General features: G+C 67.5%; 55 protein-coding genes and 1 tRNA gene (1 of these 56 cut by a window edge). 30 read left to right on the forward strand and 26 right to left on the reverse strand.

Annotated elements, in window-relative coordinates; all coding sequences use genetic code 11:
- The coding region (locus ACK4FB_RS08570; RefSeq protein ID WP_409750596.1) for a Ppx/GppA phosphatase family protein at positions 1 to 1,161 on the reverse strand (1,161 nt) is incomplete at its 3' end.
- Positions 1,162 to 1,280: 119 nt separating this feature from the next.
- On the opposite strand from ACK4FB_RS08570, the gene hspQ reads away from it, so the two are divergent.
- Positions 1,281 to 1,586 (forward strand): heat shock protein HspQ, encoded by a 306-nt coding sequence (hspQ, locus tag ACK4FB_RS08575; RefSeq protein ID WP_409750599.1) that lies wholly within the window; start codon positions 1,281 to 1,283, stop codon positions 1,584 to 1,586.
- A gap of 162 nt (positions 1,587 to 1,748) precedes the next feature.
- Positions 1,749 to 2,630, forward strand: coding sequence for a phenylalanine 4-monooxygenase (phhA, locus tag ACK4FB_RS08580; protein WP_409750602.1), 882 nt, complete (start codon positions 1,749 to 1,751; stop codon positions 2,628 to 2,630).
- Positions 2,631 to 2,665: 35 nt separating this feature from the next.
- Here the strand turns inward: phhA and ACK4FB_RS08585 are convergent, their stop codons facing one another.
- A complete protein-coding gene (locus ACK4FB_RS08585; RefSeq protein ID WP_409751105.1) occupies positions 2,666 to 3,961 on the reverse strand; it encodes a diguanylate cyclase domain-containing protein in 1,296 nt (431 codons plus the stop codon).
- Between the two features lie 312 nt (positions 3,962 to 4,273).
- Between ACK4FB_RS08585 and ACK4FB_RS08590 the strand changes: the two genes are divergently transcribed.
- Entirely contained in the window at positions 4,274 to 5,200 is a 927-nt protein-coding gene (locus tag ACK4FB_RS08590) for a YihY/virulence factor BrkB family protein (RefSeq protein ID WP_409750605.1), read from the forward strand.
- Here ACK4FB_RS08590 and ACK4FB_RS08595 read toward each other — a convergent pair.
- Complete coding sequence (locus ACK4FB_RS08595) at positions 5,166 to 5,456, reverse strand: sulfurtransferase TusA family protein (protein WP_409750608.1); 291 nt, start codon at positions 5,454 to 5,456, stop codon at positions 5,166 to 5,168. The genes ACK4FB_RS08590 and ACK4FB_RS08595 overlap by 35 nt on opposite strands.
- On the opposite strand from ACK4FB_RS08595, the gene ACK4FB_RS08600 reads away from it, so the two are divergent.
- A complete protein-coding gene (locus ACK4FB_RS08600; protein ID WP_409750611.1) occupies positions 5,455 to 6,090 on the forward strand; it encodes a hypothetical protein in 636 nt (211 codons plus the stop codon). The two genes, ACK4FB_RS08595 and ACK4FB_RS08600, sit on opposite strands and share 2 nt — an antisense overlap.
- On the opposite strand, the gene ACK4FB_RS08605 is transcribed toward ACK4FB_RS08600, so the two are convergent.
- Complete coding sequence (locus ACK4FB_RS08605; protein ID WP_409750614.1) at positions 6,062 to 6,553, reverse strand: CinA family protein; 492 nt, start codon at positions 6,551 to 6,553, stop codon at positions 6,062 to 6,064. The genes ACK4FB_RS08600 and ACK4FB_RS08605 overlap by 29 nt on opposite strands.
- A gap of 148 nt (positions 6,554 to 6,701) precedes the next feature.
- Here ACK4FB_RS08605 and ACK4FB_RS08610 point away from each other — a divergent pair, with 148 nt between their 5' ends.
- The gene (locus ACK4FB_RS08610; protein WP_409750617.1) at positions 6,702 to 8,999 is read left to right on the forward strand and encodes a spermidine synthase; all 2,298 of its coding nucleotides are present in this window, start codon (positions 6,702 to 6,704) and stop codon (positions 8,997 to 8,999) included.
- Here the strand turns inward: ACK4FB_RS08610 and ACK4FB_RS08615 are convergent.
- Positions 8,965 to 10,122 carry a bifunctional 2-C-methyl-D-erythritol 4-phosphate cytidylyltransferase/2-C-methyl-D-erythritol 2,4-cyclodiphosphate synthase gene (locus ACK4FB_RS08615; RefSeq protein WP_409750620.1) on the reverse strand — a complete coding sequence of 386 codons (1,158 nt, stop codon included), beginning with the start codon at positions 10,120 to 10,122 and terminating at the stop codon, positions 8,965 to 8,967. The genes ACK4FB_RS08610 and ACK4FB_RS08615 overlap by 35 nt on opposite strands.
- A 78-nt stretch (positions 10,123 to 10,200) precedes the next feature.
- Between ACK4FB_RS08615 and ACK4FB_RS08620 the strand changes: the two genes are divergently transcribed.
- Positions 10,201 to 10,692 (forward strand): CC0125/CC1285 family lipoprotein, encoded by a 492-nt coding sequence (locus ACK4FB_RS08620; RefSeq protein ID WP_409750623.1) that lies wholly within the window; start codon positions 10,201 to 10,203, stop codon positions 10,690 to 10,692.
- Here ACK4FB_RS08620 and ACK4FB_RS08625 read toward each other — a convergent pair.
- The gene (locus tag ACK4FB_RS08625; RefSeq protein WP_409750626.1) at positions 10,689 to 11,903 is read right to left on the reverse strand and encodes a hypothetical protein; all 1,215 of its coding nucleotides are present in this window, start codon (positions 11,901 to 11,903) and stop codon (positions 10,689 to 10,691) included. The two genes, ACK4FB_RS08620 and ACK4FB_RS08625, sit on opposite strands and share 4 nt — an antisense overlap.
- Positions 11,904 to 12,053: 150 nt before the next feature.
- Positions 12,054 to 14,099 (reverse strand): transglycosylase SLT domain-containing protein, encoded by a 2,046-nt coding sequence (locus ACK4FB_RS08630; protein WP_409750629.1) that lies wholly within the window; start codon positions 14,097 to 14,099, stop codon positions 12,054 to 12,056.
- A 110-nt stretch (positions 14,100 to 14,209) separates the two neighbouring features.
- Between ACK4FB_RS08630 and dapA the strand changes: the two genes are divergently transcribed.
- Together dapA and smpB are read left to right on the forward strand one after the other, a co-directional pair.
- Positions 14,210 to 15,097, forward strand: coding sequence for a 4-hydroxy-tetrahydrodipicolinate synthase (dapA, locus tag ACK4FB_RS08635; protein ID WP_409750632.1), 888 nt, complete (start codon positions 14,210 to 14,212; stop codon positions 15,095 to 15,097).
- Positions 15,097 to 15,561 (forward strand): SsrA-binding protein SmpB, encoded by a 465-nt coding sequence (gene smpB / locus ACK4FB_RS08640; RefSeq protein ID WP_409750635.1) that lies wholly within the window; start codon positions 15,097 to 15,099, stop codon positions 15,559 to 15,561. Before dapA ends, smpB begins: the two co-directional genes overlap by 1 nt.
- 8 nt (positions 15,562 to 15,569) lie before the next feature.
- Here the strand turns inward: smpB and ACK4FB_RS08645 are convergent, their stop codons facing one another.
- The 3 genes from ACK4FB_RS08645 to ACK4FB_RS08655 all read right to left on the reverse strand — a co-directional run bounded on the left by ACK4FB_RS08645 (position 15,570) and on the right by ACK4FB_RS08655 (position 17,008).
- Positions 15,570 to 15,761 (reverse strand): hypothetical protein, encoded by a 192-nt coding sequence (locus ACK4FB_RS08645; RefSeq protein ID WP_409750637.1) that lies wholly within the window; start codon positions 15,759 to 15,761, stop codon positions 15,570 to 15,572.
- 63 nt (positions 15,762 to 15,824) lie between these two features.
- Positions 15,825 to 16,472, reverse strand: coding sequence for a uracil-DNA glycosylase (locus tag ACK4FB_RS08650; RefSeq protein WP_409750640.1), 648 nt, complete (start codon positions 16,470 to 16,472; stop codon positions 15,825 to 15,827).
- The gene (locus tag ACK4FB_RS08655; RefSeq protein WP_409750643.1) at positions 16,469 to 17,008 is read right to left on the reverse strand and encodes an NYN domain-containing protein; all 540 of its coding nucleotides are present in this window, start codon (positions 17,006 to 17,008) and stop codon (positions 16,469 to 16,471) included. Before ACK4FB_RS08655 ends, ACK4FB_RS08650 begins: the two co-directional genes overlap by 4 nt.
- Here ACK4FB_RS08655 and folK point away from each other — a divergent pair.
- The 3 genes from folK to ACK4FB_RS08670 all read left to right on the forward strand — a co-directional run bounded on the left by folK (position 17,007) and on the right by ACK4FB_RS08670 (position 20,292).
- Entirely contained in the window at positions 17,007 to 17,561 is a 555-nt protein-coding gene (gene folK, locus ACK4FB_RS08660) for a 2-amino-4-hydroxy-6-hydroxymethyldihydropteridine diphosphokinase (protein WP_409750646.1), read from the forward strand. The genes ACK4FB_RS08655 and folK overlap by 2 nt on opposite strands.
- 92 nt (positions 17,562 to 17,653) lie before the next feature.
- Positions 17,654 to 18,013 carry a DNA-directed RNA polymerase subunit omega gene (gene rpoZ, locus ACK4FB_RS08665; RefSeq protein ID WP_021698448.1) on the forward strand — a complete coding sequence of 120 codons (360 nt, stop codon included), beginning with the start codon at positions 17,654 to 17,656 and terminating at the stop codon, positions 18,011 to 18,013.
- A 122-nt stretch (positions 18,014 to 18,135) separates the two neighbouring features.
- The gene (locus ACK4FB_RS08670) at positions 18,136 to 20,292 is read left to right on the forward strand and encodes a RelA/SpoT family protein (protein ID WP_409751108.1); all 2,157 of its coding nucleotides are present in this window, start codon (positions 18,136 to 18,138) and stop codon (positions 20,290 to 20,292) included.
- A 9-nt stretch (positions 20,293 to 20,301) separates the two neighbouring features.
- Here ACK4FB_RS08670 and ACK4FB_RS08675 read toward each other — a convergent pair whose 3' ends face one another.
- On the reverse strand, positions 20,302 to 20,802 hold the full coding sequence (locus ACK4FB_RS08675) for a hypothetical protein (protein ID WP_409750648.1): 501 nt from the start codon (positions 20,800 to 20,802) through the stop codon (positions 20,302 to 20,304).
- 117 nt (positions 20,803 to 20,919) lie between these two features.
- On the opposite strand from ACK4FB_RS08675, the gene pyrE reads away from it, so the two are divergent.
- The 9 genes from pyrE to ACK4FB_RS08720 all read left to right on the forward strand — a co-directional run bounded on the left by pyrE (position 20,920) and on the right by ACK4FB_RS08720 (position 29,553).
- The gene (gene pyrE, locus ACK4FB_RS08680; protein ID WP_409750650.1) at positions 20,920 to 21,507 is read left to right on the forward strand and encodes an orotate phosphoribosyltransferase; all 588 of its coding nucleotides are present in this window, start codon (positions 20,920 to 20,922) and stop codon (positions 21,505 to 21,507) included.
- 62 nt (positions 21,508 to 21,569) lie between these two features.
- Positions 21,570 to 22,325 (forward strand): pyridoxine 5'-phosphate synthase, encoded by a 756-nt coding sequence (locus ACK4FB_RS08685; RefSeq protein ID WP_409750653.1) that lies wholly within the window; start codon positions 21,570 to 21,572, stop codon positions 22,323 to 22,325.
- Positions 22,322 to 22,747, forward strand: coding sequence for a holo-ACP synthase (gene acpS / locus ACK4FB_RS08690; protein WP_409750656.1), 426 nt, complete (start codon positions 22,322 to 22,324; stop codon positions 22,745 to 22,747). The genes ACK4FB_RS08685 and acpS overlap by 4 nt, the downstream gene beginning before the upstream one ends.
- 293 nt (positions 22,748 to 23,040) lie before the next feature.
- Positions 23,041 to 23,925 carry a signal peptidase I gene (lepB, locus tag ACK4FB_RS08695; RefSeq protein WP_409751111.1) on the forward strand — a complete coding sequence of 295 codons (885 nt, stop codon included), beginning with the start codon at positions 23,041 to 23,043 and terminating at the stop codon, positions 23,923 to 23,925.
- Positions 23,926 to 23,929: 4 nt separating this feature from the next.
- A complete protein-coding gene (gene rnc / locus ACK4FB_RS08700; protein WP_409750659.1) occupies positions 23,930 to 24,637 on the forward strand; it encodes a ribonuclease III in 708 nt (235 codons plus the stop codon).
- Positions 24,634 to 25,584, forward strand: a complete 951-nt coding sequence (gene era, locus ACK4FB_RS08705; protein WP_409750662.1) for a GTPase Era — start codon at positions 24,634 to 24,636, stop codon at positions 25,582 to 25,584. Before rnc ends, era begins: the two co-directional genes overlap by 4 nt.
- A 68-nt stretch (positions 25,585 to 25,652) precedes the next feature.
- Entirely contained in the window at positions 25,653 to 27,851 is a 2,199-nt protein-coding gene (parC, locus tag ACK4FB_RS08710; RefSeq protein ID WP_409750664.1) for a DNA topoisomerase IV subunit A, read from the forward strand.
- Positions 27,852 to 27,948: 97 nt separating this feature from the next.
- Positions 27,949 to 28,518: a LemA family protein gene (locus ACK4FB_RS08715; RefSeq protein ID WP_409750667.1), complete on the forward strand. Its 570-nt coding sequence runs from the start codon at positions 27,949 to 27,951 to the stop codon at positions 28,516 to 28,518.
- 6 nt (positions 28,519 to 28,524) lie between these two features.
- On the forward strand, positions 28,525 to 29,553 hold the full coding sequence (locus ACK4FB_RS08720) for a M48 family metallopeptidase (RefSeq protein WP_409750670.1): 1,029 nt from the start codon (positions 28,525 to 28,527) through the stop codon (positions 29,551 to 29,553).
- Here the strand turns inward: ACK4FB_RS08720 and ACK4FB_RS08725 are convergent.
- The gene (locus ACK4FB_RS08725) at positions 29,547 to 30,320 is read right to left on the reverse strand and encodes a pseudouridine synthase (protein WP_409750673.1); all 774 of its coding nucleotides are present in this window, start codon (positions 30,318 to 30,320) and stop codon (positions 29,547 to 29,549) included. The genes ACK4FB_RS08720 and ACK4FB_RS08725 overlap by 7 nt on opposite strands.
- A 335-nt stretch (positions 30,321 to 30,655) precedes the next feature.
- On the opposite strand from ACK4FB_RS08725, the gene ACK4FB_RS08730 reads away from it, so the two are divergent.
- Complete coding sequence (locus ACK4FB_RS08730) at positions 30,656 to 31,072, forward strand: hypothetical protein (RefSeq protein WP_409750676.1); 417 nt, start codon at positions 30,656 to 30,658, stop codon at positions 31,070 to 31,072.
- A 9-nt stretch (positions 31,073 to 31,081) separates the two neighbouring features.
- On the opposite strand, the gene ACK4FB_RS08735 is transcribed toward ACK4FB_RS08730, so the two are convergent.
- Entirely contained in the window at positions 31,082 to 31,705 is a 624-nt protein-coding gene (locus ACK4FB_RS08735) for a DUF938 domain-containing protein (protein ID WP_409750679.1), read from the reverse strand.
- A gap of 212 nt (positions 31,706 to 31,917) precedes the next feature.
- Between ACK4FB_RS08735 and ACK4FB_RS08740 the strand changes: the two genes are divergently transcribed.
- Both ACK4FB_RS08740 and ACK4FB_RS08745 read left to right on the forward strand, forming a co-directional pair.
- Positions 31,918 to 33,765, forward strand: a complete 1,848-nt coding sequence (locus ACK4FB_RS08740) for a phosphoenolpyruvate carboxykinase (GTP) (RefSeq protein ID WP_409750682.1) — start codon at positions 31,918 to 31,920, stop codon at positions 33,763 to 33,765.
- A 35-nt stretch (positions 33,766 to 33,800) separates the two neighbouring features.
- On the forward strand, positions 33,801 to 34,808 hold the full coding sequence (locus ACK4FB_RS08745; RefSeq protein ID WP_409750685.1) for an NAD(P)/FAD-dependent oxidoreductase: 1,008 nt from the start codon (positions 33,801 to 33,803) through the stop codon (positions 34,806 to 34,808).
- On the opposite strand, the gene ACK4FB_RS08750 is transcribed toward ACK4FB_RS08745, so the two are convergent.
- A complete protein-coding gene (locus ACK4FB_RS08750) occupies positions 34,805 to 35,533 on the reverse strand; it encodes a TonB family protein (RefSeq protein ID WP_409750688.1) in 729 nt (242 codons plus the stop codon). The genes ACK4FB_RS08745 and ACK4FB_RS08750 overlap by 4 nt on opposite strands.
- Positions 35,534 to 35,803: 270 nt before the next feature.
- Between ACK4FB_RS08750 and ACK4FB_RS08755 the strand changes: the two genes are divergently transcribed.
- Together ACK4FB_RS08755 and ACK4FB_RS08760 are read left to right on the forward strand one after the other, a co-directional pair.
- Complete coding sequence (locus tag ACK4FB_RS08755) at positions 35,804 to 36,598, forward strand: transglycosylase SLT domain-containing protein (RefSeq protein ID WP_409750691.1); 795 nt, start codon at positions 35,804 to 35,806, stop codon at positions 36,596 to 36,598.
- A gap of 96 nt (positions 36,599 to 36,694) precedes the next feature.
- The gene (locus ACK4FB_RS08760) at positions 36,695 to 37,834 is read left to right on the forward strand and encodes a DUF2336 domain-containing protein (RefSeq protein WP_409750694.1); all 1,140 of its coding nucleotides are present in this window, start codon (positions 36,695 to 36,697) and stop codon (positions 37,832 to 37,834) included.
- 9 nt (positions 37,835 to 37,843) lie between these two features.
- Here the strand turns inward: ACK4FB_RS08760 and ACK4FB_RS08765 are convergent, their stop codons facing one another.
- The 3 genes from ACK4FB_RS08765 to ACK4FB_RS08775 all read right to left on the reverse strand — a co-directional run bounded on the left by ACK4FB_RS08765 (position 37,844) and on the right by ACK4FB_RS08775 (position 40,161).
- The gene (locus ACK4FB_RS08765; RefSeq protein WP_409750697.1) at positions 37,844 to 38,320 is read right to left on the reverse strand and encodes an Hpt domain-containing protein; all 477 of its coding nucleotides are present in this window, start codon (positions 38,318 to 38,320) and stop codon (positions 37,844 to 37,846) included.
- A gap of 61 nt (positions 38,321 to 38,381) precedes the next feature.
- Positions 38,382 to 39,161, reverse strand: a complete 780-nt coding sequence (locus ACK4FB_RS08770) for an NAD kinase (RefSeq protein WP_409750700.1) — start codon at positions 39,159 to 39,161, stop codon at positions 38,382 to 38,384.
- A 49-nt stretch (positions 39,162 to 39,210) separates the two neighbouring features.
- On the reverse strand, positions 39,211 to 40,161 hold the full coding sequence (locus tag ACK4FB_RS08775; protein WP_409750703.1) for a DUF2336 domain-containing protein: 951 nt from the start codon (positions 40,159 to 40,161) through the stop codon (positions 39,211 to 39,213).
- A 302-nt stretch (positions 40,162 to 40,463) separates the two neighbouring features.
- Here ACK4FB_RS08775 and ACK4FB_RS08780 point away from each other — a divergent pair, with 302 nt between their 5' ends.
- The 4 genes from ACK4FB_RS08780 (at position 40,464) to ACK4FB_RS08795 (ending at position 46,370) form a co-directional block, all read left to right on the forward strand.
- The gene (locus tag ACK4FB_RS08780) at positions 40,464 to 41,228 is read left to right on the forward strand and encodes a class II aldolase/adducin family protein (RefSeq protein WP_409750706.1); all 765 of its coding nucleotides are present in this window, start codon (positions 40,464 to 40,466) and stop codon (positions 41,226 to 41,228) included.
- A gap of 23 nt (positions 41,229 to 41,251) precedes the next feature.
- Entirely contained in the window at positions 41,252 to 41,983 is a 732-nt protein-coding gene (locus ACK4FB_RS08785) for a hypothetical protein (RefSeq protein ID WP_409750708.1), read from the forward strand.
- A 116-nt stretch (positions 41,984 to 42,099) separates the two neighbouring features.
- Positions 42,100 to 43,227: an efflux RND transporter periplasmic adaptor subunit gene (locus ACK4FB_RS08790; RefSeq protein WP_409750711.1), complete on the forward strand. Its 1,128-nt coding sequence runs from the start codon at positions 42,100 to 42,102 to the stop codon at positions 43,225 to 43,227.
- Complete coding sequence (locus tag ACK4FB_RS08795) at positions 43,227 to 46,370, forward strand: efflux RND transporter permease subunit (RefSeq protein WP_409751114.1); 3,144 nt, start codon at positions 43,227 to 43,229, stop codon at positions 46,368 to 46,370. The genes ACK4FB_RS08790 and ACK4FB_RS08795 overlap by 1 nt, the downstream gene beginning before the upstream one ends.
- Before the next feature lie 68 nt (positions 46,371 to 46,438).
- Here the strand turns inward: ACK4FB_RS08795 and ACK4FB_RS08800 are convergent, their stop codons facing one another.
- From ACK4FB_RS08800 to ACK4FB_RS08810, 3 genes are all read right to left on the reverse strand, one after another.
- Complete coding sequence (locus ACK4FB_RS08800; RefSeq protein ID WP_409750714.1) at positions 46,439 to 46,822, reverse strand: c-type cytochrome; 384 nt, start codon at positions 46,820 to 46,822, stop codon at positions 46,439 to 46,441.
- A gap of 173 nt (positions 46,823 to 46,995) precedes the next feature.
- A complete protein-coding gene (locus tag ACK4FB_RS08805) occupies positions 46,996 to 47,856 on the reverse strand; it encodes a hypothetical protein (protein WP_409750717.1) in 861 nt (286 codons plus the stop codon).
- A 75-nt stretch (positions 47,857 to 47,931) separates the two neighbouring features.
- Positions 47,932 to 48,007: transfer RNA gene (locus tag ACK4FB_RS08810), tRNA-Thr, on the reverse strand.
- A 118-nt stretch (positions 48,008 to 48,125) separates the two neighbouring features.
- Here ACK4FB_RS08810 and ACK4FB_RS08815 point away from each other — a divergent pair.
- Entirely contained in the window at positions 48,126 to 48,461 is a 336-nt protein-coding gene (locus tag ACK4FB_RS08815) for a DMT family protein (RefSeq protein WP_409751116.1), read from the forward strand.
- Here the strand turns inward: ACK4FB_RS08815 and ACK4FB_RS08820 are convergent.
- The 6 genes from ACK4FB_RS08820 to ACK4FB_RS08845 form a co-directional block, all read right to left on the reverse strand.
- A complete protein-coding gene (locus tag ACK4FB_RS08820; RefSeq protein WP_409750720.1) occupies positions 48,458 to 48,892 on the reverse strand; it encodes an HIT family protein in 435 nt (144 codons plus the stop codon). The genes ACK4FB_RS08815 and ACK4FB_RS08820 overlap by 4 nt on opposite strands.
- A 34-nt stretch (positions 48,893 to 48,926) precedes the next feature.
- Positions 48,927 to 49,328 carry a hypothetical protein gene (locus tag ACK4FB_RS08825; RefSeq protein ID WP_409750723.1) on the reverse strand — a complete coding sequence of 134 codons (402 nt, stop codon included), beginning with the start codon at positions 49,326 to 49,328 and terminating at the stop codon, positions 48,927 to 48,929.
- 54 nt (positions 49,329 to 49,382) lie between these two features.
- Entirely contained in the window at positions 49,383 to 50,540 is a 1,158-nt protein-coding gene (locus ACK4FB_RS08830; protein ID WP_409750726.1) for a GNAT family N-acetyltransferase, read from the reverse strand.
- Complete coding sequence (locus ACK4FB_RS08835) at positions 50,537 to 50,995, reverse strand: RidA family protein (RefSeq protein WP_409750729.1); 459 nt, start codon at positions 50,993 to 50,995, stop codon at positions 50,537 to 50,539. Before ACK4FB_RS08835 ends, ACK4FB_RS08830 begins: the two co-directional genes overlap by 4 nt.
- Positions 50,992 to 52,287, reverse strand: coding sequence for a DNA polymerase IV (locus ACK4FB_RS08840; protein ID WP_409750732.1), 1,296 nt, complete (start codon positions 52,285 to 52,287; stop codon positions 50,992 to 50,994). Before ACK4FB_RS08840 ends, ACK4FB_RS08835 begins: the two co-directional genes overlap by 4 nt.
- Positions 52,288 to 52,437: 150 nt before the next feature.
- Positions 52,438 to 53,776, reverse strand: partial view of a hypothetical protein gene (locus ACK4FB_RS08845; protein WP_409750735.1) — the 3' portion only. The gene runs 2 nt beyond the window's last position; 1,339 of the gene's 1,341 nt are visible here — the last part of the coding sequence; the start codon is cut by the window's right edge — 1 of its three bases falls inside, at position 53,776; it ends in the stop codon at positions 52,438 to 52,440.

Below are 53,776 nucleotides of genomic sequence, written 5' to 3' on the forward strand. Positions count from 1 at the left end.
GACGTGCGCGCGGCGGCGGAGCTCGCGGCCCAGGCTCGCCCGCTCGCACAGTCGCGCGGCCTCCACAGCTTTCATCTGTTCGCGACCGCGATCGAGGCCGAAGCGCGCGCCGAGATCTCCGAGCACGCGCAGGCGTCCCTCCTCGCGCAGACCGCGATCGGCCACCCGGACCCGCTCACACGGCCAGGCGCGCTGGACAGCCTCGAGGATGGCGGCGCCCGCGAGGACCAGATCGGCCCGCTGCGCGCCAATGCAGGCTTCCGCGGCGCGGCCCTGGGGGCCGAGCGCCTTGAGCCGATCCGCCGCGCGGGTGCATTCCTCGCGGGTCATCCAAAGACCGTCGACGAGGCTGCGGTCATAGCGGGCCAGCCCCAGATGGACTCCAGCCAGGCTTGTGATGGCGCCCGAGGTGCCGATCAGATGCGCTTCGCCCGAGTCGAACAGGGCGCGCAGAGAAGATGCGCCCTCATGGGCAGCAAGGCGCGCGTGCATATCCTCGACCATGTCATCGTACCACCGGGCCGTGGGCGGGTCGGGCTCGGGATGCCGTTCGGCCAGGGTGACGACCCCCAGCGGCGCGGACATCCAGCTGACCGTCTCAAACCGGCCCTCGCCGTTCTCACCGACGCGTTGCAACCATGAGACCTCGGTGGATCCGCCCCCCACATCCACGACCACCACGGCTCTCGCCCGGGGATCAAACAGGTTCAGGCAGCCCTGCACCGACAGACGCGCCTCCTCCTCGGGGGGAATGATGCGCAGGTCCAGGCCTGTGCCGTCTCCGACGCGCCTGAGGAAGCTCGCGCCATTGTCGGCCGAGCGACAGGCCTGGGTGGCGACCGCCCGTACTCGCCGGGTGTCGACTCCGCGCCGGGTGATCCGCTCGGCGCAGACGGCAAGAGCCTCGTAGGCCCGGTCCATGGCGTCGGAAGCGAGGTTGCCGGTGCGCGAGAGCCCTTCGCCCAACCGGACAATGCGGGAAAAGGAATCCACCACACGGAAGCCGTCGCGCGACGGGCGCGCGATCAGCAGCCTGCAATTGTTGGTCCCCAGATCCAGCGCGGCGTACAGCGGCGCCTCGCGACCCGAAGGGGACCGGGCGCCGCGCTCAGCGCGCGCGCCATCCGCCTCTGGCATGGCCAACCTTTCATGGGCGCGCATGGGCGGCCCGTTCGCCGCAAGGTTAGGCGCATCCGGGCGGGCTCGCCAAGCGCTTCCTGTCACAAAGATGAACGAGGCGGCGGGCATCCCGCTCATTGGCCGCGGCGTACCCTGGGGGGATGATCATTCAGCGCACAGCCCGTTTCGGCCTCGGCCAGATCGTTCGTCACCGTGACCAGCCCCTGGAAGGCATGGTTGTGGACGTGGACGCCGTATGCGCCGTGTCCTTTGACGATCCACGAGCGGACCAGCCCTTCTATCAGGTGTTCGCCTATGGCGAGGAGGGCGGGTTCATCGCCTATGTGCCCGAAGACGCGCTGATGGCCGAGCGCGACGGAAAGCTGCCGAGCGCCGCCGAACAGGCCCAGTGGTTCACAACGGATCGCCAGGGCCGCTACGCGCCGCGTTCGCAACCGATCCACTGAGCCACGTATTCCTTCATGACCCGGGACGGACTAGATTCGTCCCGCTGAACCGGAATCCCCTTCCGGCGTCCGGTTCAGATTGATGCATGAGCCTGATGAACGGCGTCGGCGGGACCGCGAAGCGATCTGGCGCCAGCCGGTCAGGCTCCATGAGGAGGCTGCATGTCTGATTTCACGCACGTCCATGAAACCCCGCCCGAGGGCGCGGCCGAGGACTGGACCATTCCCCAGGCCTGGGAGGACTACACAGACGTCGAGCATCAGACCTGGGTGACGCTGTACGAGCGCCAGATGAAGATCCTGCCCGGGCGGGCGGCGGACGTTTTCCTGAAGGGGCTGGACGCTCTGGATCTTCACGGGTCGGGCATCCCCGACTTCCGCGAGATGAACGCCACTCTCGAAGGCCTGACCGGCTGGACCGTGGTGTGCGTGCCGGGGCTGGTGCCGGACGAGGTGTTCTTCGACCACCTGGCCAACCGCCGCTTTCCGTCCGGCCAGTTCATCCGCAAGCCCGACCAGCTGGACTACCTGCAGGAGCCGGACATCTTTCACGATGTATTCGGCCACGTGCCGATGCTGACGGACCCGACCTTCGCCGACTATATGGAAGCCTACGGCAAGGGCGGGCAGCGGGCGGCCAGGCTGGGGATGCTGCCCAATCTGGCGCGGCTGTACTGGTACACGGTGGAATTCGGCCTGATGGAGACACCGGAGGGCCTGCGCATCTACGGCGCCGGCATCGTGTCCTCGTCCACGGAGAGCCAGTTCAGCCTTGAGGACCCGTCGCCCAATCGACTGGGCTTCGATCTGGAGCGGGTGATGCGGACGCTGTACCGCATTGACGACTTCCAGCAGGTCTATTTCGTCATTCCATCCATTGAAGAGTTGCGCGGGGTCACCTTGCGCGATTTCGGCCCGGTCTATGATCGGCTGAAGGGCGCCCCGGACATCGCGATCGATGCTGTCCTGCCGACGGACAAGGTTCATACGCTGGGCACTCAGGCGTACGCGGCTTCGGGCGGCCGATTCGCCAGGGAGGGCTGAATGTCTCCCTCCCCGATCGGGGAGGGAGACTCGCCTTACGCTGCGCCCACGGCGGCCGAGGCGCGTTCCAGCAATGAGGCCGGGCTTTCGCCAGGCTCAAGTTCGGCCGAGCCGACCTCGAACTCCACCACGAAGGGCGGGCGTTCCGGTCCGGCGTCAAAGGCCGTGCAGCCGATGACCGCTGCGATGCGCTCGGCGGTGAGGCGGGCTGCGGCGCCGCGGGTGGCGGGCAGGGCCAGGGCGAAGACTTCGGGCGCGAGGCGCGCTGCGGTGTCCTCGGCGCGCACCAGACGCGAGACCATGGCGCCGATCTGGGGCATGGCGCGATCCAGCCAGCCGCCCTGGCGGGCCATGGCGACCTCGCGGCCATAGACCACCCGCAGAACGCAGACCGACAGGGGACGGCCGCGCTCCCGGGCCCCCTCGGCGACGCGCGCCAGGTGGGCGGCGAACAGGTCACGAGTGAACAGGCCGGTGTCGGCGTCCATCAGGCCGGAGCCGCGCGCGGCCTCCAGCGCCTTGCGGATGGATTTCTGGCGGCGGAAATCACGCGCCAGCGCAACGATCCGTGCGGCGGTTTCGTCTTCCGGGGTGTCGGGGGAGGCGACGTCCGCGAAGCCCCGGTTGTAGAGCTCCGACAGATTGAGGTCGGTGACATGGCGCAGATAAAGCACCAGCGGAATGTGGAACAGGCGTGTGTTGCGCTTCATGCCCGCGGCGATGGACAGGGCCGGGGCGTGGTCCTCGCCGCCCCACAGGACCGCCGCGTCGAAAGGGCTTTCATGCAGATAGTCGAAGGCCGTGTAGGGGGTGGGGGCCGCAACCGCTTCGGCGCCCCGGGCCGAAAGGGCGTTGGACAGGGCCAGAAAGCGGCGATCAGCCACTCCCGCCGCCAGCACACGCAGAGGCCTGGAAGACGGACCGGGCGTATCCAGGGTCACGCCCCGGGCCCTGAAGGTCGCCTGTCGCAAGGCGAACTCTTCCTCGGCCACCGCGCCACGAACCAGTTGTTCGAGCCGCAGAGCCAATTGGGCCGGGTGAGGCGGGCCTGTCATGACCAGATCGGCGCCGGGCGCATCACATCCCGGTTTCGACAGGGCCAGAACCGGCAGGATGCGGGGCAGGGCGCGGGCTTTCAGCAGGGCTGCGGCCTCCGCTCCCGCGTCGGCGATCAGCGCCGCCTCGAAAACCATGTCCTCCAGAGCCGCCGCGCCGCCGTCCAGGGTGCGGGCCGTGAGGGTGCGCCAGCCAAGGGCGTCCAGTCCGGCGCAGAGCGGCCCGGCCAGATCGTCGTCGGCCGCCACGACCAGTACGCGCGGATCGGGTCCCAAACTCAGAATCTCCGTCACGCGCACCGGATTCGGCCGCGTCCCCCTGACATTTGGCGGACCATAGCGAGCCGCTCCCGCCATGCAACGGGGGGGCGGGATTGGACATCGGGCCCCAAGACACTTATCCACCGCCGCGATCTGCGCGGAGCCTGATCGTTTCGGACGGAAGCGCGCAGCGGTTCCGACTGAAGCGTGACTCAGGCTCCCGCTCAATTCTGGGGCCTGAGTCACGGCATCGATGGAATCGCGAAGCGATTCCATCTCAACCGATCAGGTGCTAGACCCAGTTAACCGTGACGCGGGGGAGTACGCTTGAACCAATCGGTGGACTTCACCTCGCTGGCCTTCTGGGGGCGGCTGGCGGGCCGCGCCTTCAAGCGTAGCTGGGGACGGGACGTCATGCTCTATACGGGCGGCGTTTCGTTCTTCGCGCTACTGGCCGTGTTTCCGGCCATCGCCATCCTGATCGGCTTTTACAAGATCATCCTGTCCAGCGGACAGGCGACCGAACAGGCCGCAGCCCTGGCCGAAATGTTGCCCGCCGCAGCCAGGGGCATCTTCGTCAACGAGGTCGAACGCATGACGGGTCTGTCGGCCCGGTCCATCTCGACCCAGAGCGCCATCGCCCTGGTCATCGGCGCCTACGCGGCCCACCGGGGTTTCAAGGCCCTGCTGGCCGGGCTGAACCTGATCCATGACGAGCCGGATCCGCACGGTTTCTTCCGCTTCAATCTTCTGGCCCTGGTGGTGGCGATCCTGGCCTTCACCCTGTTCACCGTCGTCTCGGGGGCTGTGGTGACCTCTCGCATCCTGAGCCACGCCTCGGAGACGGGAAGCTCGCTGTGGCTGGACGGGGTGTGGTCCACGGCCGGCCTGTTCATCGGCCTGACCTGTCTTTACCGCTACGCCATGGTGCACTCGAGCCGGGTCGCTTGGCGCGCCGCCATAGCCGGCGGGGCGGTGGCCACCGCCCTGTCCGCAACCGTGTCGTGGCTTTGCGTGGTCTATGTGGAGCAGATCGTGGAGCTGGGCGCGACCTATGGCTCGGTCGGCGCTGTGGTGGTGTTGCTGATCTGGTTGTCGTGGAACGTGAACGCCATCTTCTACGGCGGGGGCTTCGTCACCGAGATGGAGATGGTCCTGCGCCGCAGGGACGAGCCGCCGACCGAAGACGCGCCCGAGGTGGACACGGACGCCCGCGTGGTCAGCCTTCAGAGTCGGCGCCGCGCTCAACCGTGATGGCGAGCCAGCCGGCCTCCTCGCGCACCTCGATCACCCGGCCGTCCAGCTCCTCCATCAGGTGCGGGACGTCGATGCGCGCCATGGGGTCGGTGGCCAGCAGGACCAGGCGCGCGCCCGGAGCCGCGATCTCCAGCGCCTTGCGCAGCCGCAGGCTGGGCACAGGACAGCGGTGGCCGCGCGCGTCGACGATGATGGGGACAGGACTGACCACGGGCTCTCCGCAAGGGACGAATCCGGGCAGGGTGTGACGCATGGTGCGTCTCTCGTCCAGTTTGCCGGCGATGCTGATCGCCCTGTTCGCCCTGGCCGCGCCCGGTCAGGCCCAGACGCCGCGCGTGACGCCGGACTATCATGCCCGGGTCTGGGTGGCCGGGTTCGCGACGCCGGTGGAGATCCGGCAGTCGGGCCTGCGTCGGCGCATTGAGGTGGCGCAAGGCGGCCTGGTCCAGGCCTATATCGCCGATCGGGTGCGGGGCTCCCTGACCGTCATGACCGCAGGCGGGCAGGGGCGGGTGGCCTTCGTCTTTCCCTTGCCGCGTGAGGAGCAGATGTCGCCCCTGCCGCTGGACCTGCTGGTGATCGAGCGCGGCGCGGCGCGGATGACCCGTGTCGGGGCGTCGAACATCGCCGGACGGCCCTGCCAGCGGTTCCGCTATTCCGGCTATATGGGGCGGGCGGGATCGGTGTGCGCGACTGCGGAGGGCGTCATCCTGGAACTCCATCCGGACGGGCGCCAGCGGCCGCTGTATCAGGTGCTGAGCCTCACGCCGGCGCGTCAGGCCGCCAGCTGGTTCGCGCCCACGCCGGACTATCAGCTGGCGGTGCTGCCTGGGGTCGGCGGCACGGTGGGGACGCCCGCTACGCCAGCATCTCCGCCATCATCCTGAGCGCGGTTCGGACGGATTCCAGTCGCACGCTGTCGCGGCCGATGTCGCCGAAGCGTTCCTCGCGGTGGATCAGCCGACCATCCTGACGGGCGACCGCGAAATGGACCAGTCCGACCGGCTTTTCCGCCGTGCCCCCCGTGGGGCCCGCGATGCCGGTGACCGAGGCGGCCAGTCCGGCGCCCGAAGCCTTCAACGCCCCTTTCGCCATGGCCTCGGCGACCGAACGGGACACCGCGCCGTGCAGGTCGATCAGCTTCATGTCCACGCCCAGCATCTGGTGCTTGGCGTCGTTGGAATAGGTGACGAAGCCCCGGTCCACCGCCTTGGCCGAGCCGGACACGGTGGTCAGGGCGGCCACCAGCAGGCCCGCGGTGCAGCTTTCGGCCGTGGCCAGCATGATCCCGGCGTCGGCGGCGCGGTCGGTGATGGTCTTGGCAAGAGGTTCGATGTCGGCGGGAAACATGGCGGTCTCGTCAGCTGTCGAGTCGTTGTAACGTGGGACAAGACGCCCCGTTTCCTGTTCAAGCGAAAGCCTTATTCACGGCAGCGGTTGAATCTCGATGCGATTCCGCCTCAACCGATCAGGCTCCAGGACGCCAGCAAGGGACGTCATGACTGACAACACGACCGAGGCCGAACCCATTCGCACGGGCCTGCGCCAGCTGAACGACCCGGTGATCCCGGTGTTGTTCGGCCTGACCGTCTTCATGAGCGCCGCTCTGGTGTTCGTGGTCCAGCCGATGGTCACCAAGTTGATCCTGCCGTCGCTGGGGGGATCGCCGGCGGTATGGAACACCTCGATGGTGTTCTTCCAGGGCGCGTTGCTGGCGGGCTACGCCTACGCCCACCTGCTGCAACGTATCCGGTCCCTGCAGGCGCAGGTGGTGGTGCATCTGGCGCTTCTGGCCATCGCGGCCCTGTTTCTGCCCCTGCAGGTGAGCGGACTGCTTGGCGAGCCGGACCCCGGCGCGCCCATCACCTGGTTGCTGCTGACGCTGGCCGTGTCCATCGGCGCGCCGTTCGCGGTGCTGTCAGCCACCGCGCCCCTGATGCAGGCGTGGTACGCGCGGGTCCGCGTCAACGAGCCGGACGGCAAGAATCCCTATGTGCTTTACGCCGCGAGCAATCTGGGCAGCTTCCTCGCCCTGTTGTCCTATCCGGTGTTGATCGAGCCGTTCCTGACGCTGTCGGGACAGCGGATCGGGTGGAGCCTGGGATACGGCCTGTTCGCCGCGCTCGTGGTGCTCCTGCTGTTCGCCGTGTGGAAACGGCGCGGGCAGGCGGGCGGGGCGGCGCCGCTGGCCGCCACCTCGCCGATCTCATGGCGCGCGCGAGGGTTGTGGGTGCTCCTGGCCGCGGCGCCGTCCAGCCTGATGCTGGGGGTGACCGCGCACCTGTCCACGGATGTGGCCTCGGCGCCGTTCCTGTGGGTCATCCCGCTGGCGCTGTATCTGCTGACCTTCGTCATCGCCTTCCAGGCGCGGCCGTGGATTCCCATGCCGGTGACCTTTCTGGTGCAGGCGGCCCTGGTCGCGGCGATGATCGGCATGATGCCGTTCCAGAGCGGCGAGTGGGCCTTCATGTTCCTGGTCCACATCGCGGCTTTCTTCTTCACCGCCCTGATGTGCCACCAGATTCTGGCGGCGCGGCGGCCGCCGCCGGACCGGCTGACCGAGTTCTATCTGCTGCTGTCGCTGGGCGGGGTGCTGGGCGGAATTTTCAGCGCCCTGATCGCGCCGGTGGTGTTCGACGTGGTGCGGGAGTATCCGCTGGTGCTGGTCCTGACGGCTCTGTTGCGCCCGTGGGGGCAGGGCCCGTTCGGCCGGTCGCAGTGGGCGCTTCTGCTCGCAATCGCGCCTCTGACAGCGGGTCCGCCCCTGTTGTACGCCGCGCTCAGGAACAATCCCGAATTGCTGGCCGTGGTGGGATGGGAGACGGCGCTGTCCAGCTCGCGGCTGGCGTTCCTCGCGGCCGGCATCTGCGCCTTCCTGATCCGTGATCGGGCTCTGCTGTTCACGGCTGCGTTGATCATGATCAGTCTGTCGGCCCACCATGTGGCCGAGCGGTATGACTTCCGCTACACCGAGCGCAGCTTTTTCGGGGTCATGCGGGTGGCGGAGTTCAATGACCCCGGCATGGGCGGTCCGGTGCACATGATGATGCATGGCACCACCCTGCACGGAGCCCAGGCGCGCGATCTGGTGGAGGCGTGCCAGCCGTCCCTGTACTACGCGCCCTCCACGCCCATCGGTCAGGTGGCCGACGCCGTCCAGCACGACCGCCCGGCGGCTTCCATCGGGGTGATCGGTCTGGGGGCGGGCGCCATGGCGGGCTATCGCCGCACCTCTGATGACATGACCTTCTTCGAGATCGATCCCATGGTGGATCGGGTCGCGCGCGATCCCCGGTGGTTCACCTATATCAGCGACTGCGCCCAGGGCCCGGTGACCACCGTTCTGGGCGATGCTCGCCTGACCCTGGCGCGCGAGCCGGACAACCGCTTTGACCTGCTGCTGGTGGACGCCTTCTCGTCCGACGCCATTCCGACGCACCTGCTGACCCGCGAGGCTATCGCCGAGTATCTTCGGGTGGTGAAGGACGACGGGGTGGTGGTCCTGCACCTGTCCAACCGCCATCTGGAACTGGCCATGCCCACGGTCAACGCTGCGCGGCAGCTGGGCGCCTTTGACCGGCATCAGATATTCATCGAGCGCGAAGGCCTGCCGGTCATGGCCGAGGCGTCCACCGAAGTCCTGATCCTGTCGCCCACAGAAGACGGCATGGCCCTGTTCGCCGACGACCCGCGCTGGCGGGTTATCGCGCCGAACGACGTAAGAGCGTGGACCGACGACTATGTGAACGTGGTCGGAGCCATCATGCGGGAGATGCGGTTCTCGCGGGGAGGGTGATCGAGACCACCGCTTGGGCGGCCAGGCCTTCCTGACGGCCGGTGAAGCCCAGACCCTCGCTGGTGGTGGCCTTGACGCTGACGGCGTCCAGCGGAACGTCCAGCAGGGCCGCCAGCCGTTCGCGCATGGCCAGGCGGTGCGGCTTGATCTTGGGCTGCTCGCAGATCAGCGTGACGTCCACATTCACCACCCGGCCGCCGCGCGCGCGCATGCGCTCCAGCGCGTGGATCAGGAACTGATCGGACGCCGCGCCCTTCCACCGGGGATCGCTGGGCGGGAAATGATCGCCGATGTCGCCGTCGCCCATGGCGCCGAGGATGGCGTCGGTCAGGGCGTGCAGCCCGGCGTCGGCGTCCGAATGGCCGACCAGGGCCTGATCATGGGGTATGGCCACGCCGCACAGCCAGGCCGTGTCGCCGGGTCCCCAGCGGTGCACGTCGTAGCCCTGTCCGATGCGGGTCTCGCGCGCGATCATCTGTTCAGCCAGGGCGAAATCCTCCGGATAGGTCAGCTTCATCAGGCGCGGATCGCCGGGGACCAGCCGCACGGTCCCGCCCGCGCGTTCCACCACAGCCGCGTCGTCGGTTGGGGTTTCATCGGTCGGCCAGACAGCCCACGCGTCCCTGAAGGTCTTCAGGCGCACGGCTTGCGGTGTCTGGGCCCGCCACAGGCCGTCGCGCGGTTCGGTCCCGGCGACGAGGCCGTCGACGCCTTGCCGCTTCAGGGTGTCGGGTACGGGCAGGGCCAGCAGGGCGGCGTCCGCATCCTTCAGCGCGTCGAGCAGGCGGATAATGTGTTCGCTCGTCAGGAAAGGCCGCGCCGCGTCGTGGATCAGCACCGGCGCATCGTCCGGCGCGGACAGGGCGGCCAGTCCGGCCTGGACCGACTCCGCCCGCGTGGCCCCGCCCGCCACGGTGCGCCAGCCGGACAGGCCGGTCAGGGCCTCGGCGGTCTGCTTTTCGCCGCCGGCAGGAGCCACCACCACCACCTCATCGGCGCCCGCGTCCACCAGCGCGCTCACCGACCAGGCCAGCAGGGACCGACCGCCGAGCGGGCGCCATTGCTTGGCCCCGCCTGCGCGCGAACCCGAACCCGCCGCCACCACGATTGCTGAAAAAGACATGGCGGTCTTCTAGAGCAAAAGCGGGTCGGAACAATCGATCACGTCGTTCGCTTTCTGCTCTGAAAGAGGGAGTCCGCCATGATCCGTCCGTTTGTCATCGTCGCGTCCGCCGCCGCCTTGCTGGTGGCCGCCTGTGCCAGCCTGTCGCCGTATGGGCCGCAGATGGGCGGCTCGGGCCAGGGCTATTCGGAGCAACGCATCGAAAGCGACCGCTGGCGGGTCACCTATCGCGGAGTCGGCGATCCCGGTCCGGTGGCGGACTACGCCCTGCTGCGCGCCGCCGAACTGACGATCCAGAACGGCGACGAGTGGTTTGAGGTGACCCAGCGCTGGATTGACGGACGGGCGGGCCAGGGCGGCGTCCGGCCCAACGTCTCCATCGGCGCCGGATCCGGCAGCTATGGCGGTTATCGCACGTCCGGCGTCGGCGTCGGCCTGGGTCTGAACATCTCGGGCGACCAGCCCACCTCGACGGTGCTGGAGATACGCACCGGCGACGGCCCGCGCCCGGATCGCCCCGAGGTCTATGACGCCCGAAGCGTGCGCGACAGTCTCGGCGCCCGGTTCTAGATTCGTCCGCGGGTGAGGTTGCGGTACTCCACCAGGCGTTCCTTGTCGCGTCGCACCTGATCGGCCACGGCGTTGTCCACGTCCAGCGAGGCGTACCGGACCCAGCCCTCGATCCCCAGCTTGTCCTGGATGGCACCCACCGGGGTTTGCCACAGGAAATAGGACATCCATGACACGCCGGCGCCCAGCACGACGGCCAGGACCTGCAGAACACGGAATTCCACCTCGTTGACGCCGAGTACGGCCTGCATCGCGAACAGCCAGAGCCACAGCAGGAACACCAGCGGCGTCATGAAACGGCTGAACCAGCGCATCCAGTAACGCTCGCGCCGCACCCGCCACAGCTCCATCTGGACGAACTTCTCCAGATACTCCATCCGCGCGCCCAGCCACATGGTCAGGCGGGTCAGGTACAGGGCGCGCTGGCCCCAGCCCTTGCCGTCGGTCTGGAACTGGGTCTCGGCCTGGTCGGCCACGGCCCGGGCGTTGGTGAACAGGTTCTGCAATTCCCGCGTGCGCTGGACGATCTCGCGCGACAGTTCGTAGGAGTCGTTCTCCAGCCGGAACCGGTACTGAGTGAACAGGATGTAGCTCACGCCCCAGTACAGGCCCACGGTCACGGCCATGGCGCCGCCGGCCATGATGACCCCGCCCATGACCGTGCCGGTCCAGTCCGCAAACCATGTCGGCCCCAGCGTGGCCAGCAGGGTGAAGGCGATCAGGGCGAGGGCCTGGTTCATCCGCTTGATGGCGACGTGGGTGCACAAACGCCTGAAGACCGAACGTCCGTAGCGGTGGATGCGGCCGCGCATGTCGGACTCCACCGGGAAACGTTCCTGAATCTGGCGATGAAACAGGACGTGGAAGCGGTCTGGCTTTCCCTCGCTCTCCCAGAAGGGAAAGATATCCAGGGGCTGGTTGAAATACTCGTCGATGTGATCCGAGATGTGCTGGATGGCGGCGGGATCGTTGGAGAAATACTCGCTTTCCTGGATCGGTCGGTCGATGCCGTCGCGCGAGCGGGTGCGCTGGGCGTTCGGATCACGCACGGGGGCAGGGGCCTCGCGGTCGGGTCGGTCCTCGGCTCCCGGCGGCGGGGGGGCTGTCGCGGCGCTCATCACCGGCGCCGCCTGCGACAGGGGATGCTCCACGGGCCCGGTCGCCGGTTCCGGCGGCGGCGCGGCGGGCGCGATCGGCTCCTGTTGCGACATGACTGAATCCCCCCAAACCCTGTTCGCTCACCGGGTTCTATGCTGAAACCGCCCGCGCGGCCACGGGGCTTCGCCTCAGGCGCGAACCCGCGTTAACCCTATCGCCCGGCGTGCGGCGGGCAAGTGAACTTTATGCAAGCCGCCGCGGGCCTACTGGCCCGGCTGATACGGCTGGGGGCCGGAGCGATAGCCGGTTCCGCGCGCCAGATCCTCGGACAGGCGCAGTTCAGCCGTGCCGCCGTTGAGGCGGGCGCGGTAGATCTGCACGTTCTCCATCACCCGCATCATGTAGTTGCGGGTTTCGGTGAAGGGGACGCACTCGATAAAATCCGGCGGGTGGGTCGCGCCGCCTCGGGGATCGCCGCAGCGGGCGGTCCATTGATCCGGGCGGGCGGGACCGGCGTTGTAGCCGACGGTGGACAACAGCCACGACCCGCCGAACCGGTCGGCCAGTTCCTGCAGGTGGTAGCTGCCCAGCTGCATGTTGTAGTCCGCCTCCCACAGGCGCTCGGGGCTGTAGGGCAGACCCATGCGGCGGGCCACGCCCGAGGCGGTGGCGGGCAGGAACTGCATCATGCCGCGTGCGTCGGCATGGGAGCGGGCGCGGGGATCGAAGCTGCTTTCCTGGCGGGTGATGGCCAGGGTGAACTCGATGGGGGCGGCGCCCGGCACGGCGGTGGGAATCTGGATCGGATACTGGCGCTCGGGCAGCAGGAAGCCGCGCTGGCTGGCGGCGCGGCCGATCATCATGGAGGTGAACCACTCGCCGTAGCCGCGCGACATGTCGATCAGCTGGGCCAGTTCCATGGGGCCATCGACGATGTCATCGGCCTGGTAGACGAAGGTGTTGAACAGGCCGCCTTCACCCGCCTCGGCCACGATGCGTGCGGCGCGCACCAGCTCCAGCGCTTCGAACCGCGCGCGGTCGGCGTCGGTGGGGTCGGGGTCGCCGGGCAGGGTGATGGTGGTCTGGCCCGCCTTTTCCGCAGCCAGCTGGCCGTAGAAGCTCTGAATGTGCTGCGCCCCCTGGGCGTACCAGTTTTGGGCGCCTGCCGTGTCGCCCGCCGCCTCGGCCGCCCGGCCGAGCCAGTACAAGGCGCGCCCCTGGGTGATCGGGGTGGACGACATCTGGCGCAGGGCCTCGAAGTGGCGCGCTGCGGTCGTCGGATCATTCAGGCGGGTCAGGGCGACCCAGCCGGCGAAGAACTCGGCGTCAACGGCGCGCTCGCCTCGCTGAAAACCATGGCCAGCCATAGAGTTGTAGGCGGCTTGCCAGTTGCGGACCTGAAGGGCGTCCAGGAAATAGTTGCGCCGCTCGGTCCACAGGGTGTTCTGGCCTGAGGTGTGGGTGGGGGCGGGCGGCAGGTACTGCAGCAGGGCGTAGGCCTCGGACTGTCGGCTCTGGGACCTCAGGAGGCGAACCCGCTCCAGCACAATGCCGGGGTCCTGGGCATGGCTCATGGGCAGGCCGGCGACGACCGTGTCCGGCGCATAGGCGCTGCGCAGAGTCATGTGGGCGTTGGCGATTGCGCGCCGCTCGGGCGAGGCCAGATTGACCATCTGGTTGGTGGCCGGGCCGTGCGGCCCCAGCAGCAGCATGGAGAGACGCGTGTCGTGGTCGTCCTGGGTCAGGTAGCGGCCGAAGCGGTCCAGCATGCGCTGCTGCTCCGGGGCCTCGAAGGACTGGTCGCGCCACCAGGTCCGGACCAGGGTGCGGGCTTCTTCGGCGCGCCCCGACTGTTCCAGGGCTCCGGCCAGCGCCAGGGCGCCCTGAACGGTGGCGGGCTGGCTCTGCCCAAAGAAAGACAGGACCCCCTCGGCGGGTATGCCCGCACGTTCCAGCGCCACTTCGCCGTGGGCGCGGCGGGTGTCGTAGCGGGGCCAGTCGGCCATGCCGGCGTTTGCGGCGGCGAGGGCGGCGTAACTGAGCTGGTCGCCCGCTGTGTCGATCAGGGCCCACTCCACCAGCTTGCGCGCCACCGGGTCGCCGATGCGCGCTGCAATGTCCTGGGTGCGGATCACGTCACGGGCCCGGGCGGCGGCCAGTCCCTCGCGGAACAGGGCCATGTCCGCCGCGCTGATGGAGGCGGCGCCCTGATAGGTCCGGGCGACCGCCGGCTGGCTCGCCACCTGCTCATAAGGCACGGGCTGCGCCATGCCGGAGGCGAGAATGGCTGCGATCAGCTGTACGAACATGATAAGTCCTGGTCCCATCATCAGTGTTGCGGCGGCCGCCGTGGCGACCTATTCCCGTTGTCCATCAAGGCGCTCGCCGCCTCATTTTCACGCCTGGACTGCTATCCGACATGACTGCTTCCCTGTTCAAGGGCGTCATCACCGCCCTGATCACACCTCTTCGTGACGGAAAGGTGGACGAGCCCGCCTTCACCGCCCTGGTGGAGCGTCAGATCGCCGCCGGCGTCCATGGGCTGGTTCCCATGGGGACAACGGGCGAGAGTGCGACTCTTCATGCCGAAGAACATCACAGGGTGGTTGAACTGTGCGTGAACGTGGCCGCCGGGCGGGTGCGCGTCATCGCCGGAGCGGGGGCCTCGGCTACCGACAAGGCCATCGATCTGGCCCGTCACGCCAAGGCGGTCGGCGCGGACGGCGCCCTGATCGTGACGCCCTATTACAACCGCCCCAGTCAGGAAGGGCTGTTCCGGCATTTCCACGCCGTGGCCGAGGCGGTGCAACTGCCGGCGCTGCTTTACAACGTGCCGGGCCGCACCGGCGTGGATCTGGCTAACGAAACCGTGGAGCGTCTGGCCAGCCATCCAAACATCGTCGGCATCAAGGACGCGACCGGCGACATGGGGCGGATCAGCCGCATGCGCGCGACCCCGTTCATGGATGGTTTCGCGCTGATTTCGGGAGATGATCCCAGCTGGCTCGGCTACATGGCCCATGGCGGTCACGGGGTGATCTCCGTGACGGCGAATGTGGCCCCCGAAGGCATGGTGGCCCTGTATGACGCCGTCATCAGCGGCGATCTGGAAAGTGCGCGCCTGTGGCAGGACCGCCTGATCGCCCTGCACCGCGCCCTGTTCCTGGACTCATCCCCGGCGCCGGCCAAATACGCCCTGGCGCGGCTGGGCCTTTGCGGCGAGGAACTGCGGCTGCCACTGGTTCCCTGCAATGATGCGGTCAAGCCGGCCATCGACGAGGCCATGCGCACTGCGGGGCTGATCTGATGGCGGAGAGCCCCACCAGGACCATCGCCGAGAACCGGCGCGCGCGCTTCGACTATTTCCTCGAGGACCACATGGAGGCGGGCATCGCCCTGCTGGGGACCGAGATCAAGGCGCTGCGCGACGGCCGCGCCAACATCGCGGAGTCCTATGCGGCGGTTGAGGGACGCGAGATCGTGCTGATCAACGCCGACATCCCGCCCTACAAGCAGGCCAACCGGTTCAACCACGAGCCGCGCCGTCACCGGAAGCTGCTGCTGCACAGGAAGCAGATCGACAAGCTGATCGGCGCGGTCCAGCGCGAGGGCCGGACCATCATTCCGGTGCGGCTGTACCTGAACGAAAAGGGCAAGGCCAAGCTGGAGATCGCCCTGGCCAAGGGCAAGAAGAACCACGACAAGCGCGAAGCGGTCGCCGAGCGCGACTGGCAGCGGGACAAGGCGCGCCTGCTGCGCGACAAGGGCTGACCGGGGAATCAGCCCGCGCCGATTGGGCGGGCGTCCATCACGCCGGACGGCGCGTCGAATCCAACAGTGCTCTCATACGCGCCCAGATACGGTCGCGGGTTCATCAGCGTGATCGCCGCGACGACCACGACGGCCACGGCAAGGGCGGTCAGGGCGACGCGCTTTTCCTTGCGGGTGAAAGTTCTTTGATTGCCGATCATATCCGTTGCTCCCTCAGCGGGACATCAACGGAGAACGCACGATTCGCGTTCCCGGCGTCACCTTCAGGTCGTGACGCCAAGCGCCTCCCGTGCCCTTTTGAACACATCCTCGAACATGGCCGGGGTCAGGCGTCCCGTGTTCGTGTTCAGGCGGGAGCAGTGATAGCTGTTGATCAGGCGGTAGGGACCCAGATCCGCCTCAACGCCGTGGCCGGCGGGCGCTGCGGATGCGGGCAGGCCCAGGGTCTTCAGGACATTGCGCCGTGAGACATCGCCCAGGGTCACGATGACCTTGAGGCGGGGCAGGGCGTTCAGCCGATCGATCAGAAACGGGCGGCAGGTCTTTTCCTCGATGGGCAGGGGCTTGTTGCCGGGGGGGGCGCAACGGACGGCGTTGGTGATCATGCAGTCCACCAGTTCCAGCCCGTCGTCGGGCCGGGCGTCATAGCGGCCGCGCGCAAAGCCGGTCTTCAGCAGGGTATCATACAACAGCCAGCCGGCGTGATCACCGGTGAAGGGACGACCCGTACGGTTGGCCCCTGTTCGCCCCGGGGCCAACCCGACCACCAGAAGGCGCGCCTCAGGGTCGCCGAAAGAGGGCGCCGCGCCATTGAACCAGTCGGGATGGGCCGCCTCGTTTTCGGCCCGGTACTCGACCAGGCGGGGACATAGCGGGCATTTGGCGGGCGGCTCCGGGATCAGAGCCTTCATGCCTCGCGGCTCGGGCGTCCGAAAACGTCCAGCAGGTCGTTCAGGTCCACGAACTGGTCGGCTGCGCGGCGCAGTTCGTCGGCAGCCTGGGGCGGCTGGCTCTTGAGGGTGGAGATGACGCTGACCCGTACGCCCTTGTCCTGCACCGCTTCCACCAGCCGACGAAAGTCGCCGTCGCCGGAGAACAGCACCGCATGATCGATGCTCGGCGCGAGGGTAAGCATGTCGACGGCGATCTCGACGTCCATGTTGCCCTTGGTGCGCGTGTGGCCGGCGGAGTCCGTATATCGCTTGACCGGTTTGGTCACCATGGTGAAGCCGTTATAGTCCAGCCAGTCCACCAGAGGCCGTATGGGCGAATATTCTTCGCCCTCCACAATGGCTGTGTAATAGTAGGCGCGAACCAGAACGCCCTTTGACCGGAAAAACTCGACCAGTTTCCGGAAGTCCAGATCCACGTTCAGCGATTTGGCTGCTGAATACAGGTTGGCGCCGTCGATAAATAGCGCGATGCGATCCGTCGGATAGAAATGCATGGCTGAGAATCCGGAAAATATGGGTCCTTCCACCGACCGTGAAGTGCGCGTCGGCGGCGAGGATGCAGTGGTGATCGCACTGGGCTCGAATGACAAGGGGGTCTGGCCATCGTGCGTGGATGTGCTGGAGGCTGCGGTCGCGCGTTTCCGGGCCGAGGGCATCGATGTTCTGGCCCTGTCGTCGTGGTGGCGCTCGGCTGCCTGGCCTGATCCCGCCGACCCGCCCTTCGTCAACGGGGTTGCCGTCGTCTCCACCGCCCGTGACCCTCACGCCCTGATGGCCACGCTGGGGCGGATCGAGGAGGCGTTCGGGCGAGAGCGGAACCGGCTCAACGCCCCGCGCACCCTGGACCTGGACCTGATCGCCTATGGCCGACTGTCCGGCGATCTGGACGGCCTGATCCTGCCCCACCCCCGGGCGGCCGAACGCCTGTTCGTGATGGGTCCGATGGCGGAGATCGCGCCAGATTGGGTGCATCCCACGGCGGCGAAGACGGCGAGGGCGCTGGCGAAAACCTGTACCGTGGGCGCCGACGCTCGGCGGATCGGCTGACGCTGCGGCATTCCGCTCGTCACGCGCCATTGATTTGCCATGCGGAACCCTCTATTTTCGCCTGTTCTCCCCAAGCCCCTCCGAGGATATTCATGGCCCGCGTCACCGTCGAAGACTGCATCGAGAAGGTTCCGAACCGCTTTGGCCTGGTCCTGCTGGCCGGTCACCGCGCGCGCGGCATCTCGAACGGCGCCGCCCTGACCATCGATCGTGACAACGACAAGAACCCGGTCGTGGCGTTGCGCGAGCTGGCCGACGACACCGTGGTGCCGGACGATCTGCAGGAAAACCTCATCACCACGCTGCAGCGCGTGGACGAGCGCACTGAAGCCGAGGATGAGGCCGAAACCGTCGCCCTGCTGGCCGAGCCCCAGCACATGAACATGGCCGAGCAGGAGCTGATCCGCGCCCTGCAAAGCGACCGCGACGGCGGCCAGGAGGATCGCTACTGACACCCGCGCCAGCCGACGGAGTGATCATTTCCCCGGCGCGGTCCCAGGCGTCCACGCCGGGGCCGGATACTGCAAGCTCTGAACGGGCCGGGGCGCAAACCGCCCCGGCCCGTTCGCGCGTCATGCGCCAGCTGGAGCTGGTGGATGCGGTCAAAGCCTATGACCCCACCGCCGACGAGGGTCTGCTGAACCGGGCCTATGTCTATGCGATGAAGATGCACGGCTCGCAGATGCGGGCCTCGGGCGATCCCTATTTCGCTCACCCCATCCAGGTGGCCGGCATCCTGACCGACTTCCGTCTGGACACCGCCACCATCGTCACCGCCCTGCTGCACGACGTGGTGGAGGACACCTCCGCCACCCGCGACGACATCGCCGCCATGTTCGGCGAGGAGGTGGCCGGCCTGGTGGAAGGCGTCACCAAGCTGTCGCGGCTGGAACTGCAAGCCGAGCACACGCGTCAGGCCGAGAACCTGCGCAAATTCATCCTCGCCATTTCCAAGGACGTGCGGGTGTTGCTGGTGAAGCTGGCTGACCGGCTGCACAACATGCGCACGCTGGAGTTCGTGAAGCCGGAGAAGCGCGAACGGATCAGTCGCGAGACGCTGGAAGTCTACGCCCCGCTGGGCCGGTCCATCGGCATCCACCGCATCGCCTCGGAACTGGAGGAACTGGCGTTCGAGCATCTGAACCCGACGGCCCGCACCGCCATCGAGCGGCGGCTGGAAGCGCTTCGCCTCGAGCACGGCAAGGCGGTTCAGGGTGTGGCGCGGGAAGTGCAGACCGTACTGGAGGAGGCGGGCATCAAGGCCCGGGTTTTCGGTCGCGAAAAGACGCCCTATTCCATCTGGCGCAAGCTGCAGCGCAAGGCGCTGGGTTTTTCAGCCCTGTCCGACATCTATGGCTTTCGCGTGCTGGTGGAGAGTGAGGACGACTGCTACCGCGCGCTGGGGGTGGTTCACCGGGCCTGGCCCATGGTGCCGGAGCGGTTCAAGGACCTGATCTCCACGCCCAAATCCAACAACTACCGCAGCCTGCACACCACGGTGGTCGGGCCGTCGGGCCTGCGTATCGAGATGCAGATCCGCACCGAGGCCATGGACCGCGTGGCCGAGGAGGGCGTGGCCGCCCACTGGCGCTACAAGAACAAGTCCTATGGTTTCGACCGCGAGGCCATGGAGGAGGGCGGGGGGCGGGATCCCCTGCTGACCCTGCGCCATCTGGTGCAGGTCATCGAGCACGGCGAGGGCGGCGAGGACTGGGTCGAGCACGCCAAGCTGGAGATGTACCTGGATCAGGTCTTCGTCTTCACGCCTAAGGGCTCGCTGATCACCCTGCCGCGCGGGGCCATGGCGCTGGACTTCGCCTACGCCGTCCACACCGAGGTGGGCGACAGCGCCGTGGGGGTGAAGATCAACGGCGAGTTGAAACCCATGCGCACGCCCCTCCAGAACGGCGACGTGGTGGAGATCATCCGCGGGGCCAAGCCCGACATTCCTTCCGACTGGCGCTCGCTGACCGTGACCGGCCGCGCCCGCTCGGCGATCCGCCGCCACATCCGCCTGTCCGAGCGGGAGGAATTCCAGAAGCTGGGCCGCGCTGCGCTGGATCAGGCGCTGGGTCGCATGGACAAGGCGCTGAAGGACGTCTCGCTGAAACCGGCGCTGGAGACGCTCGCCACGGAGCATGACGAGGATCTGTTCGAACAGATCGGGCGCGGCCAGGTCCAGGCCGGCAAGGTTGCGGGCATCCTGTTTCCCAAGCTCAAGGCCTCCGGCCCCGAGCCGGTCGAAAAGAAGCGCATCGAAAGCGGTTCGGATGCACGCCTGTATGTGCGCGGGGGCGGTCTGCGCCCCGGGGTCAGCATCCATTTCGGCGCCTGCTGCTCGCCGGTGCCGGGCGACCGCATCGTCGGGATCATCGAGCCGGACAAGGGCCTGACCGTCCATACCATCGACTGCAACACCCTGGCGGATTTCGCCGACGACGACACAGTCTGGACCGACCTGCAGTGGACGCCCCAGGCGGAGCAGGACGCCGTGGCCTCCACCCGTCTGGTGGCCACCATGCGCAACGCGCCCGGTGTTCTTGGTCAGGTGGCCACCGTCATCGGCGAGGCGGGCGGCAACATCCTGAACCTCAACATGACCCACCGTCAGCAGGACTTCTTCGACATGGAGATCGACGTGGAAGTGGCCGACGCCCGTCACGCCACCCAGATCATCGCCGCCCTGCGCGCCAACCCCAGCGTCGACACGGTGGAACGGGCGCGGGGCTGAGTGCGGCGTCTACTCTGGCCGGCGCATCATGTGGATCGCATGCCGGCGAAAGTTGATGCAACTGCCGGCAAGGGCGTCGGTCAGCACGAAGACCACCGGCATGCCGGGCTCCACGTTCGCAACCACGTCCGCCGTGAAGCCGCGCTCACGCAGAAACCCGGCGGCTTCATCCGCCGCGGCGGCGGGATCGTCGGCCACCAGGCCGATGCAGGCGGGCGCTGATCCCACCTGCTCCATTACCGAGGGCGGTGAATGGTTGATGATGGTGCCGTCCATCATGATCGTGCGGCTTACCCCGCCGGAATCCGCCTGAAGCCTTTGAGCCACGCCGTGTTGCGAGAGCAGGTCGACGACGGCGTCCTTGCCGCTGATGGACGAGGCGACGAAAATACGTGAACCCGGATCGGGGAAGGGCAGGGGGTTCCGACCCGAGACCACCATCACGGACCAGCCCGTCAGAGCAAGGACAACCACCAGCAAGATGGCGAGCATCCATTTGGGAATGAACATACAGTCCTCCTGAGACGCTCTGGCCGCTCAGCTTTGTATAGCGACGTTCTCCAAGTCAAGCGCCTTTGACCGATGTCAGCGTTGCGTCCCGCCGGGGCAGTCGTTAAGCGCAAGGCCATGACCTCCGACGACGTCCTTGAAGAATTCCGAGCCGCCGGCGCCCTGCGTGAGGGCCATTTCGTGCTGTCCTCGGGGCTGCACAGTCCGGTGTTCCTGCAGAAGAACCTGGTGTTCATGAACGCCGACCGCTGCGCGCGCCTGTGCAAGGCGCTGGCCGAGAAGGTGACGGCCGCCGTGGGGCCGGTGGATGTGGCCATATCCCCCGCCGTTGGCGGCATCATCCCCGGTTACGAAACTGCGCGGCATCTGGGCGTGCCGTCTATGTATGTGGAGCGCGAGGGCGGCGAATTCCGCCTGCGCCGGGGCTTCTCGGTGGAGCCGGGCGAAAAGGTCGTGATGGTGGAGGACATCGTCACCACCGGCCTGTCGTCACGCGAATGTATCGCCGCCATCCAGAAGGCGGGGGGCGAGGTGGTCGCCGCCGCCTGCATCGTGGACAGGTCGGGCGGCCGCGCCGATGTGGGCGTGCCGTTGATCGCCCTGGCCACCCTCGACGTCCCCGCATACCCCGCCGACGCCCTGCCGCCCGAACTGGCCGCCGTGCCGGTGGAGGATCCGGGCAGCCGTCGTCTCGCGAAAGCTTGAAAGAGTCCGCGCGCGCGCCGGACTGAAGAGACATGGCCTGCTTTGGGCGAGGAGAACGAGCGATGGCCGAGCGGGTCCGCCTGGGCGTCAACATTGACCACGTGGCCACCGTGCGGAATGCGCGGGGGGGCGTCCATCCCGACCCCGTGCGCGCGGCGCGGGAGGCGCTGGCGGCCGGCGCCGACGGCATCACCGCCCACCTGCGCGAGGATCGCCGCCATATCTCGGACGGCGACATCGACAGCCTGACCGACCTGCTGCGCGAGCAGGCGCGGCCGCTCAATCTGGAAATGGCGGTCACCCAGGAGATGCTGGCCATCGCCCTGCACCATCGCCCGCGCGCCGTCTGCCTGGTGCCGGAAAAGCGCGAGGAGCGCACGACCGAGGGCGGGCTGGACGTGGTGGGCGGCCACAACTGGATCACGCCCTTCGTGGCGCAGCTGAACGACGCCGGATCGAGGGTGTCCCTGTTCATCGGCCCTGACCCCGACCAGATCGCCGCCGCCCAACGCACGGGGGCGGCGGTGGTGGAACTGCACACCGGCGCCTATTGCGACGCCTTCCGCGAAGGCCGTGTCGAGGAGGCCGAGGCCGAACTGGCCGCCCTGCGGTCCGGGGCGACGCAGGCTGCGGGGTTGGGGCTGGAGGTCCATGCCGGCCATGGCATCGATTACGACACCGTGTCGGCGATCGCGGCCATTCCCGAGGTGGCGGAACTGAACATCGGCCATTTCCTGATTGGCGAGGCCATCTTCGTGGGTCTGGAGGCCGCCATCGCGCGGATGCGCGGGCTGATGGACGAGGCGCGGGGCCTGTGATCATCGGCATCGGGGCGGACATGACCGATATCCGACGCATCGAGGCGTCGCTGGAGCGGTTCGGCGACCGCTTCAAGCAGCGCTGTTTCACCGACATCGAACGCACCCGTTCGGATCGCAAGCCCGATGCGTCCTGGAGCTACGCCAAGCGGTTCTCTGCCAAGGAGGCCTGCGCCAAGGCCCTGGGCACCGGGATGCGGCGCGACGTCTACTGGCGCGACATGGGGGTAGTGAACCTGCCCTCGGGCCAACCAACCCTGGCCCTGACGGGCCACGCGGCTGAGCATCTGGCGCGTCTGACCCCTCCGGGCCACCAACCGCGAATTCACCTGACGCTGTCTGACGAGCACCCCTACGCCCTGGCGTTCGTAGTGATCGAAGCCTTGCCCGCAACCCCGTCAACCATTACCGAAGGCCCCTGAACGACCGCGTCAAGCGGCGGGGATGGGCGTGAAAACCGATGACAGACAACGACAAGCCTGAACGGGACGAAGACGCCGCCACGGCGGCTGACATGCCGAACGTCGAACAGGAGGGGGCCGACGAGGCTGAAGCCGGTTCCGCGCCCGAATTGGCTGAGACGCACCCTCCGGCGGAGAATACGACCGACGAGCCGGACAGGTCCCCTCCGGAACCCGTCGAGGGCGCTGCAATCGAGGCGACCGCTCCGACCCCGACCACGGATCCCGCCGCGCCGGAGACCACCGATCAGGCCATGATGGCCGCCGCCGCCGCGGGCGCGACCACCGTCTCGGCCGTCGCCGGGACCAGCCAGACTCCACCGCGCCCCATCTGGAGCGACCGGGGCGACGCCCCCTTTGACGATGAGCCCGTAGCCCGTCCCGCCCGTTCGCAAGGCAAGCCCGTGAAGACGAAAAAGCCCCAGAACGAGACGGTCGAGATCATCAAGACCATTGTCTACGCCCTGGCCATCGCTCTTGTGCTGCGGGTGTTGTTCTTCCAGCCCTTCACCATCCCGTCGGCTTCCATGGAGCCGAACCTCTATGAGGGCGACTACATCGTCGTGTCCAAGTGGAACTATGGCTACAGCCGCCACTCCATGCCGTGGAGCCCTCCGCTGTTCGAGGGCCGCATCTTCGGCTCCGGGCCCGAGCGCGGCGACATTGTCGTGTTCAAGCTGCCGCGTGACAACAGCACCGACTATATCAAGCGAGTCATCGGCCTGCCCGGCGACCGCGTCCAGATGATTGGCGGGCGGCTGCACATTAATGGCCAGGCCGTACAGGACGAACCGGTGGGAACCGAGCGCATAAGCGGCCCGTTCGGCCCCATGGACGCCTATCAGATCGACGAAACCCTGCCGGGCGGCCGCACCTTCCGCATCCAGGACTTCGGGCCTGGCTTCGATCTGGACGATACCCAGGTGTTCGAAGTGCCCGAAGGCTACTATTTCATGATGGGCGACAACCGCGACAACTCCATCGACAGCCGCGCCGACGTGGGTCTGGTGCCGGCGGAAAATCTGGTGGGCAAGGCGCAGATTGTCATGTTCTCGTGGGAGCCCGGCGCATCGCTGTGGAACCCGGTCAGCTGGTTCGCCAACCTGCGTCCCAGCCGCTTCTTCCACGGGCTGAACTGATCCCATGAACGCCCGAACCGAGGCGGTCGCGGAACTCCAGCGTCGCCTCGGCCACGACTTTTCCGACCGCGCCCTGCTGGACCGCGCCCTGACCCATGCCAGCGTGGGCGAGGGGGGCATGCCCCACGGCAAGCCCGTGCCCGACAATCAGCGCATGGAGTTCCTGGGCGACCGTGTGCTGGGTCTGCTGGTGGCCGACCGCCTGTGCCGCGACTTTCCCGAGGCCGACGAGGGCCAGCTGTCGTCCCGTCTGCACAGCCTGGTGGACAAGGCCGCCTGCGCCCGCGTGGGCCACCGGCTGAATCTGGGCGACGCCCTGCGTATGTCGCCGGGCGAGACCAGGACCGGCGGGCGGCGCAAGGACGGCATCGTCGCCGACGCCATGGAGGCGGTTCTGGCCGCCGTATGGCTGGACGGGGGTATGGACGCCGCCCGCGCCGTGTTCGAGCGGGCCTGGGCCGATGAACTGGCGGCGCCCTCCGCGCCCCGCCTGGCCAACCCCAAATCCGCGCTTCAGGAATGGTCCCAGGCGCAGGGGCGGCCCTTGCCGTCCTATGCCGTGGTCAGGCGCACCGGCTCGGACCACGCCCCCACATTCACCGTGCAGGTGTCGATCGAGGGCATCGAACCCTTGACCGCCCAGGGGCGTTCACGTCAGGAGGCGGAGAAGGCGGCCGCTGTCGCCCTGTTGAAACGAGAAGGCGTCATTTGACCGAGACTGCACCCACCCCCCGCGCGGGCTTCGCCGCCATCATCGGCGCGCCCAACGCCGGCAAGTCCACGCTGGTGAACCGGCTGACGGGGTCGAAGGTCTCCATCGTCACCCAGAAGGTGCAGACTACGCGCTTCCCCGTGCGCGGCATCGCCATCGACGGCGCGAGCCAGATCGTGCTGGTGGACACCCCCGGCATCTTCAAGCCGCGCCGCCGTCTGGACCGGGCCATGGTCGCCTCGGCCTGGGGCGGGGCGCAGGACGCGGACGCGGTGGTGCATCTGGTGGACGTGGCCGCCGAGATCGCTGTGGCCGCTCGCGAAGGCTCAGCCGCCGACCACCGCCAGATCGAGGATACGCGCGCTATCGCCGAGAACCTCAAGGCGACCGGCGCCACCGCCATCCTGGCCCTGAACAAGATCGACGGCGTGCGCCGCGACGCCATGCTGGGCGTGTCCAAGGAGCTGTACGACCTGGGCGTCTATTCGGAGGTGTTCATGATCTCGGCCGCCGACGGCTCGGGCGTGGATGATCTCAAGGCCCGTTTGGCCGCCCTGATGCCCGAGGGCGTGTGGCTGTATCCCGAGGACCAGAGCGCCGACGTGCCGCTGCGCGTGCTGGCCGCCGAGATCACCCGCGAGAAGCTGTACCTGCGCGTGCACGAGGAACTGCCCTATTCGGCCGCCGTGGAGACCACCGCCTTCGAGGAGAAGCCGGACGGCTCGGCCCGCATCGAACAGACCGTCTATGTGGAGCGCGACAGCCAGCGCCCCATCATCCTGGGCAAAGGCGGCCAGACCCTGAAATGGATCGGCCAGAAAGCGCGCGAGGAGCTGACCGAGCTTATGGACCGCCCGGTCCACCTGTTCATTACGGTCAAGGTCGATCCCAAGTGGCAGGACTCCCGGGCGCTGTACGCCCAGTTCGGCCTGGACTTCGACGTTTAGGGCGCCGTGAGGGGATAACCGGGCATCCGGGCTAGACTTCGCGCCTCACATCCCTGATTCGACGGCCCATGACTGTTCACACTCCGCCGCCCGAGGGCGGCCGCATCGTCGACGAGCCCCTGGGCGAGGCGCTCAGCCGCCGCTACCTGGCCTATGCCCTGTCGACCATCACCAACCGGGCGCTGCCGGACGTGCGCGACGGGTTCAAGCCGGTGCACCGGCGCATCCTGTACGCCATGCACCAGATGCGCCTGAACCCCCAGGCTGCGGCGCGTAAGTGCGCCAAGGTGGTGGGCGAGGTGATGGGCGGCTACCACCCCCACGGCGACGCCTCCATCTATGAGGCTCTTGTCCGCCTGGCCCAAGACTTCGCCCAGCGCTATCCGCTGGTGGACGGGCAGGGGAATTTCGGCAACATCGACGGCGATAGCGCCGCGGCCATGCGCTACACCGAGTGCAAGCTCACGGCGGCGGCCCAGCTGCTGCTGGAGGGCATCGGCGAGAACGCGGTCGATTTCCGCCCCACCTATGACGATCAGGACGAGGAGCCCATCGTCCTGCCCGCCGGGTTCCCGAACCTGCTGGCCAACGGCTCGTCGGGCATCGCCGTGGGTATGGCCACCTCGATCCCGCCCCACAACGCCGCCGAGCTGATCGACGCTTGCCTCATGCTGCTGGAGGCCCCCGAGACCACCACCGAGGAGCTGGTGGCCATCGTTCCGGGCCCCGACTTCCCCACCGGCGGGGTGGCGGTGGAGTCCGCCGCCTCGATCCTCGACGCATACCAGACCGGCCGGGGCGGTGTGCGCCTGCGCGCCCGCTGGGAAACCGAGGATCTGGGCCGGGGCATGTGGCGCGTGGTCGTCACCGAGATGCCGTATCAGGTGCAAAAGTCGAAACTGATCGAGGCCCTGGCCGACCTGATCGAGAACAAGAAGGCGCCCCTGCTGGCGGACGTGCGCGACGAGTCCGCCGAGGACATCCGCCTGATCCTGGAGCCCAAGTCCCGCACGGTGGAGCCCGAGGTGCTGATGGAGAGCCTGTTCAAGCTCTCCGATCTCGAGGTGCGCTTCCCCATCAACATGAACGTGCTGGACGCCACGGGCACGCCCGGCGTCATGGGGCTCAAGGCCTGTCTGGTCGCCTTCCTCGATCACCGCCGCGAGGTGCTGATCCGGCGCGGCCAGTGGCGGCAGGAGCGCATCGAAAAGCGGCTCCACCTGCTGGAAGGCCTCAAGACCGTCTTCCTCAATCTGGACGAGGTCATCCGCATCGTCCGCGAGGAGGACCAGCCCAAGGCCCGGCTGATCGAACGCTTCGCCCTGAGCGAGCTGCAGGCCGACTTCATCCTCGACACCCGCCTGCGTCAGCTGGCGCGGCTCGAGGAAATGACCATCCAGAAGGAGTTCGATGAACTTACCGAGGAACTGGCCGGCCTGAAGGCCATGATCGCCTCGCCCGCGAAGCAGACGAAGCTGCTGGCCCTCGGCCTTCAGGATGTACGCAAGGCCCTGATCTCGCCGCGCCGCACCACCATGGGCGACGCGCCCGACGTCAGCGATGTGTCCATCGACGCCTTCATCCCGCGCGAGGCCATCACCGTCATCCTGTCCGAGCGCGGCTGGATCCGCGCCGCCCGGGGCAAGGTGGACGATCCGTCGGAGCTGAAGTTCAAGGAAGGCGACGACCTGGCCTTCCTCGTGCCCGCCTTCACCACCGACAAGCTGCTGGTGGCGGCGTCCGATGGGCGCATCTTCACCCTCGGGGCTGACAAGCTGCCGTCAGGGCGCGGACACGGGGAGCCGTTGCGCCTGATGATTGATCTGGACGAGAGCGCGGGCATCGTGAACGTGCTGGCCCACCAGCCAGGCGCGAAGCTGCTGGTGGCGTCAAAGGCCGGCTATGGTTTCGTCACGCCCGAGGACGACGCCCTGGCCCAGAAGCGCGGCGGCAAGCAGGTGCTGAACGGCGACATGGCCGCCTGCCTGCGCGTCTCTGGCGACCACGTGGCGGTCATCGGCGACAACATCAAGGCGCTGGTCTTCCCGCTGGAGGAACTGCCCGAGATGGCGCGCGGCAAGGGTGTCAAGCTGCAGACCTACAAGCAGGGCGGTCTGGCCGACATCACCATGTTCAACGCCGAGGACGGCCCCGACTGGCGCGACGGCGGCGACCGCCGCCGCAACTGGCCCGACTGGCGCGACTGGCTGGGCAAGCGCGCCGCTGCCGGCCGACAGGGGCCGCGGGGACTGCGGAAGTTTCGCTGACCGCAGGTGACAATCCCGTTTCTGACCCCGATTTTACTTGGGTTGGCGCATTCGTTCGCGCGATACTGACGGTTCAGGACTTTCAAGGAGGCCCTTCATGCTGACCTGGATTATCATCGGCGTCATCGTCGCCGTCGTCGTGGTGGCCGTCATCGGCGCCTACAACCGGCTGGTGGCGCTGGATCAGTCGGCCGATCAGTCGTTCGCCGACATCGACGTGCAACTGCGTCAGCGTCAGGACCTGATCCCCAATCTGGTCGAGGCGGTGAAGGGGTACGCCAGTCACGAGCGCGGCACGCTGGAGGCCGTCACCCAGGCCCGCGCCGCCGCCCAGGGCGCCGGCAGCGTCAACGAGAAGGTCCAGGCCGAGAATATGCTGACCGCCGCCCTCGGACGTCTGTTCGCGGTGGCCGAGGCCTATCCGGACCTGAAGGCCAGCACCAACTTCCTGCAGCTCCAGAACGAGCTGTCGGACATCGAGAACAAGCTGGCCGCCGCCCGCCGCTTCTTCAACAACGCCGTGGCCGAGTTCAACGCCGTGCGCCGCCAGTTCCCGACCGTGCTGTTCGCCGGTTTGGTGGGCTTCGCCTCGGACAAGCCCTTCTTCGACCTGGGTGAAGCGGACCGTGCGGCCATGAACGCCGCGCCGCCGCAGGTGAAGTTCTAGGTCCGCATGGCGTTCTACGGTCAGGCCGTCGGGCTCAAGACCCACATCTGGGCCAACAACACCCGGTCTATCATGCTGCTCGCGGGCTTCCCCGTGCTGCTGGTGGTGATCCTGTACGGGCTGCAACTGGTGCTGATGGGCTTCGGGGTCATTCCGAACTCCGGTGGAACCCTGGGCGACGACATGGCCCTGGCCGGGTCCATGCTGGGCTGGACCGTGCCGACGGCCCTGGTGGTTGCGGCCATCTGGTTCGCCATCTCGTATTTCGGCAGCCAGGCCATGATCGACGCCATGACCGGCGCGAAGAAGGTCGAGCGAAAAGACGAGCCCGAGCTCTACAATCTTCTGGAAAATCTCTCCATTTCTCGCGGCATGCGCACCCCGACCCTGCGCATCATCGAGCGGCAGGAACTGAACGCCTACGCCTCGGGCCTGCACGAGGGGCGCTACTCCGTCACCGTCACGCGCGGCCTGATGGGGGCGCTGGACCGGGACGAGATGGAGGCCGTGCTGGCCCACGAACTGACCCACGTCATCAACAAGGACGTGCGGACCATGGTGATCGCCTCGATCTTCGCGGGCATCATCAGCGTCATGGCCGAGCTGGTGTTCCGGAGCCTGTTCTTCTCGCGTGGCGGGCGCGGCGGAAATAACAAGAACGCCGGGCCGCTTATCCTTATCGGCATCGCCATCGCGGTGATCGGCTTCGTGCTGGCGGCGGTGATCCGCATGATGCTGTCGCGCACCCGCGAATATGTGGCTGACGCGGGCGCAGCCGAGTTGACCAAAAATCCTGACGCCATGATTTCGGCCCTGCGCAAGGTATCGGGCCAGTCCAAACTGGAAGCGCCCGACGAACTGCGCGGCATGTTCCTGGATAATCAGGAGAAGAGCGCGGGCCTTTCAGGTCTGTTCGCCACACACCCGCCCATTGAGAAGCGCATCGACGCCCTGGTGCGGTTCGCAGGCGGGCGGGACCTGCCGCCCATGGCGCGGCAAGCGGCTCCGTCCACGTCCGTTCCGCCGACCTACTGAGCCGCGCCTGAGCCACGGATCAGCGCCGTGCGCTCGTCCGCCGTCAGCAAGCGCCATTTGCCTTCCGGCAGATCGCCCAGCGCCAGCGGGCCGATGCGGGTGCGGTGCAGGTCGGTGACGCGCAACTCCACCAGATCGCACATGCGCCGGATCTGGCGGTTGCGGCCCTCGGTCAGGATGAAGCGCAGGGTCTGGCCCTGCACCACGGTGACGCGGGCGGGCTTCAATTGGCGCTCGTCCAGCGCCAGGCCATGACGCAGCAGGCCCAGCTTGCGCTCGGTGATCGGGCCCCGGACGGTGACCAGATACTCCTTGTCCAGTTCGGACTGCGGGCCGATGACGGCCTTGGCCACCACGCCGTCTGTGGAGAGCAGCAGCAGGCCGCGGGAGTCCTCGTCCAGCCGGCCGATGGGGGGCAGGGAGGCGTCCTTCGCCGGGGTCTGGCCCGGCCCCATGCGGTTGGCGCCGGTCAGCAGGCGCACGGCGGGAATCTTGCCCGGCTCCGGCTGGCCCGAGACGTAGCCCACGGGCTTGTGCATGACGATGGTGACGCCGGCCGCCAGTTCCGCCTCGGCCGCGTCGCTGAGGATCAGGGTCTGGCCCGGCTCGATCTTGCGGCCCGCGTCGGTGACCACCTCGCCGTCGATGCGCACCAGCCCCTGGCCGATCAGACCCTCCGCCTCGCGCCGTGAGCAGACGCCGGTCTGGCCCAGCCACTTGTTGATCCGGACGGGTTCGTCGCCGTCATAGGTGCGGGTGAAGGCCATGGTCGGTCCGTGCTGCGAGGAGGGGTCTTTTTGGCGGCGGGCGGGCCTGACGGCAAGGCTGTGCGGTTGACCGCCGGGGCCAAAGACATATATCAGACGTCATCCACATGACGGATCGACTTGTCCCGCCCCGCGCTTGACGTGGAGGCGGCTCAACCCGTCATTTTCGTGTCCTTGATACGAAAAGCGTGAGGAAATGGACGGCGTCGTGCTGTCCGTCGACTTGAGATCAACCTTTCAGGAGAAGCATGAACGCTCAATACAACGCCGGTAAATCTGGAAAACCCCGCGGTGGATTTCGCCGCACGCCTATTCGGGCCCGTGTCGGCCTGGCCATGCGCCGCTCGATGGACTTCGGTCCGCTGGGCGATGTCGAGCAATTGATGCAGTACGAAGGCATCTCCATGGCCCCCATCTCCACCGGTGACGCAAGCATGTCTGTCGGCGGCGTGACGGTGCTGCCGACCGCCAGGATGAGCGACATCGAGGACGGCTCCATGGCCGGCCTGATCATTCCGGGCGGCGCCGCGGACTCCGCCGCCGAGGAAAAGGTGGCCAACATGATCACCACGGCGCGCGCCAACGGCATGACGGTTCTGGCTTTCGGTGAAGGCGTCGCCCAGGCGGCCCGCGCCATGGACATCGACCCGGCCACCCTGGCCGATGCGCCGGGCGCGGTCATCGACAGCGAGGGCGCGACCCCGCTGATGACCCGCGAGCAACTGAGCCTGGTGGCCCAGACGCTGGGTTAAGCCTTTGAGCTAGGTCTTGCGAAACAGCAGGCTCAGATTATTGGCCGGCATCTCGATCCGCAGGGTCAGGTGCAGGCCATGATCCCGCGCCAGCTGCGAGACGTCTTCGAGAGCCCGCAATCCCCACTCGGGGTTGCGGGCTTTCAGATTCCGGTCGAAGTCCGCATTCGATGGCGCCAGCGGCGCGTCGGTCTCGCGATACGGCCCGTACAGATACAGCAGGCCGCCGGGGACCAGCACCTGCGCCGCCCCGCGCATCAGGCCCTCGGTCGAGGTCCACGGGCTGATGTGGACCATGTTGATGCAGACCACCGCGTGGAACGGACCATCCGGCCATGTGGCGGGATCGGCGGCGTTGAGGGCCAGCGGAGTGTTTAGGTTGTCTGGTCCGGCCGCCCGGCGCCATGCGTCGATGCTGCTCCTCGCCTCATCCGACGGGTCGCTGGGGGTCCACTCCAGATCGGGCAGGGCGCGCGCGAAGGCGAGGGCGTGTTCGCCACTGCCTGCCGCAATCTCCAGCACCCGACCGCGCGCGGGCAGGTGCGCCTTGAGCACGCTCAGGATCGGTTCGACGTTTCGACCGGCTGCGGGCGAAGACGCTGCACCGTCGGGGAGGGTGGTGATGGAGTCCATGGTCTGCATCGTCCCTGATTAGCCGTCGAAGGGCTGTCCCGCGAATGGAAAAGCCCTGCGGATCGCCTCGATCGGTCGGGAAAGGGTGGATTCTTGCGCCGGTTGACGTCGCGTCAGAAGGGGTGTTTCTGCCTCCATGTAACACGGCGTGATCGTCGTGAGGCCACGGCGGCGACAGATCGCCGGGCCTGGGAAGCTCAGGGAGACGTGCCGTGCATATCGACAGGATTCCGGGGCTCGACGCCGCCCCGACGAACCACCGTGGTCTGCTCGAATGGGTGGCCGGGATCGCCGCCCTCACAAAGCCGGACCGCATTCACTGGTGCGACGGTTCACAGGCCGAGGCCGACGCCATCGCCGCCGATCTGGTCGCGCGCGGCACCCTTCGGCCGCTGAACCCCCAAACCCGGCCCGGGTGCTACTACGCCGCCTCGGATCCGAAAGACGTTGCCCGGGTCGAGAGTCGCACCTTCATCTGCTCACAGGACGAGGCCGACGCCGGGCCGACCAACAACTGGTCCGATCCCGCCGAAATGCGCGCGCGCCTCAACGGCCTGTTCGATGGCTGCATGGCGGGCCGCACGATGTACGTGGTCCCGTTCTGCATGGGGCCGCTGGGCTCCAGGATCAGCGCCCTGGGCGTGGAGATCACCGACAGCGGCTATGTGGCCCTGTCCATGCGGATCATGACGCGCATGGGCCAGGCGGCATTGGATCAGCTGGGCGAGGACGGAACTTTCGTGCCCGCGGTCCACACTCTTGGCGCGCCACTGGCCGAAGGTCAGCCGGATGTGCCGTGGCCCTGCAACGACGACAAATGGATCGTGCATTTCCCCGAGACGCGGGAAATCTGGTCCTACGGTTCCGGCTATGGCGGCAACGCCCTGCTGGGCAAAAAGTGCTACGCCCTGCGCATCGCCTCGGTGATGGCCCGCGACGAGGGCTGGCTGGCCGAGCACATGCTGATCCTGAAACTGACCGATCCAGAGGGGCGCGTGCACTATGTGGCCGCCGCCTTCCCTAGCGCCTGCGGCAAGACCAATCTGGCCATGCTGCAGCCCACGCTGGACGGCTGGAAGGCCGAGACAGTGGGCGACGACATTGCCTGGATGCGCTTCGGCGACGACGGGCGGCTGTATGCGGTGAACCCCGAGGCGGGCTTCTTCGGCGTGGCGCCCGGCACCAGCCGCAACACCAACCAGAACGCGCTGGCCACCCTGACGAAGAACACCGTCTTCACCAATGTGGCGCTGACCGCCGACAATGACGTGTGGTGGGAGGGGCTGACGAAGGACGCGCCCGAGGGGCTGACGGACTGGAAGGGGCGACCCTACGATCCGGCGTCCGGCGAACCGGCCGCGCACCCCAACTCGCGCTTCGCGGCCCCGGCTGAGCAGTGCCCCACCATCGCGCCGGATTGGGAAGACCCGGCGGGCGTGCCCATCAGCGCCATCCTGTTCGGCGGACGCCGGGCCAGCGCGGTGCCGCTGGTGACCGAGGCCTTCGACTGGGAGCACGGCGTGTTCATGGGCGCCACCGTGGCGTCCGAAGGCACGGCTGCGGCGGAGAACCGGGTGGGCGAGCTGCGCCGTGATCCCTTCGCCATGCTGCCGTTCTGCGGCTACAACATGGGCGACTATTTCGCTCACTGGCTGGCGCTGGGCGAGCGGGCTGATGTGGCGAAGCTGCCGCGCATCTTCTTCGTCAACTGGTTCCGCAAGGATCAGGACGGCCGCTTCATCTGGCCGGGCTTCGGCGACAATATCCGGGTGCTGAAGTGGATCACCCGGCGGCTGGAAGGCGAGGCCGAGGCGGTGGACACGCCGGTGGGCAGGGTGCCGACGGCTGATGCGCTGGATCTGGACGGCGTCGATCTGACCGAGGCGCAGCTGGACACGTTGCTGGAGGTGGACCCCGAGGTCTGGAGCGAGGAGGCGGCGCTGATTCCCGCCTTCTTCGAAACGTTCGGCGACCGCCTGCCCGGGGCGCTGTGGCGACAGCACGCGGCCCTGACCAAACGGCTGGATCGCGCGCGGGCGGCGCGGATGGCGGCCGAATAGCTTGAAAAAGGCCGCGCGCCGGTCAATGACGGCGCGTGTCATCCTCAAGAGAAATCCTCATCATCGGCGCGGGCGTTCTGGGCCTGACGACGGCGGTCGAACTGATCCGCCGGGGCCGCCGGGTGACGGTGGTCGACCCGGGTGGCGACAACGCCTCGTCCGTGGCCGCGGGCATGATCGCGCCGGCCCTGGAATGCGCGCTGGAGAACGTGACGCGTGCGCGGGCGGACCTGCTGCGCGAGGCGCGGGACCTGTGGCCTGAGTTCGCCGAGCACATCGGCGTTTCCGTGTCGGCCGAAGGCTCCCAATGGTGCGGACCCGATGCGGCGGCGGTCGGTGAAAGGCTGTTGAATCTGGGCTTCGCGGCCTGGGTCGAGAATGGTGTCGCATTCACGCCCGACGACTGGCGGGTGGACCCCGGGCCGGCGATGGTGGCGCTGAAGGCGTTTCCGGGTCTCGCCATGGCGACGAGCCGCGTCGCGGAGCTGACGCAGCATGGCGCGCGGTGGGAGGCGCGGCTTCACTCCGGGCAGATCATCAGCGCGCGGACGGTGGTTGTGGCGACGGGGCCCGAGGCCCCGATCCCCGGCCTGACGCCCGAGGCCACGCGCATCATCGGCCTGATCCGTCCCATCCGGGGCCAGCTGGAGCAGGTCTTTGCCCTGACGGTGGAGCGGATGCGGCGCGGGCCGGGGGCCTATGTGGCCCCAATGATCGACGGGATCATGGTGGGGGCCAGCATGGATTTCGATCGTCGCGACCTGGCCCCCGATTCCGTTCAGGCCCGACGCATGATCCAGGCGGCGGGGCGCTTCTTCGATCTGACATCCATCGGCGTCCGGCGCACTCGCGTGGGCGTGCGCGGCGCCTCGCCCGACGGGCTGCCCATGGCCGGGGCGCTGGGAGAGGGGCTGTTCGCCGCCCTGGCGCCGCGCCGCAACGGCTGGCTGCTGGCGCCCGCGGTGGCCCGGACAGTGGCCGCGGCGATTGCGGGCGAACCGAAGACGGCCTTTGGGGCCGCCTTCGATCCCTTGCGCTTCTAGTTCAGCTGGAAGGTCAGGGGGATGGTGACCACGGCGCCTTCCACCGCCTGACCGTCAACCGTGCGGGGGCTGAGGCGGAAGTGCCGCGACAACTGCATGGCGGCCCGACCGAATCCATAGCCGCCGGGGGTTTCGGACAGCACGGAACACGCCGTCAGGCCGCCCCGCGCCGTCACCGAGCATTGCAAGGTGGCGGAACCCTCCACGCCGTCCCGGGCCGCGCGGTCCGGATAGGCCCGCGCCATCTGATCCGGCGTGGGCCGCGCGATCCAGCGAGGATTGGCGATAACGCCTGGGGGCGCCTCGGGAGTGGTCTGGGCCGGCGCCGCGGGCTGCACCGGGCCCGGGGTCGCGGGAACGAAGATCGGGTCGAACGCAACGCCTGAAACGGGTACATCCGGGGGCGTGAACGGGGCGGTTTCGGTTGGCTGGAACGGGGTCGGCACAGGGTTGTGGACCGCTGTCGGCGGGGGCGGAGCTTCGGCGACCTGCGGCTCGGGCGGGATAACGCGCGGGAACATCTCGAGGATTGTGATGGGCGGTTCGGGAGCCGCCTCGGTCGCGCGCAACTCGAACCGTTGTTGATAGAGCCACACGCCGGCGGCGCCGTGAACCAGCAGCGAGGCGCCGACCGCCAGCCAGACCCAGCGCGGGACCGGCCGCTTGCGGCTGTTGAAATCCAGCGGGTTCACCGAACCGGGCCCGCCTGCGAGCTTCATCATCATGGCCGTCCACTCCCTTTGTTTGCGGGAGCCTGACCGGCTGAAGCGGAACCGCATCACGATTTCGCCGAGGCCATGAATCAGGCTCTCGTTTCCAGGTCGAACAGCCGGAGACCGGTGTCCGACGAACGAAGTGTCGCGCCTGGGTTGTGGCGACTTTGCGGCGAAGGTTGATCAGCACTCTGTGATGGCTGCGGCAGCGATCTGTGGACGGTCTTTTCCCGTTAACAGAGTTTAGGGTTTCGTTAACCAACGTAAACGACCGTCAACCTTATGAGCATTGGAGCGATTCCCTCATCGGGCGGCGTGGAGGCGGCCATTCGGCGCGCCTCCAGCGCGACCGGCGTGGACTTCGACTTTCTGATGCGGACGGCGCGCCGGGAGAGCGCGCTCAATCCCCAGGCCCAGGCGCGAACCTCCACCGCTGCGGGCCTGTTCCAATTCATCGAGCAGACGTGGCTGGCGACCCTCAAGCAGAACGGTCACCGGCACGGGTACGGCCAGTACGCAGATCTGATCCATCGGGCGCCGGACGGCCGCTGGCGGGTGCAGGGCTCTGCCCGCAATGTGGTCATGGACCTGCGCTTCGATCCGCACGCCGCCTCGGTGATGGCGGCGGAACTGGCGGCCTCCAACGCCGCCTATCTGCGCGGACGCACGGGCCGGGAGCCCGGCGGCGGCGATCTCTACGCCGCCCATTTCCTTGGTCCTGCCGGCGCCGCGACCCTGATGGAGGCGATGGCGACGCGTCCCGCCGCTTCCGCTGCAGCCCTGTTCCCCCAGGCGGCGGCGGCGAACCGGTCGATATTCTACCGAGCAGGGCGCCCGGCGACGGTGGCCGAGGTCCACGCAAACCTGCAACGTACGGCCGGTGACCACCCCGCTGTCGGAACTCCGCAGCCGACGGCCCCCCAGTTGAGTGAACGGGACCGCATGCTGGCCGCGCGGATGGACCGCCTCAGCCAGGATCAGAACCTGCTCAATATGCTTCTGGGAACCCAGGGTGAGGGGGATGACGGCGCCTTCCAGAGGGCGTTCGCGCCGCCACGGGAATCGCGCCAGACTTGAGCGAACAACGCTCGAAAACCCGAATCCGGGCGGTACGGTAAACGCCACATTAAGGATGCGGCGTCCATTCTCGGGTCCTGATTTCCGGAAGCCCGCATGATCGCCTCTCGCGCCCGTCTCACCGACCTCGACCTGCATTGCCTGATCAGGAGCGGGGATGACGACGAGCGCGCGACCGCCGCGCACAAGCTTTGCCGCGCGATCGACAGGGCCGCCCTGACCCCGGTCGATCGCGCAGCCGCCGAAAAGATCATGCGTGTTCTTGCGGGCGATGTGGCCGAGATGGTTCGTCGCGCCCTGTCGGTGACTTTGAAGTCGTCTGACCTTCTTCCGCAGGACGTGGCTCGCCGCCTTGCCAGGGACGTGGACAGCGTGGCCATGCCCATCATCGCTTTCTCGCCCTCCTTTTCCGACGATGACCTGATCGAGATCGTGCGCAGCGGCTCCTCCGCGCGTCAGGTCGCGGTGGCCGGGCGTCCGAAGGTTTCGCGCGACGTGAGCGATGTCATCGCCGCCGAGGCCGGCGAACCGGCCGTACGCACCCTGGCCGCCAATGACAATGCGGATCTGTCCGAGAGCGCGATGGGCCGCGCGATTCAACGGTTCTCGGAATCGGCGGAATTGGTGACGGCCCTGGCCTACCGGCCCGTGCTGCCGGTGGCGATTACGGAAAGGCTGATCGGACTGGCCAGTGAGGCGGTGCGTGAGCACCTGGTCAGCCGCCATGCCCTGACCCCTGAGGTCGCCATTCAATTGGCCAGCTTCACCCGTGAAAGGGCTACGGTCGATCTGATCGATCAGGCTGAAGCATCGGCGAATCTGGCGGATTTCGTGGCCACCCTGAATGCGCGCAAGGCCCTGACTCCCTCCCTTCTGCTGCGCGGGCTTGCCCGGGGGCAGATGGCCTTTTTCGAGCATGGATTATCGGAGCTGGCCGGCGTGTCCCATGAGCGCGCATGGCTGATGGTCCACGACGCCGGTCCGCTGGGCCTGAAAGCGATCTATGATCGGGCCGGCCTGCCGCCCCGCCTGTTCCAGGCCTTCCGGGCCGGGGTCGACACCTGGCGGGGCATGCAGGCCGAAGGCGTCACGCCAGACGGCAAGGCGTTTCAGCAGAGAATGCTGGAGCGTTTCCTGACGCAGCGGCCGAACACGGGCCGCGAGGACCTGGGTTATCTTCTGGAGCGTCTGGACCGGGCGCCGGAACCCGCAATTCAGGCCGCCAACGCGGCCTGAGTCGACGGTTCAGCTCTTGTAAACGGCGACCTTGGATTCAAGCTCTTCAGCGAGGGCGCGTCCGACCGGGTGCTCGTCCGTCTGGATCTTGTCGCGCACCACCGCCTTGATGGCCAGAACATGGGCCTCCAGCAGCGGCAGAGGAGTGCTCATGCGCGCTGCAGGGTCGTCCAGCAGCCGACAGAACGATCCGGCGAGGCGTGTAACCAGGGGATATTGGTAGGTGCCGCCCAGCCCCTTCAGGTCGTGAGCCCGGAAATAAAGGGCCTCGGCGGTGGCAGGGGTATAACCTTCGGCTTGAATGGCGGTCCAGGCGGCGTCCAGTTTCACAATCTCGTCCTGCAGCCATTCGCCGAACTGGTCGGCCATGGCGGCCAGGGCTTGCTCGGCCTTGGCGATGGCGCCGGCGTCGATTCCACCGAAGCCGCCACCCACCTTCTGGCGCAGGGTATTGGACGGCTGGATGACCTGTGCGGACTTGTTCACGGCGACGACTCCAAGAGCAATATGCTCCCAGTATCCGATGGCAGGTTTAAGAACCCGTGACTCAGGCGGTGAATTGCTCGGCGAGAACCCGTTCCTCGAAGGAGCGGTCGGCGTCGAACAGCATGGTCAGGGCGATATCGCGCCGTTCCCGCACCTCGACCTTCCGCACGCGCCGGACCTCGTAGTTGTCCGCCACAGCGCTGACCGGGCGCTTGTCCGCTTCAAGGATTTCGAAGCAGACTTCGGAGTCGTGGGGAAGCAGGGCGCCCCGCCAGCGGCGGGGCCGGAAGGCGCTGATGGGCGTCAGCGCCAGCATTCTGGAGTTCAGGGGAATGATCGGGCCGTGCGCCGAAAGATTGTAGGCGGTTGACCCGGCCGGCGTGGCCACCAGCGCCCCGTCGCAACTCAGTTCCTCAAGACGCACCCTGCCATCGACCAGAATGCGAAGTTTGGCGCTCTGACGAGTCTGGCGCAGCAGCGAGACCTCGTTGATGGCCAGCCCGGACTGGATGTGATCATCGCTGGTCCAGGCCCGCATCTCCAGAGGATGAATGATGGTGCGAACCGTTTTTGACAGACGATCAAGCAGGTCCTCTTCCCCGTATTCATTCATCAGGAAGCCGACTGAGCCCCGGTTCATGCCGAACACCGGGGCGTGCCGCTCGATCTGGGCGTGAAGCATTTCCAGCATGAAGCCGTCGCCGCCCAGCGCCACAACCACGTCGGCTTCCTCGACGGGGAACGACTTGTATCGCTTCGCCAGCGTGTCCCGCGCGGCGAGCGCGTCCGGCCGGTCGCTGGCGGCGAAGGCGATGCGCGGGGAGGAGGGGAGCGTATTCACGCCTCAGTGCAAGCGGACGCGAGGCCGGAAGTCAAACGCTCACGATCAATCACGCGGCCCGATGGGCGCGAAAAGCCCGAGCGGCGCTTTCGCCCGAACGCTCCAGGAAGCGGGCCTTGCGCAGGTCTCCCGCAGGAAATCCGCCGCTGAGCTTGCGAGTTTCGTCCAGCAAGGCGGGAAAAACGGCTCGATCAATCCCTACTGCGGCGCAGGCCAGCCGGAGGGGCTCGGGCGTGTCAGCGCGCACAGCCTCGCGAACCTGCGCCAGGGGAAATCCCCCGAGCGTGGCCAGGGCGTGCTCGAAAAGACTCAGGCGTCCCTCACGTATCGCCCGGATCAGATAGCCCGGCCGCAACTGACCCGAGGCGTCCATCTTGGCCACAAGGCGCCGCTCCATTTCATCGCGGGCGGGGTCGTCCTGATTGTGCGTGGGCGCCGTTTCGCCCTTGCGCGCGTAGGCCGCGCGCACAGCTTCGTCGATGGCGTCGCTGAGGGCCGGAGCATCCACCTGGAAACGCTCCTGAAGCGCTTGCCGCAAGGCCTGACCGACCCAGGCGTACAGTTGTCGGGCCAGTTGATCGTTCATGGCCGGGTGGCGCACCAGGGGCGCGCGCAGGGCCGCGATGCGCTGGGACGCTTCCACCAACCTGCGGACCGCCGCCTCGCTGACTTCCGCCGTGCGGTTGCCGGCAAGGGCCGTCAGCACGGCCGGCTCGCCGCCTTCAATGATGGCGTCGGCGATACGGCCGCTGATACGGGGCCTGCGCGCCACCTCGATCTGGTGCTCAATGGTGCACTCGACGAGGATTTTCAGCAGTTCCTGATCCTTGAGCAGCGGACTGGCGGCGATCACAGGCCGGGCGATCTCGATCTCGTCGATCGCCAGGGTGTTGATCAGGGCCGGCGGCGCCCAGTCAGCGCTCGCAAGGCATTCGGAGAGGGTTCTGCGGATGTCCCGCTCAGCCCTGGCCGCAAGGACCAGGAAGATTTCACCAAGCAAGGCGTGTGAGGGATCTCCAGGGCGGGGGGGCGTGGCCTCGCACATGGCCGCGACGCCCCGTAGCAGGCGCTGCTGGTCTGCTGAATCCCGGCTTCTGGCCAGGGAGAGAAGATCAGCGGGAGCGGTTTTCGCGCTGGACAGGGCAGGAGCCACGACACGCCTCTCAGGGATTTCGGCGGCGATTCCACCGCAGTCCAGCTTCGCCGTGCGGAGTGAAAACGGGGTTAACGCGCCGCTAACCTTGACGCTCGCGGTGCATGGCGCGACGTTGACGGGTCTGGAGTTGCCTTTGGGAGATGGTCATGGCCGACGGCGCATCGACTTCGTTGAAATCGAAGGTTTCCGAGGCCGAATGGCAGGTTCGGGTGGATCTGGCGGCGCTGTACCGGCTGGTCGCGCTGCATGGGTGGGACGACATGATCTTCACCCACATCTCGGCCCGCGTGCCGGGCCCGGAGCACCATTTCCTGATCAACCCCTATGGCTTCTATTTCGAGGAGATGACCGCCTCGTTGCTGGTCAAGGTCGATCTGGATGGCAATGTCGTTCAGGACACCACAAACTTCATCAATCCTGCAGGCTTCACCATTCATTCGGCGGTCCATGCGGCGCGGGAGGACGCGAAATTCGTCATCCACCTGCACACCGATGCAGGCGTGGCGGTGGCGGCGCAGAAAGAGGGCCTGCTGCCCCTCAGCCAGAACGCGTGCCTGCTCCAGCATCAGGTGGCCTATCACGGCTATGAGGGGCTGGCGCTGAACCATGACGAGCGGGAACGTCTGGTGGCCGATCTGGGTGACAAGCCCCTGATGCTCCTGCGCAACCACGGCACAATGGCGGTGGGGGAGACTGCGGCGGCCGCGTGGGTGGCCATCTTCTTTCTGGAGCGGGCGTGTCGTCAGCAGGTCGGCGCTCTCAGCGCGGGACGGGACGGCGTTCTGACCGCGCCGGACGCGGCCCAGGCTGAAACCCGGGAGCAGGGCCGCGGCCTGCCCTTCATCTCGGCCCTGGCCTGGCCCGGGGCCCTGCGCCAGTTGAACCGGCGCTCACCGGGATACGACGCCTGAGATCGCCGGCTGTCAGGGGACTGATGGCCGGGTTGCTCATCCTGGCCTCTGGCGAAGCGCGCGCCGGCGCATGGCCCACGCCCAAGGGCCAGACACAGGTCATTGTGAAGTACGAGCACATGCGTGCCGACACGGGTTACGACCCGTTCGGCGAGCGCGCGGATTTACCGGCGCCCCGGATCGATCAGGTGCTGGGCGGCTTCTTGGAACACGGCCTGACGGACCGCATCACACTGCAGATGAAGGGCGACTGGCAGGATGGCGAGGACGCTTTCGGTGATTACCGGGGTCGCGGGCCTGTGGAGCTTGGCGTGCGGTTCAACGTCTGGCGCGACGACTGGAACGTGCTCGGCGTGCAGGTCGCCCACGCCCGCGGCGGCGACGCGCGCAATGCCGTCTATGCCCCGCCCGGGGCCGGAGACAGCGACTGGGAGCTGCGGCTGCTGGCGGGACGATCCTTCGACCGGCGAGGGGCGTTCGTGGAAGCCCAGCTGGCGCGCCGGTTTCGTGACGGCCTGGCGGATGAGACGCGGCTGGACCTTACGGCGGGGGCGGAGCTGGCGCCTGGCTGGTCCGTCCTGACCCAGGTGTTCGCCGGGGCAGCCGATGAGGGCGCTCGCTGGGCCAATATGGAGACCACCGTCGTTCGGGATCTGGGCGACTGGAGTGTTCAGGCGGGCTGGCGGCGCACGGCCTGGGGGCGTGAAAGTCCCATATCCAGCGGCCCGGTCCTGGCCATATGGCGGCGATTTTGAAATCGCGCATCCGTGAGCGACGGATTCCGTAACTTCATCACGTTATTGAAAACGAGGTTGCCCTGCGTGCGTCAACCTATAAGTGCTCGCTTTCCCGAACACGCCGGACCGTTTCTGTGCTGAAAAGACATTTCTTCATTTTCGCAGCTGCGGGTGTCGTCGCCCTCATGGTGGCGGCGGCCGTTCTGCGTATCGCCTTCGCTGGTGATGAGGCCGGCGGCGCCGGACCCGGGGGGCCGCGCGGCGCCCAGGAAGTGTCAGAGGTCCAGGTCGTCTCCCGTACTTTCAGTGATCGTATTGAGGTGCTGGGCGTGGCGCGCGGCCGTCGCTCCGTTGACATCACCTCGAACGCCACCGAACTGATCACCCGGGTGTACTTCACCGACGGTCAGCGCGTGGCGGCAGGCGCGCCTCTGGTCCAGCTTCGCGCCGACCAGCAGGACGCCGGGATCATCGAAGCCGAAGCCCGCCTTCAACAGGCCAGGCGCGACATGGAGCGCTGGGAAGCTCTGGCTGAGCGTGGCATCGCCCCTCGCGTCACCGCCGAACAGGCCCGGACAGATTTCGATCTGGCGCAGGCCTCCCTTGAGGCGGCCCAGGCGCGTCGGGGCGAACGCATGATCCGCGCGCCCTTCGCGGGTGTTCTGGGCTTGTCTACCGTCACCGCCGGTACGCTGGTCAACCCGGGCGCCGTCATCGCCACCCTGGATGATATTTCGGTGATCCGCGTCGATTTCCCGGTGCCGGAACGCTACCTGCCGATCCTGTCTTCCGGCACGCCCATCACCGCCCGCGCCGAGGCCTATCCCGACCGCGAGTTCTCGGGCCAGATCGCCCAGCTTGACACGCGGGTCGATCCCCAGACCCGGGCCATGACGGCGCGGGCCGAGTTCGCCAATACGGACGGCGCCGTTCGGCCCGGCATGAGCATGCGGGTATCGGTCAGGCGCGGCGACCGTCCGGCCCCGGCGGTTCCCGAGGCGGCCGTGCAGTATCAAGGCTCCGGCGCCTTTGTTTACCGGATCGCCTCCGACGGCGAGCGCAGCACGGCCCAAAGGGTGGAGGTTCAGACCGGCGTGGTCGAGAACGGCATGGTCGAGATCGTCAGCGGCCTTTCTGCAGGCGACCGTGTGATCGGCTCCGGACTGAACCGCATCCAGCCGGGCGCTGCCGTGCAAGTTGCCCGCACGACGCCGCCCGGCGCTCCCGCAGCCGACGATCCGTCGCGGACGATCGCACCATGATGCTGTCCGACATTTCGGTCCGGCGCCCCGTCTTCGCGGCGGTGGCGGCCATCGTGCTGTGCGTGATCGGCGCGGCGGCCTTCTTCTTCCTGCCGGTGCGCGAATTGCCGGATGTGGATCCGCCTATCGTCTCCATCACCACGAACTACCCCGGCGCGTCGGCCGAAGTGATCGAGAGCCGGATCACCGAACCCATTGAGCAACGAATCGCCGGCATTCAGGGCGTGGAGCGTGTGACGTCATCCAGCCGTGACGGACGATCCCGGGTCACGATCGAGTTCTCGCTGGACCGCGACATCGATGCGGCCGCCAACGACGTGCGCGATCGTATCTCGCGTGTGCTCGGGAGCCTCCCGGACCAGGCCGATCCGCCTGAGGTGGCCAAGGCCGACACTGACGGCCAGCCCATCATGATTCTGTTCCTGCGCTCGGACTCCATGACCCGCCTGGAGCTGACCGACTTCGCGGACCGCTATCTGGTGGACAGGTTCTCCGTGGTGCCGGGGGTGGCCGCAGTGCAGATATATGGCGAGCAGCGCTACGCCATGCGAATCTGGCTGGACGCCGCCGCCCTTGGCGCCCGGGGTCTGACGGTCACCGATGTGGAATCCGCCCTGACCCGACAGAACATCGAACTTCCGGCCGGAACGCTGGAATCGGTGGACAAGGACTACACGGTCCGGGTGGCGCGCAACTACGCCACTCCCGAGGACTTCGCCAGCCTGCCGGTCAGTCCCGCCGGGGCCGGCGACGGTCAGTACGTCACCCGCCTCGGCGATATCGCGCGGGTCGAAGAGGCTCCCGCAGAGGATCGCCGCCTGTTCCGCGGCAACGGTCTGGACCAGATCGGTCTGGCCATCACACGCCAGTCCCAGGCCAATGACCTGGAAATATCCAATGGCGTGCGTGCTCTGGTCGAGGAAGTCCAGCCGGGCTTGCCGCCGGGCTCGGAACTGGTTGTGGGCACCGATAACTCGGTCTTCACCAAACACGCCATTGAAGAGGTCTGGATCACCATCGGCATCGCACTCGCCCTGGTGGCGCTGGTGAATTTCGTCTTCCTCGGCACCCTGCGTGCAGCGGTCATCCCGTCCGTCATCGCGCCGATCTGCCTTCTGTCCACCTTCATCGTCCTGGCGCCGTTCGGGTTCTCCCTGAATTTGTTGACGCTGCTGGCCCTGGTGCTGGCCATCGGCCTGGTGGTGGATGACGCCATCGTCGTCACCGAGAACATCCAGCGCCGCATTGATCACGGAGAGCCCCCGCTGGTGGGCGCAGAACGGGGCGCGCGCCAGGTGTTCTTCGCGGTTGTGGCCACCACCATCGTTCTGGTGGCCGTCTTTGCGCCGCTCATGTTCCTTCCCGGCTATGTGGGCCGGCTGTTCGTGGAACTCGCGGTGGCCATTACCGCGGCGATCGTGTTCTCCGCCTTCCTGGCGCTGAGCCTGTCCCCGATGATGGCGTCCAAGATCCTGCGTCCCGCCTCGGGACAGGGCTGGCTCGCCCGCCGGGTGGACGCGGGCATGGATCGCCTCAAGCGGTCGTATCGCGCCTCCCTTGAAAGTCTTCTGGGCGGTCGCAAGGCCATTGCAGGGGTGGCGGTCCTGGTCCTGTTCCTGGCCGCCGGCGCCATGGGCGTCTTCATGATCCTGCCTAACGAACTGGTTCCCAATGAGGACCGGGGCCGTGTCATGGTGAGGGTCCAGGGGCCGGAAGGCGCCGGCTACAACTACACCCGTGACATCATGCTGGGCCTTGAGCCCCTGGTGGCCGAGTACCATCGGACCGGCGAGGCGACGTCCTACATGATTTCGGCGCCGGGATGGGGAGGAGGATTCAACGGCGGCAACGCCATCCTGGCCCTGTCAGACTGGAGTGAGCGTGATCGTTCGGCGGCGGATATCGCCCAGGAACTGAACCGCAGCCTGCGCAACCAGACGGGGGCCCAGGTCAATGCGTCCACCCCCGGTTCCTTCCAGCGGGGCGGCGGAGGCGGCAACTCTGTGGACTTCATTATGGTCGGGGCTGAATACGAGCGGCTATACGACTGGGTGCAGCCGATCATGAATGCGGCCCTGGACAACCCCGGCCTGTCGCGGCCCCGTCTGAACTACGAGCCCAACGCACCGCGCCTGCTGGTGGACGTGGATCCGCAGCAGGCCGCCGCCCTGGGCGTATCGTCCCAGAACATCGGGCGGACGCTGGAGACCATGTTCGGCTCGCGTCGCGCCACCACCTATATCCGGGCCGGTCAGGAGTATGACGTCATTCTCCAGACCGAGCGTGAGAACCGGACCAGCATCGACGACCTGCGCGCGCTCTATGTCACCACCGGGTCGGGACAACTCGTGCCCCTGTCCTCCGTCGTCCAGACCCAGACGTCAGGCGATACGCCGGACCGCCGCCGGCTGGATCGCCAGCGGGAGATCACCCTCAGCGCCGACCTGAATCCGGGCTACACCATCGCCGACGCCGTGGCCTTCTTCGAGCAGCAGGCGGCGGAACAGCCCGCAGGCGTGGCCACTGTTCGCTGGGGCGGCGCGGCGCGGGATCAGTCCGAGGCGGGTGGCGCGGTGGCGTTGGCCTTCGGTCTGGCCCTGATCCTGGTGTTCCTCGTTCTGGCCGCGCAGTTCGAGAGCTGGATCACCCCTGCGGTGATCATGCTGACCGTGCCGCTCGCCGCGGCGGGCGGGTTGTTCGGCCTGCTGATGGCGGGGTCCAGCCTGAACATCTATTCCCAGATCGGCCTGATCATCCTGATCGGGGTAGCGGCGAAGAACGGAATCCTGATTGTCGAGTTCGCCAACCAGTTGCGCGACCAAGGCCGAAGCGTGCGTGAGGCGATCATCGAGGCGTCCTCGCTTCGCCTGCGTCCGATCATCATGACGTCCATCGCCACGGCCTTCGGCGCCCTGCCCCTGGTGCTGTGGCAGGGCGCGGGCGCGGCCAGTCGCCAGACCATCGGCGTGGTGATCTTCTCCGGGGCCCTGTTCGCAACCCTGCTGACCCTGTTCGTGGTCCCGGTGATCTACGGGGCCCTGGCGCGCTTCACCCGGTCGCCCGAGTACACCGCCCGCAAGATCGAGGAATGGGAAGCGCAGGAAATGGCCGCCAACGACGCTGTCAGGCACGCGGCGGAGTAGGGCCTGCTCGGTTGAGTCGTTGAGCGGTCGCGACTCTTTTCCGCTCATCCCCCGGCAGAGACCGGATATCAGGTCTCCGGACCGTAGCCGGTTTCCACCTTGAGCCACGCGATCAGGTCGCGGCGGTCCGTCTCGTCGCGCACGCCGGCGAACGCCATCTTGTTGCCGGGCAGGAAGCCCCGCGGATTGTTCAGCCAGGAATCAAGCTGTTCCGCCGTCCAGGTGAAATCCGCCTCGCGCAGGGCCGGGGAATAGTTGTAACCCGCCAATGACCCGGCCTGGCGTCCGAACACACCCCACAGGTTGGGGCCCGTCATGTTCGGCCCGCCCTCGGGCAGGGTGTGACACGACCGGCACCGAGCGAAGACGCGACGGCCGTTTTCCGTATCGGCCTCGCTGTAGGGCAGGGGCAGGGACGCCAGAATCGCGGCGCGCTCCTCATCGCCGAGCACGCGCCGCTCTTGCGGTGATGCCGCGCGCTGAACCTCAGGTGCGGCCGGACCTGATCCGCTATCTCCGCAGCCGGAAAGAAGAAGGGCCGCACCGGCGACGATCGACAGACAACGTGTCACTCCAACCTCCAGCACTGGCGCAGGCTGAATGGTGTCGACAGGATCACTCCGGGTCAATGCATCTGGACTACTGCGCTCATGCAGCTTCCGGTGAAAGGCTGTGATCCCTGGGTTCCTCCCGCGCCTTCGGCGCCGAAGGCGTCATATGAGGAGGCTGGATCAAGGGCGGAAGCTACGCCTCTGCCGGTGTCCGGGTCGCTTGTCCTGCCTGAACCACCCGCACAGTTGCTGTGTCGGACAAGACGGAACGTCCACGTCAGCGGTGATCCGGCAAGCGGCCCGCCATCCACTCGCTGGACGCGCGCCTCGGCCAGACTGAGCAGCCCCGCTCTGACAAAGCTGCGGTCGGCGACCTGATCCTGGGCGGCTACGCAGTCCAGTGAGCCGTCGGCCCGCGCCACGCAGTCGAAACGGGCCGAAGCTTCCTGCCCGGTGAACGATCCGCCTGGGTGGAGTCCCGCGAGTTCCGGACGCCGTGTCCAGCGGAGACCTTGATCCACCGGATGGTAGCGATCCGGCAGCGCGCTTTCCGGCCAATTTCCGAAGCGCAGTCGATAGCCGAAGGTCCGCCCTTCAGGAGAATAGCCGTCTACCGAGGTGACCCTGACTCGCCGCATGACTTCCAGTGCGGCGCGCCCGAAATAAAGGTCGTCGGGATCCTCGTAAATGACCTCGCAATTCAGCCGTCCGTCCACCCGCGGCGTACAGGCGACTTCGGCCATGCCGCGGCGGCCACGCGCCCGCGTCGAAACCTGATGCTGTCGCGCCATGTCGCGAACCGAAGGAGGCCGTTCCCATCGCAGACCGACCTCTTCATAGGTGGGAAGGTCATCGGATGATTGAATCGGCGACTGCGCCGAGGCGGCGGCGGCGTAAGCCAGCAGCACCGAGATCCCGATAAGAATCGCTTTCATGACGTCATCCTCCCAGAGATAGAACGCTGGTCGCATAAAACGCCGGTTCCAGGGGAAGGCCAAGTCAAAAAGGAATGGTGCCGGTTGCAGGAATCGAACCCGCGACCTTCGGTTTACAAAACCGCTGCTCTACCAGCTGAGCTAAACCGGCGCTTCCGGGTGCGTTATGATGGCTGAGTCGCCCCACCGCAAGCGGGGTATGGAGTTCGAGCCGAACGATGCCGTTCTCGATGCCCGCGCCCCAAGGCGCCGCCCTGGGAGCCTACGTCATGCCCGTCCTGCTGCTGGTCATGTCGAACGTGTTCATGACCTTCGCCTGGTATGGCCACCTGAAGTTTCCTCACCGGGCTCTTTGGGTGGTGGTGATGGTCAGCTGGGCCATCGCCTTTTTTGAATACTGGCTGGCCGTACCCGCCAATCGCATGGGCCATCAAGTCTATTCCGCCGCCGAGCTGAAGACCATGCAGGAGGTCATCACCCTGACGGTCTTCGCCGTGTTCTCGGTAGCTTACCTGGGCGAGAAGCTGACCCTGAACCACGCCGCCGGGTTCCTGTTCATCGCGACCGGGGCCTGGTTCGTTTTCAGGGGGCCGTTCCCGACCTAGAGTTCGGCGGCGATCCGGTCCGCCAGAGCCCGCAGGGCGTCGGCCTCCGCCATCGGCGCGTGACCATGGCCCTTCAATGTGCGATCGGCCCAGCGGGGCACGATGTGGAAGTGCAGGTGAAAAATCGTCTGGCCGCCCGCGTCGCCGTTGAACTGGCTGATGGTGATCCCGTCGGGCTTCAGCGCCTTGTCCACCGCCACCGACAGCCGCCGCACCGCCTCTGTGATCCGCGCCAGCGCCTCGGGCTCGATCTCCAGCATGTTGCGGGCGGTGGAGGTCTTCGAGATCACCAGCACATGGCCCTCGGACTGCGGAAAAACGTCCATGAAGGCCAGAACGTGGTCGTCCTCCCACACCTTCACCGCCGGGATGTCGCCGCGCAGGATCTTCGCAAAGATGTTGTCAGGGTCATAGGCGCCGTGAAGGCTCATGCGCGGGCTCTTTCTCGATTTGTGATGGTGGAAATCAACGCCCCCGGACGCGCCGGGAAGGTTCCGCACAGCCCCGAAGCACATAGTCGCCTTCAACCGCACGGCGGGCCCCGAAATAGGCGCTGTAGGCGTAGTTTCGCCCATTCGCAGCGCAGGACTCCTGGATCAGCAGCACACTGACATAGTCCGTCTCACTGACCTCGGCGTTCATCATGATCATGCTCGGCGAGGCGGACAGATGCACGATGTTCTCCGGGCCATTTGTAAAGAGGCCTTGGGGGCCGGTGATGCTCACACCTTGTCGGGTCAGTTCACCGGACCAGCTTTCATCCGGGCCGATCAGCCGCATAGGCAGAAGGTCGGGAGACCGTCCCGTCGTCGCGCAACCGGCGAGGCAGAGGCCGACGATGGCGGACAAGATCGGTGCTGCGCGCATGTCTTTCCTCCATGGCTTGTCCAATAGTCCCCGTGGCGGCGCTGTTTGTCGAGATCACGAGGTGCGGAACGGCGAGTATTCCGCCGTCATGGCCTCGATCTCGGCGGCGACGGCGGGGCGTTCCTGATCCAGATAGTTCGCCACCGGCTCGCGCAGCAGAGGGTCGGCGATGTGGTGGGCCGAATAGACCGGCGTGGGCAGATAGCCGCGGGCCATCTTGTGCTCGCCCTGCGCCCCCGCCTCGACCCGGGACAGGCCCCGCGCGATGGCGAAGTCGATGGCCTGATAGTAGCACAGCTCGAAATGCAGGAACGGCCGGTCCTCCAGCGTGCCCCACTGGCGACCATACAGGGCGTCGCGGCCGATGAAGTTCAGCGCCCCGGCGATGGGCCGCTCGCCGTCGAAGGCCATGACCAAGGCGATGCGGTCGCTCATGCGTTCGCCGATCAGGCTGAAGAAGGCCCGGTTCAGATAGGGGCGGCCCCATTTGCGGTCGCCGGTGTCCAGATAGAAGGCGTGGAAGGCGTCCCAGTGCGCCTCGGTGATGTCACGCCCGGTCAGCACGCGGATGTCCAGCCCCGCCTGCGCCTCGCGCCGCTCGCGCCGGATGGTCTTGCGCCGGGAGGAGGAGAGGGCGGCCAGAAAGTCGTCAAACGCGGCGTAGCCGTCGTTGCGCCAGACGTACTGCATGTCCTGACGCAGCAGCAGGCCCTGCTCGCCCATCAGCCGCCATTGACCGGCGTCCGGGAAGTTCACATGCAGGGACGAGGCGCCGGTGCGGTCGCACAGGGTGCGCGCGCCTTGCAGCAGGGCGGCGCCCACTGCGGCGGCGTCGGTCTCCGGCGCATTCAGCAGGCGCGGCCCCGTCACCGGGGTGAAGGGGGCCGCCGACAGCAGCTTGGGATAGTAGCGTCCGCCCGCCCGCTCATAGGCGTCGGCCCAGGCGTGGTCGAAGACGTACTCGCCCTGACTGTGGCCCTTCAGATAGAGCGGCATGACCCCCAGCACGGCGTCGTCCGGCCCGTGCAGGGACAGGTGGCGCGGGCCCCAGCCCTGCGCCTCCACCGCACAACCCGCCGCCTCGCAGGCGTCAAGGAAGTCAAAGCTCACAAACGGATCGCCCGTGGGCGCCGCGCAGGCGTCCCAGGCGCCCTGGCCGATCTGGGCGATGCGGCCGTGAACCTTCAGAATGAAGTCGGCGTCGGTGCTCACCGCACCTCGACGACGGCGTCCACCTCGACGGCGAAGCCCAGCGGCAGTCGATAGACGCCCACGGCCGAGCGGGCGTGGCGGCCCGCATCGCCGAACACGTCCACCATCAGGTCGGAACAGCCGTTGATGACCTTGGGGATCTCGATGAAGTCGCCCGCGGCCTGGACGAAGCCGCCCAGTTTGACGATGCGCACCACCCGCTCCAGATCGTCCTCGCAGGCGGCCTTGATCTGGGCCACCAGATTGATGCCGCACAGGCGCGCGCCGGCCACCGCGGTCTCCAGATCCACGTCATCGCCCACCGTGCCCTTGATGCCGCCACTGGCGTCGTTCGACAGCTGACCCGAGATGTGGACCAGATTGCCGGCGCGCACGAACGGCACATAGTTGGCCACGGCGGCGGCGGGCTTGGGCAACTCGATGCCGAGGTCTTTGAGGCGGGCTTCGATGGTCATGAGGGCTCCTGAGGCTTTGCACGGGATTTAGACGTCCCGCCGCCCGGCTTCAACGCCCGCCCGGCCACCACGGCCCCCGCCCCGAACTTTTCCCGCAGGGCGTCGATGGTGGTTTCGGTCTTCAGGGCGCGGCTCTGATCATGGGCGAACAGTCCGGCGGGGGCGTCCTCGGCGTCCACGATGTCGGCCATGCCGATGCCGATCAGCCGCCACGGACGGCCGATCTCGGGCTTCAGCAGCTCGCGGCCCACGGCGAACAGGCCGCGCGCGGTCTGGATCGGGTCGGGCACGGTGCGCCGCCGCGTATAGAGCCGGAAGTCGGTGGCCCGCAGCTTCAGCACGATCACCCGACTGGCGACCCCGTCGCGCCGGGCCTTGGCCGCCAGTTTCTCGCACAGGGGCCACAGCTCGGCCTCCAGAGCCTCGAGCGTGCTCAGGTCATCGTTGAAGGTGGTCTCGGCGCTCATGCCCTTGCGGTCGTGGTCCGGGTTGACCGGGCGCGCGTCGCGAGCGTGGGCCAGGTCATGGAGGCGCAGGCCCGATTCCCCGTAGGACCGCACCAGGTCCTTGACCTCCGCGCGGGCCAGATCACCGACCGTGGCGTAGCCGTCGCTGCGCAGGCTTCTGGAAAACACCTTGCCCACACCGGGCAGGATGGTGACCGGCTTGTCGGCCAGCAGGTTTTTCGCTTCCGCCGCGCCGATCACCGAGAAGCCGCGCGGCTTGTCCAGTTCCGACGCGATCTTGGCCAGGAACCGGTTGGGCGCCAGACCGATGGAGACGGTCAGGCCGGTCTCCTCCTCGATCTGTTTCTGCAGCCGGATCAGCTGGAAAGCGGGCGGGCCGCCGTTCAGCCGTTCGGTGCCGGACAGGTCGGCCCAGGCCTCGTCCAGCGACAGGGTCTGGATCAAGGGTGTCAGGGTCGCCAGCGCGCCCAGGATGCGGCCGCTCTCATGTTTGTATTTGGCGAAGTCCGGCTTGACGACCACCGCTTCCGGGCAGGCCTTCAGCGCCTTGAACATGGGCATGGCCGAACCGACTCCGTACAGCCGCGCCACATAGCAGGCCGTGGACACCACCCCCCGCTTGCCGCCGCCCACGATCACCGGCTTGTCGCGCAGTTCCGGCCGGTCGCGCTTCTCCACCGAGGCGTAGAAGGCGTCGCAGTCCAGGTGGGCGATGGTCAGCCGGTCCAGTTCCTCGTGGGCCACCACGCGCGGCGAGCCGCACCCAGGACAGCGCGAAACCGCTTGGTCGCCGGTCCACAGACAGTCGCGGCAGATGGCCTTCATCGTCCGGTGTTCGCCCTTCACGCCAACATAAACGCGCCCGTTAAAGATGGGCGCGGAAACCCTTGTGGCGCAATGGGGCGTCCGACTTCGCAGGGGGATTTCCGACTTTGAGGAAGTCGGACGTCCGACTTCGCGCCCGGTTTGTTCCGGTCAGGCGGAGAGGGCGAGGCCCTGACGCCCGGCCCACTGGCGCAGCTTTTCGGCGTCCTCGATGGCGCCGGTCTCGCGCAGGTGCAGGTAGTGATTGCGCAGGATGGTGTCGCGGCTCTTCTCGCTCCAGCCGCCCCAGCTGCAGATCCGCGTCAGGGAGACGCCGGCGTCATAGAGGCGGGTCACGCAGGTGTCGCGGGTGTCCTGCACGCGCTTGTCGGTCAGGGTCTCGGGCACGGCCCTGGCCTTCAGGGCGGCCTCGAGGGCGGCGTTGTAGCGGTAGCGCAGCGAGCGCGTGGTGTGCCGGCGTCGGCCGACCGGGTCCCACAGGTAGGGCGCGGCGTTCAGATAGCGCAGGGACGGGTCGGCCGCGACCTCGGCCGTGCGGCGGGCGACCCGGTCGCGGACCGGCTGCAGCAGGCCGGGCAGGGCCTCCTGGGACTTGCGCCGCGTCTTGGTGGGCACATAGCGCCAGGTCGCACTGGCCAGCTCGTGCAGGTCCGCCGCGCACATGTCGATGGGGCGCGCGCCGCTCCACAGGCCCAGGGTCAGGCCGTCGGCCACGTCGGGGTAGCCGTTGGCGTCGCACCAGGGGATGAAGGCCAGTTCCTCGTCCAGCTCCCAGAACACGATGCGGCCATCCGGCGACGGCAGGTCCAGCTTGTCGTAGGGCGAACGCTCAATCCACGGCGGATCCTGCCAGCAGGCCCAGCGGAACATGGCGCCCGCCGCGCCCAGGGCGGCGTTGGCGGTGGACAAAGAGATCTGGTCGACCAGGTCGTCGTGCCACGCCTTCAGCTTGCCGGGGGTGATTTCGGAGACCTGCAGGGCGCCGAAGCGGGCGGCCAGCTTTTTCGAATGGACGCGGTAGGCTTCCTGTGTCGCGGCGGCGATGCGGGTCATGGCTCGGCGATCGGCGAAGAAGCCGTCGATCATGGCCTGAACCGTGCGGGGCCCGCGCGCGAGGGCGGCGGTGACGTCCGGTTCCCTGTTCTCGAGCACGGCGCGGCCGCGTTCGATCAGGTCGGCGACCAGGCGGCGGGCGTGCGGGTCGGCGGGGACGGGCGACAGCTGATTGAGGGCGGCCCGCAGATCGCGGCGGGCCTTGCCGCCCTCGTCGTCGTCACGGGCGGCCAGGCGCACCAGGGCGGCCCAGAGGTTGCGGGCGTCGGCCGCCGCGATGGCCGCGCCGCGGTCCATCCACGCCCCGTCGGCCGCGCGCAGGTCCAGTCCTGCGAAGCCCATGGCGCGGTTCGCCGGCGACGGCTCCCAGCGCGGGCGGCCGTCGCGCCATTTCAGGCCGTTGCGGAGGTTGGCGGGGGCGGAAGGTCGGGGCGGC

The organism is Brevundimonas sp. (assembly GCF_046299535.1).
GTDB lineage: Bacteria > Pseudomonadota > Alphaproteobacteria > Caulobacterales > Caulobacteraceae > Brevundimonas.

Bases quoted from the DNA above. Each gene is read 5' to 3' on its own strand.
- hspQ (WP_409750599.1), top strand. From the start codon at position 1,281: ATGATCATTCAGCGCACAGCCCGTTTCGGCCTCGGCCAGATCGTTCGT.
- phhA (WP_409750602.1), top strand. From the start codon at position 1,749: ATGTCTGATTTCACGCACGTCCATGAAACCCCGCCCGAGGGCGCGGCC.
- ACK4FB_RS08600 (WP_409750611.1), top strand. From the start codon at position 5,455: ATGGTGCGTCTCTCGTCCAGTTTGCCGGCGATGCTGATCGCCCTGTTC.
- ACK4FB_RS08595 (WP_409750608.1), bottom strand. From the start codon at position 5,456: ATGCGTCACACCCTGCCCGGATTCGTCCCTTGCGGAGAGCCCGTGGTC.
- ACK4FB_RS08605 (WP_409750614.1), bottom strand. From the start codon at position 6,553: ATGTTTCCCGCCGACATCGAACCTCTTGCCAAGACCATCACCGACCGC.
- ACK4FB_RS08610 (WP_409750617.1), top strand. From the start codon at position 6,702: ATGACTGACAACACGACCGAGGCCGAACCCATTCGCACGGGCCTGCGC.
- ACK4FB_RS08615 (WP_409750620.1), bottom strand. From the start codon at position 10,122: ATGTCTTTTTCAGCAATCGTGGTGGCGGCGGGTTCGGGTTCGCGCGCA.
- ACK4FB_RS08620 (WP_409750623.1), top strand. From the start codon at position 10,201: ATGATCCGTCCGTTTGTCATCGTCGCGTCCGCCGCCGCCTTGCTGGTG.
- ACK4FB_RS08625 (WP_409750626.1), bottom strand. From the start codon at position 11,903: ATGTCGCAACAGGAGCCGATCGCGCCCGCCGCGCCGCCGCCGGAACCG.
- ACK4FB_RS08630 (WP_409750629.1), bottom strand. From the start codon at position 14,099: ATGTTCGTACAGCTGATCGCAGCCATTCTCGCCTCCGGCATGGCGCAG.
- dapA (WP_409750632.1), top strand. From the start codon at position 14,210: ATGACTGCTTCCCTGTTCAAGGGCGTCATCACCGCCCTGATCACACCT.
- smpB (WP_409750635.1), top strand. From the start codon at position 15,097: ATGGCGGAGAGCCCCACCAGGACCATCGCCGAGAACCGGCGCGCGCGC.
- ACK4FB_RS08645 (WP_409750637.1), bottom strand. From the start codon at position 15,761: ATGATCGGCAATCAAAGAACTTTCACCCGCAAGGAAAAGCGCGTCGCC.
- ACK4FB_RS08650 (WP_409750640.1), bottom strand. From the start codon at position 16,472: ATGAAGGCTCTGATCCCGGAGCCGCCCGCCAAATGCCCGCTATGTCCC.
- folK (WP_409750646.1), top strand. From the start codon at position 17,007: ATGGCTGAGAATCCGGAAAATATGGGTCCTTCCACCGACCGTGAAGTG.
- ACK4FB_RS08655 (WP_409750643.1), bottom strand. From the start codon at position 17,008: ATGCATTTCTATCCGACGGATCGCATCGCGCTATTTATCGACGGCGCC.
- rpoZ (WP_021698448.1), top strand. From the start codon at position 17,654: ATGGCCCGCGTCACCGTCGAAGACTGCATCGAGAAGGTTCCGAACCGC.
- ACK4FB_RS08670 (WP_409751108.1), top strand. From the start codon at position 18,136: ATGCGCCAGCTGGAGCTGGTGGATGCGGTCAAAGCCTATGACCCCACC.
- ACK4FB_RS08675 (WP_409750648.1), bottom strand. From the start codon at position 20,802: ATGTTCATTCCCAAATGGATGCTCGCCATCTTGCTGGTGGTTGTCCTT.
- pyrE (WP_409750650.1), top strand. From the start codon at position 20,920: ATGACCTCCGACGACGTCCTTGAAGAATTCCGAGCCGCCGGCGCCCTG.
- ACK4FB_RS08685 (WP_409750653.1), top strand. From the start codon at position 21,570: ATGGCCGAGCGGGTCCGCCTGGGCGTCAACATTGACCACGTGGCCACC.
- lepB (WP_409751111.1), top strand. From the start codon at position 23,041: ATGATGGCCGCCGCCGCCGCGGGCGCGACCACCGTCTCGGCCGTCGCC.
- rnc (WP_409750659.1), top strand. From the start codon at position 23,930: ATGAACGCCCGAACCGAGGCGGTCGCGGAACTCCAGCGTCGCCTCGGC.
- parC (WP_409750664.1), top strand. From the start codon at position 25,653: ATGACTGTTCACACTCCGCCGCCCGAGGGCGGCCGCATCGTCGACGAG.
- ACK4FB_RS08715 (WP_409750667.1), top strand. From the start codon at position 27,949: ATGCTGACCTGGATTATCATCGGCGTCATCGTCGCCGTCGTCGTGGTG.
- ACK4FB_RS08720 (WP_409750670.1), top strand. From the start codon at position 28,525: ATGGCGTTCTACGGTCAGGCCGTCGGGCTCAAGACCCACATCTGGGCC.
- ACK4FB_RS08725 (WP_409750673.1), bottom strand. From the start codon at position 30,320: ATGGCCTTCACCCGCACCTATGACGGCGACGAACCCGTCCGGATCAAC.
- ACK4FB_RS08730 (WP_409750676.1), top strand. From the start codon at position 30,656: ATGCGCCGCTCGATGGACTTCGGTCCGCTGGGCGATGTCGAGCAATTG.
- ACK4FB_RS08735 (WP_409750679.1), bottom strand. From the start codon at position 31,705: ATGGACTCCATCACCACCCTCCCCGACGGTGCAGCGTCTTCGCCCGCA.
- ACK4FB_RS08750 (WP_409750688.1), bottom strand. From the start codon at position 35,533: ATGATGATGAAGCTCGCAGGCGGGCCCGGTTCGGTGAACCCGCTGGAT.
- ACK4FB_RS08755 (WP_409750691.1), top strand. From the start codon at position 35,804: ATGAGCATTGGAGCGATTCCCTCATCGGGCGGCGTGGAGGCGGCCATT.
- ACK4FB_RS08760 (WP_409750694.1), top strand. From the start codon at position 36,695: ATGATCGCCTCTCGCGCCCGTCTCACCGACCTCGACCTGCATTGCCTG.
- ACK4FB_RS08780 (WP_409750706.1), top strand. From the start codon at position 40,464: ATGGCCGACGGCGCATCGACTTCGTTGAAATCGAAGGTTTCCGAGGCC.
- ACK4FB_RS08785 (WP_409750708.1), top strand. From the start codon at position 41,252: ATGGCCGGGTTGCTCATCCTGGCCTCTGGCGAAGCGCGCGCCGGCGCA.
- ACK4FB_RS08795 (WP_409751114.1), top strand. From the start codon at position 43,227: ATGCTGTCCGACATTTCGGTCCGGCGCCCCGTCTTCGCGGCGGTGGCG.
- ACK4FB_RS08805 (WP_409750717.1), bottom strand. From the start codon at position 47,856: ATGAAAGCGATTCTTATCGGGATCTCGGTGCTGCTGGCTTACGCCGCC.
- ACK4FB_RS08815 (WP_409751116.1), top strand. From the start codon at position 48,126: ATGCCCGTCCTGCTGCTGGTCATGTCGAACGTGTTCATGACCTTCGCC.
- ACK4FB_RS08820 (WP_409750720.1), bottom strand. From the start codon at position 48,892: ATGAGCCTTCACGGCGCCTATGACCCTGACAACATCTTTGCGAAGATC.
- ACK4FB_RS08825 (WP_409750723.1), bottom strand. From the start codon at position 49,328: ATGCGCGCAGCACCGATCTTGTCCGCCATCGTCGGCCTCTGCCTCGCC.
- ACK4FB_RS08835 (WP_409750729.1), bottom strand. From the start codon at position 50,995: ATGACCATCGAAGCCCGCCTCAAAGACCTCGGCATCGAGTTGCCCAAG.
- ACK4FB_RS08840 (WP_409750732.1), bottom strand. From the start codon at position 52,287: ATGAAGGCCATCTGCCGCGACTGTCTGTGGACCGGCGACCAAGCGGTT.